Annotated in this window: 51 protein-coding genes, 1 pseudogene and 2 CRISPR repeat arrays (1 of these 54 running past the window's edge); of the genes and pseudogenes, 27 read left to right on the top strand and 25 right to left on the bottom strand. The window is 45.3% G+C overall.

The window, feature by feature from the left end; all coding sequences use genetic code 11:
* The 10 genes from QUB35_RS04365 to QUB35_RS04320 all read right to left on the bottom strand — a co-directional run.
* Positions 1-57, bottom strand: partial view of a hypothetical protein gene (locus QUB35_RS04365; protein WP_333054840.1) — the 5' end (the start) only. 156 nt of this gene lie to the left of the window's left edge; 57 of the gene's 213 nt are visible here — the first part of the coding sequence; its start codon is at positions 55-57; its stop codon lies off the left edge, out of view.
* Between the two features lie 306 nt (positions 58-363).
* Positions 364-2661: a CRISPR direct-repeat array (repeat unit 36 nt; unit sequence GTTTCCATTCAATTAGTTTCCCCAACGAGTGGGGAG).
* A gap of 187 nt (positions 2662-2848) precedes the next feature.
* Positions 2849-3130: a CRISPR-associated endonuclease Cas2 gene (gene cas2 / locus QUB35_RS04360; protein ID WP_333054841.1), complete on the bottom strand. Its 282-nt coding sequence runs from the start codon at positions 3128-3130 to the stop codon at positions 2849-2851.
* 3 nt (positions 3131-3133) lie between these two features.
* The gene (gene cas1 / locus QUB35_RS04355; protein WP_333139720.1) at positions 3134-4126 is read right to left on the bottom strand and encodes a CRISPR-associated endonuclease Cas1; all 993 of its coding nucleotides are present in this window, start codon (positions 4124-4126) and stop codon (positions 3134-3136) included.
* A gap of 41 nt (positions 4127-4167) precedes the next feature.
* Positions 4168-4449 (bottom strand): CRISPR-associated protein Csx18, encoded by a 282-nt coding sequence (gene csx18 / locus QUB35_RS04350; RefSeq protein ID WP_333139718.1) that lies wholly within the window; start codon positions 4447-4449, stop codon positions 4168-4170.
* Positions 4450-4553: 104 nt separating this feature from the next.
* The gene (locus tag QUB35_RS04345; RefSeq protein WP_333139716.1) at positions 4554-6146 is read right to left on the bottom strand and encodes a hypothetical protein; all 1593 of its coding nucleotides are present in this window, start codon (positions 6144-6146) and stop codon (positions 4554-4556) included.
* Entirely contained in the window at positions 6146-7891 is a 1746-nt protein-coding gene (locus QUB35_RS04340; protein WP_333139714.1) for an RAMP superfamily protein, read from the bottom strand. Before QUB35_RS04340 ends, QUB35_RS04345 begins: the two co-directional genes overlap by 1 nt.
* The gene (locus QUB35_RS04335) at positions 7888-8313 is read right to left on the bottom strand and encodes a hypothetical protein (protein WP_333139712.1); all 426 of its coding nucleotides are present in this window, start codon (positions 8311-8313) and stop codon (positions 7888-7890) included. The genes QUB35_RS04340 and QUB35_RS04335 overlap by 4 nt, the downstream gene beginning before the upstream one ends.
* Positions 8313-9140, bottom strand: coding sequence for an RAMP superfamily CRISPR-associated protein (locus tag QUB35_RS04330; protein ID WP_333139710.1), 828 nt, complete (start codon positions 9138-9140; stop codon positions 8313-8315). Before QUB35_RS04330 ends, QUB35_RS04335 begins: the two co-directional genes overlap by 1 nt.
* Entirely contained in the window at positions 9116-10258 is a 1143-nt protein-coding gene (locus tag QUB35_RS04325; RefSeq protein WP_333139708.1) for a type III-B CRISPR module-associated Cmr3 family protein, read from the bottom strand. Before QUB35_RS04325 ends, QUB35_RS04330 begins: the two co-directional genes overlap by 25 nt.
* Positions 10234-11970 (bottom strand): Cas10/Cmr2 second palm domain-containing protein, encoded by a 1737-nt coding sequence (locus tag QUB35_RS04320; RefSeq protein ID WP_333139707.1) that lies wholly within the window; start codon positions 11968-11970, stop codon positions 10234-10236. The genes QUB35_RS04325 and QUB35_RS04320 overlap by 25 nt, the downstream gene beginning before the upstream one ends.
* Positions 11971-12211: 241 nt before the next feature.
* Between QUB35_RS04320 and QUB35_RS04315 the strand changes: the two genes are divergently transcribed.
* Entirely contained in the window at positions 12212-13390 is a 1179-nt protein-coding gene (locus QUB35_RS04315; RefSeq protein WP_333139705.1) for a WYL domain-containing protein, read from the top strand.
* 503 nt (positions 13391-13893) lie between these two features.
* A CRISPR array of direct repeats spans positions 13894-14320; the repeat unit is 36 nt; unit sequence GTCCCCACTCGCTGGGGAAACTAATTGAATGGAAAC.
* A gap of 835 nt (positions 14321-15155) precedes the next feature.
* On the opposite strand, the gene QUB35_RS04310 is transcribed toward QUB35_RS04315, so the two are convergent.
* Both QUB35_RS04310 and QUB35_RS04305 read right to left on the bottom strand, forming a co-directional pair.
* Entirely contained in the window at positions 15156-15554 is a 399-nt protein-coding gene (locus QUB35_RS04310; protein WP_333139703.1) for a hypothetical protein, read from the bottom strand.
* A gap of 133 nt (positions 15555-15687) precedes the next feature.
* A complete protein-coding gene (locus tag QUB35_RS04305) occupies positions 15688-15843 on the bottom strand; it encodes a hypothetical protein (RefSeq protein ID WP_333139701.1) in 156 nt (51 codons plus the stop codon).
* Positions 15844-16002: 159 nt separating this feature from the next.
* On the opposite strand from QUB35_RS04305, the gene QUB35_RS04300 reads away from it, so the two are divergent.
* From QUB35_RS04300 to QUB35_RS04215, 18 genes are all read left to right on the top strand, one after another.
* Positions 16003-21984, top strand: a complete 5982-nt coding sequence (locus tag QUB35_RS04300) for an AAA family ATPase (protein WP_333139699.1) — start codon at positions 16003-16005, stop codon at positions 21982-21984.
* A gap of 8 nt (positions 21985-21992) precedes the next feature.
* Entirely contained in the window at positions 21993-22622 is a 630-nt protein-coding gene (locus QUB35_RS04295; protein WP_333139890.1) for a response regulator transcription factor, read from the top strand.
* Between the two features lie 389 nt (positions 22623-23011).
* Positions 23012-23482 carry a cupin domain-containing protein gene (locus tag QUB35_RS04290; protein ID WP_333139697.1) on the top strand — a complete coding sequence of 157 codons (471 nt, stop codon included), beginning with the start codon at positions 23012-23014 and terminating at the stop codon, positions 23480-23482.
* Positions 23483-23555: 73 nt separating this feature from the next.
* A complete protein-coding gene (locus QUB35_RS04285; RefSeq protein ID WP_333139695.1) occupies positions 23556-24374 on the top strand; it encodes an SDR family oxidoreductase in 819 nt (272 codons plus the stop codon).
* Between the two features lie 58 nt (positions 24375-24432).
* Positions 24433-25164 carry an SDR family oxidoreductase gene (locus tag QUB35_RS04280; protein ID WP_333300665.1) on the top strand — a complete coding sequence of 244 codons (732 nt, stop codon included), beginning with the start codon at positions 24433-24435 and terminating at the stop codon, positions 25162-25164.
* A 114-nt stretch (positions 25165-25278) separates the two neighbouring features.
* The gene (locus tag QUB35_RS04275; RefSeq protein ID WP_333139692.1) at positions 25279-26277 is read left to right on the top strand and encodes a zinc-dependent alcohol dehydrogenase family protein; all 999 of its coding nucleotides are present in this window, start codon (positions 25279-25281) and stop codon (positions 26275-26277) included.
* Between the two features lie 74 nt (positions 26278-26351).
* Positions 26352-27947, top strand: coding sequence for a GMC family oxidoreductase N-terminal domain-containing protein (locus QUB35_RS04270; RefSeq protein ID WP_333139690.1), 1596 nt, complete (start codon positions 26352-26354; stop codon positions 27945-27947).
* A gap of 118 nt (positions 27948-28065) precedes the next feature.
* The gene (locus tag QUB35_RS04265; RefSeq protein WP_333139688.1) at positions 28066-28893 is read left to right on the top strand and encodes an alpha/beta hydrolase; all 828 of its coding nucleotides are present in this window, start codon (positions 28066-28068) and stop codon (positions 28891-28893) included.
* A 78-nt stretch (positions 28894-28971) separates the two neighbouring features.
* On the top strand, positions 28972-29529 hold the full coding sequence (locus QUB35_RS04260) for a DsbA family protein (RefSeq protein ID WP_333139686.1): 558 nt from the start codon (positions 28972-28974) through the stop codon (positions 29527-29529).
* Positions 29530-29558: 29 nt separating this feature from the next.
* Complete coding sequence (locus QUB35_RS04255) at positions 29559-30428, top strand: alpha/beta hydrolase (protein ID WP_333139684.1); 870 nt, start codon at positions 29559-29561, stop codon at positions 30426-30428.
* A gap of 68 nt (positions 30429-30496) precedes the next feature.
* Entirely contained in the window at positions 30497-31396 is a 900-nt protein-coding gene (locus QUB35_RS04250) for an alpha/beta fold hydrolase (RefSeq protein ID WP_333139682.1), read from the top strand.
* A 280-nt stretch (positions 31397-31676) separates the two neighbouring features.
* Positions 31677-32507, top strand: coding sequence for an oxidoreductase (locus QUB35_RS04245; protein ID WP_333139680.1), 831 nt, complete (start codon positions 31677-31679; stop codon positions 32505-32507).
* A 149-nt stretch (positions 32508-32656) separates the two neighbouring features.
* Positions 32657-33217, top strand: coding sequence for a nuclear transport factor 2 family protein (locus tag QUB35_RS04240; protein ID WP_333139678.1), 561 nt, complete (start codon positions 32657-32659; stop codon positions 33215-33217).
* Between the two features lie 248 nt (positions 33218-33465).
* Positions 33466-33651, top strand: a complete 186-nt coding sequence (locus tag QUB35_RS04235) for a ParA family protein (RefSeq protein WP_333139888.1) — start codon at positions 33466-33468, stop codon at positions 33649-33651.
* Positions 33652-33800: 149 nt separating this feature from the next.
* Entirely contained in the window at positions 33801-34286 is a 486-nt protein-coding gene (locus tag QUB35_RS04230) for a hypothetical protein (protein ID WP_333139676.1), read from the top strand.
* 212 nt (positions 34287-34498) lie between these two features.
* Positions 34499-35089 (top strand): ParA family protein, encoded by a 591-nt coding sequence (locus QUB35_RS04225; protein ID WP_333139674.1) that lies wholly within the window; start codon positions 34499-34501, stop codon positions 35087-35089.
* Positions 35086-35337 carry a CopG family transcriptional regulator gene (locus QUB35_RS04220; protein WP_333139672.1) on the top strand — a complete coding sequence of 84 codons (252 nt, stop codon included), beginning with the start codon at positions 35086-35088 and terminating at the stop codon, positions 35335-35337. The genes QUB35_RS04225 and QUB35_RS04220 overlap by 4 nt, the downstream gene beginning before the upstream one ends.
* A 161-nt stretch (positions 35338-35498) precedes the next feature.
* Positions 35499-36383, top strand: a complete 885-nt coding sequence (locus QUB35_RS04215; protein ID WP_333139670.1) for a DNA/RNA non-specific endonuclease — start codon at positions 35499-35501, stop codon at positions 36381-36383.
* 383 nt (positions 36384-36766) lie between these two features.
* On the opposite strand, the gene QUB35_RS04210 is transcribed toward QUB35_RS04215, so the two are convergent.
* The 3 genes from QUB35_RS04210 to QUB35_RS04200 all read right to left on the bottom strand — a co-directional run bounded on the left by QUB35_RS04210 (position 36767) and on the right by QUB35_RS04200 (position 39148).
* Complete coding sequence (locus tag QUB35_RS04210; RefSeq protein WP_333139668.1) at positions 36767-37162, bottom strand: nuclease A inhibitor family protein; 396 nt, start codon at positions 37160-37162, stop codon at positions 36767-36769.
* 65 nt (positions 37163-37227) lie between these two features.
* Complete coding sequence (locus QUB35_RS04205; protein WP_333139666.1) at positions 37228-38661, bottom strand: transposase; 1434 nt, start codon at positions 38659-38661, stop codon at positions 37228-37230.
* Positions 38662-38950: 289 nt separating this feature from the next.
* Positions 38951-39148, bottom strand: coding sequence for a hypothetical protein (locus QUB35_RS04200; protein WP_333139664.1), 198 nt, complete (start codon positions 39146-39148; stop codon positions 38951-38953).
* Positions 39149-39319: 171 nt separating this feature from the next.
* Here QUB35_RS04200 and QUB35_RS04195 point away from each other — a divergent pair, with 171 nt between their 5' ends.
* Both QUB35_RS04195 and QUB35_RS04190 read left to right on the top strand, forming a co-directional pair.
* On the top strand, positions 39320-39997 hold the full coding sequence (locus QUB35_RS04195) for a hypothetical protein (protein ID WP_333139662.1): 678 nt from the start codon (positions 39320-39322) through the stop codon (positions 39995-39997).
* Between the two features lie 65 nt (positions 39998-40062).
* Positions 40063-40626, top strand: coding sequence for a hypothetical protein (locus QUB35_RS04190; RefSeq protein WP_333139660.1), 564 nt, complete (start codon positions 40063-40065; stop codon positions 40624-40626).
* Between the two features lie 115 nt (positions 40627-40741).
* Here the strand turns inward: QUB35_RS04190 and QUB35_RS04185 are convergent, their stop codons facing one another.
* From QUB35_RS04185 to QUB35_RS04160, 6 genes are all read right to left on the bottom strand, one after another.
* Positions 40742-41284, bottom strand: coding sequence for a hypothetical protein (locus QUB35_RS04185; protein ID WP_333139658.1), 543 nt, complete (start codon positions 41282-41284; stop codon positions 40742-40744).
* Between the two features lie 215 nt (positions 41285-41499).
* On the bottom strand, positions 41500-41862 hold the full coding sequence (locus QUB35_RS04180) for a hypothetical protein (protein WP_333139656.1): 363 nt from the start codon (positions 41860-41862) through the stop codon (positions 41500-41502).
* A 106-nt stretch (positions 41863-41968) separates the two neighbouring features.
* Positions 41969-43612 (bottom strand): AAA family ATPase, encoded by a 1644-nt coding sequence (locus tag QUB35_RS04175; protein WP_333139654.1) that lies wholly within the window; start codon positions 43610-43612, stop codon positions 41969-41971.
* Positions 43613-43701: 89 nt separating this feature from the next.
* Positions 43702-44187, bottom strand: a complete 486-nt coding sequence (locus tag QUB35_RS04170; protein WP_333139652.1) for a GIY-YIG nuclease family protein — start codon at positions 44185-44187, stop codon at positions 43702-43704.
* Positions 44188-44321: 134 nt separating this feature from the next.
* Positions 44322-45308: a GntR family transcriptional regulator gene (locus QUB35_RS04165; RefSeq protein WP_333139650.1), complete on the bottom strand. Its 987-nt coding sequence runs from the start codon at positions 45306-45308 to the stop codon at positions 44322-44324.
* A 93-nt stretch (positions 45309-45401) separates the two neighbouring features.
* Positions 45402-45749 (bottom strand): hypothetical protein, encoded by a 348-nt coding sequence (locus QUB35_RS04160; RefSeq protein ID WP_333139648.1) that lies wholly within the window; start codon positions 45747-45749, stop codon positions 45402-45404.
* A 206-nt stretch (positions 45750-45955) separates the two neighbouring features.
* On the opposite strand from QUB35_RS04160, the gene QUB35_RS04155 reads away from it, so the two are divergent.
* Together QUB35_RS04155 and QUB35_RS04150 are read left to right on the top strand one after the other, a co-directional pair.
* Positions 45956-46567: an iron-containing redox enzyme family protein gene (locus QUB35_RS04155; RefSeq protein WP_333139646.1), complete on the top strand. Its 612-nt coding sequence runs from the start codon at positions 45956-45958 to the stop codon at positions 46565-46567.
* A gap of 18 nt (positions 46568-46585) precedes the next feature.
* Positions 46586-47677: an RNA-guided endonuclease TnpB family protein gene (locus QUB35_RS04150; RefSeq protein ID WP_333139644.1), complete on the top strand. Its 1092-nt coding sequence runs from the start codon at positions 46586-46588 to the stop codon at positions 47675-47677.
* A gap of 332 nt (positions 47678-48009) precedes the next feature.
* Here the strand turns inward: QUB35_RS04150 and QUB35_RS04145 are convergent, their stop codons facing one another.
* Entirely contained in the window at positions 48010-48402 is a 393-nt protein-coding gene (locus tag QUB35_RS04145) for a hypothetical protein (protein WP_333139642.1), read from the bottom strand.
* Positions 48403-48595: 193 nt separating this feature from the next.
* On the opposite strand from QUB35_RS04145, the gene QUB35_RS04140 reads away from it, so the two are divergent.
* The 4 genes from QUB35_RS04140 (at position 48596) to QUB35_RS04125 (ending at position 54743) form a co-directional block, all read left to right on the top strand.
* Entirely contained in the window at positions 48596-52483 is a 3888-nt protein-coding gene (locus QUB35_RS04140) for a toprim domain-containing protein (RefSeq protein ID WP_333139640.1), read from the top strand.
* A 2-nt stretch (positions 52484-52485) separates the two neighbouring features.
* Positions 52486-52827 (top strand): hypothetical protein, encoded by a 342-nt coding sequence (locus QUB35_RS04135; protein WP_333139638.1) that lies wholly within the window; start codon positions 52486-52488, stop codon positions 52825-52827.
* 37 nt (positions 52828-52864) lie between these two features.
* Positions 52865-53671 carry a DNA cytosine methyltransferase gene (locus tag QUB35_RS04130; RefSeq protein ID WP_333139636.1) on the top strand — a complete coding sequence of 269 codons (807 nt, stop codon included), beginning with the start codon at positions 52865-52867 and terminating at the stop codon, positions 53669-53671.
* A 76-nt stretch (positions 53672-53747) separates the two neighbouring features.
* Positions 53748-54743 (top strand): hypothetical protein, encoded by a 996-nt coding sequence (locus tag QUB35_RS04125; protein ID WP_333139634.1) that lies wholly within the window; start codon positions 53748-53750, stop codon positions 54741-54743.
* Positions 54744-55700: 957 nt separating this feature from the next.
* Here the strand turns inward: QUB35_RS04125 and QUB35_RS04120 are convergent.
* From QUB35_RS04120 to QUB35_RS04110, 3 genes and pseudogenes are all read right to left on the bottom strand, one after another.
* Positions 55701-56249, bottom strand: coding sequence for a zinc ribbon domain-containing protein (locus QUB35_RS04120; RefSeq protein ID WP_333139632.1), 549 nt, complete (start codon positions 56247-56249; stop codon positions 55701-55703).
* Positions 56250-56403: 154 nt separating this feature from the next.
* The gene (locus QUB35_RS04115; protein ID WP_333139630.1) at positions 56404-57309 is read right to left on the bottom strand and encodes a ThiF family adenylyltransferase; all 906 of its coding nucleotides are present in this window, start codon (positions 57307-57309) and stop codon (positions 56404-56406) included.
* Positions 57275-57671: pseudogene (locus QUB35_RS04110) on the bottom strand (hypothetical protein); the annotation flags it as partial. The gene QUB35_RS04115 and the pseudogene QUB35_RS04110, both read right to left, overlap by 35 nt.

The raw sequence follows: 57671 nt of genomic DNA, 5'->3' as shown, positions 1-57671 counted from the left end.
GTTGTCGTAATGCCGCAGAAATAGCTCTTTGCCCGTCGCCGGTAATTGCGATCGCATTGATGTAGGTAGTATGACCCGTCAGGTTAGTTCACGTTCTGTACCCGTTGTCAAATCCCACAACTTTAGTGTGTTATTCACCGTAGTGCAGTCTAAAAAAGTGTACGGTACGTCCAAGCTGACCCCGACCCTGCTACCTCATCTACTTCATAAATCTGTTGTACTCCTTGGGTTCTGTAACCACCAACCCTTCAGATTTTCCTGAGCTAGTTGCATCGATCGCAAACTCTTTAGCCTCATCGTTTAACTGCCGTCAATGAGTGAAAACAGAAAAACCCGGAATGCCATCAAATAGGCTATCCGGGCTTTTTCATTCAATTAGTTTCCCCAACGAGTGGGGAGAGTGAAGAGTGTAAACCTCTACACTGAGCTAGTAGATATCTCTAAGAGTTTCCATTCAATTAGTTTCCCCAACGAGTGGGGAGACGAGAAAAGTGGAATGCAGCGACTAATCTCTTTTCTTTGGTTTCCATTCAATTAGTTTCCCCAACGAGTGGGGAGGCAGAGTGGAAGGCAATTAAAAAGTTTGGCGCGATCGCGTTTCCATTCAATTAGTTTCCCCAACGAGTGGGGAGTGATTGAGGATGAGTGTGAAGCTGCCCATGCTAACAAGTTAGGTTTCCATTCAATTAGTTTCCCCAACGAGTGGGGAGTTTGTATCTACCACAACCATTATGGAGCCTACTGAAGTGAAAGAGTTTCCATTCAATTAGTTTCCCCAACGAGTGGGGAGCCTGCATTACGTATTACATATGGGAGGCACCAATGGTAATGTTTCCATTCAATTAGTTTCCCCAACGAGTGGGGAGAATGGCTAGAGTACCAACTAGAGAAAGAGGACTATAACTGTTTCCATTCAATTAGTTTCCCCAACGAGTGGGGAGTTTTAAAAAATTGAGCATTTCGGATTCCTCAGAGTTTTGGGTGGGTTTCCATTCAATTAGTTTCCCCAACGAGTGGGGAGGAGAATTTTGTAATTGACTGCACCGATATGTCTTGGGTGTTTCCATTCAATTAGTTTCCCCAACGAGTGGGGAGACTGCAAACACTCAAGCTCTTAAGAAATTCGGACTTGAGAGGTTTCCATTCAATTAGTTTCCCCAACGAGTGGGGAGCCCTGGATATTGCCTCCCGTGAGCAAGAGCATAAGCGCCTCCGTGGTAAGTTTCCATTCAATTAGTTTCCCCAACGAGTGGGGAGAGCTATTACTATCTTACTACCCTGAGGATTATCTGGTTTCCATTCAATTAGTTTCCCCAACGAGTGGGGAGCGTGAGGAACTCTTGGTAAGAGATATCATGGCTGCTGAGTTTCCATTCAATTAGTTTCCCCAACGAGTGGGGAGAACCCGTGCGGAAGTTTCGACGTGATTGGCGGCCTAATGTTTCCATTCAATTAGTTTCCCCAACGAGTGGGGAGGAGCAATATCACGATCGCCGGAAAAATCCAGAGAATTATCGTTTCCATTCAATTAGTTTCCCCAACGAGTGGGGAGACTGGCAACCCATCATCAACTTGTATCGACAAGTTGTTTCCATTCAATTAGTTTCCCCAACGAGTGGGGAGGCAGGCAGTGGAAATTTCCCCACGTCAGGGGCAAATGGGTTTCCATTCAATTAGTTTCCCCAACGAGTGGGGAGGTATCCCGGTTGACGTGATTTCTAGTCAGTCGATAGATCGCTTGTTTCCATTCAATTAGTTTCCCCAACGAGTGGGGAGAGTCAAGGTTTATATAGTAAAAAAGAGATAGCTAAACTAGAGTTTCCATTCAATTAGTTTCCCCAACGAGTGGGGAGTTTTCTACATCATAGCTGTCTTTTTCGCTATTATAGTTTCCATTCAATTAGTTTCCCCAACGAGTGGGGAGGTCAGTTAGGTGCGGAAGGTGCAATAATAGTCACAATTAAAGTTTCCATTCAATTAGTTTCCCCAACGAGTGGGGAGAAGGATTTGAATTTGGTACAAAAGTATCTTATGCCGTTTCCATTCAATTAGTTTCCCCAACGAGTGGGGAGCAAAAGTTTTCAGAAGCTCATAGTTTCAGAGTAGCAACGTTTCCATTCAATTAGTTTCCCCAACGAGTGGGGAGAACTGACTTTAGAACCGGTGAACCACTATTCAAGACATGGGTTTCCATTCAATTAGTTTCCCCAACGAGTGGGGAGTGCGCTTCAGTCAGTGAAGCTTGGGACAGGATTGAGTTTCCATTCAATTAGTTTCCCCAACGAGTGGGGAGTTACTTACAATTTAAGGTCACACTTCGGAGTCAATAAGGTTTCCATTCAATTAGTTTCCCCAACGAGTGGGGAGTAATTTCCCGTCATTCCTAAACATCTCAGATAGTTTCCATTCAATTAGTTTCCCCAACGAGTGGGGAGCTCCGCATCCCCAAAACTGTTCCAAATAGTAGGAAGTAATGTTTCCATTCAATTAGTTTCCCCAACGAGTGGGGAGTTCACTAACTACTAGACAAGATACTGCAACTCAACTCCCGTTTCCATTCAATTAGTTTCCCCAACGAGTGGGGAGATTTAAAGAAGACTACATATTTCTAGTTAGATGGATTGAGTTTCCATTCAATTAGTTTCCCCAACGAGTGGGGAGGCCTCTACATTAAACCTCATACAGCGCAAGATGTCCAGAGGCCATTTGCGAGGACTCCCAAAAATCTCTGTACAAACACCCTCCCAACCTATGTTACTAATACCTGAAACCCTTACAGAGCAGTATATCGAAGGCTCCGACGAACTTCCGTCATCACAGCCATTTCTTTCAGCCCTCGCGAGTGATATTAGATAATCACCGACCCAGGCAATTCAGTGACAGGCGGGCCCACCCCCCAAGTCTGAACATTGCCCAAAGTATGCCCCGACACAGGATAGAACCTAATACTGTCCTCATCTAAATTGATTAACTTTCGGAGTCGCCGCTGGAGTTCTGCAAACTTCGCAGTGGGTAGCACACACTCAAAAGTAGAATATTGCACCCACTTGCCATAACCTTTGAGCAAATCATGCACCTTTTGCCTCCGCTTATCAACCGGAATATCGTAGACAACGATATAAAGCAGCATACTTTATCGAATTTGATAAGGTTGATAAAGCTCAAGAGGATTGTACACAAACTGCTTGAAAGCTTTCACCTGCTGGTTAAGCAAATCCCATTTAGGTTGGCTGTCCCCAGAATTATTAGTAAAACCCTCTTCCATCCGTCGCAAAAATGCTGTCAAAAATTTCTGTCGCCCAGAATCATTCAGAAAACAGCCACTATTGCGGAAAACAAAATCTTCGCCAGCTTTCATCATGCCGTTATTGACAAGATAAAAAACCAAAGTATCAATAATTGGTGCCCGAAATTCCTCAATCAAATCTGAAGCCAAAGCTGCATGGCGTTCCGTTCCTTGGTGCAAACAAGCCGAATAAGGGTCTAAACCTTGCAATTCGATCAAACTCAATAAATGATTCCAGAGAACTTGATAGCCAAAACTGAGCATCGCATTAACGGGATTACCCGGAGGGCGGCGCGACCTGCCGACAAACACAAAATCAGGATTGCTCAAACACTCTTCAAAAGCCGAAAAATACTGAGCAGCCCCCGCACCTTCCATCCCCATCAACTTCTCAATAGTTTCAGCCTCCCCAGCTTTTTTGATTAAATGTTCCAAACAGTCGATCGCAAAAGCAATGACATCAGAAGGTTGTCGGCGCTGCTGCCGCATCAGGATCACGCGGCTGTTTTTCAGCTTAGCTTGCACGATGCGTCTGGCTACTTGCAAACGTTCTGCAAAACACAACTGTTGCTGGTAGCGAGAAAGTTGGCGATAACCGCGCTCGATCGGAAGAATCCGCCCGTAACAGTAACCCATGCGGGAAAGATAGGCAATGGGAATACTCCGCCACAGACAAGTCCTAATTGCTTGAGTTGTGACTTGAGATTGACCAAAAATCAGCAGTTGTTCGAGGAGAGGAAGCTGAATTTCACCGAGTACAGATTCGCCTTTTTTGATGACCAGCATTTCTTGGTGCAAAGAAACGTAACAACCCGGTTGAGAAACGTAGACGGTACGCATAAGCAATAAACCCGCCGCTGCAAAATTGTTGGTTATCTGTCTTATTTTTGGGAATCGCCACGGCGCGGGCTAATTTGCGACGACGATTCTGGGGTAGATTCTAAGGAAATTTGGATTTCTGGGGCGCGAGAGGGTTGGAGATAGCGAACGATTTGGTCGGCGATTGTCGATGCAAAAAAAGTGGCTACTGTGACAAGAAATGTGTTAGAAATTACGGCAGCTAATCCCAGGGGGGCGATGAGGAGAATGATGAGAGTGATAGTGCCGTTGACGGCGGCGAGGGAGAAGTTACGGATTGTGGAGGCGCGAGATGTGATGTACATATTTTTATGGGTTGAATATGGATGGTAAAGTTTTGTTGTAGATAGTGGTTGAGGCCCCGGCGGATCTGTGCAGTTGTGGCAGATTTATTGGCGGGCGATCGCTTTTAGGTTTGGAGGTTGTTAGGGGCGATCGCATTTACTAATTCCTGATGTACTTTGAACATGAGGCTAGCTTCTTCTAAAGACTCAAGCGTGTTTGGTATATCTTTCTCAGCAATGAAGTTGAGACAACCTAGAACTATTTCAATCCACTCATCTTTATTGGCAACATCCCAAGCATCATATATTTCTTGCTCTTGTAAACCTTCCAACCGATGAAAAAGATTATTGCGTTCTTGAAAAATATCTTTACCTTGGTAATGTTGATCAAGGGGGTTGCAGAAAAGAGCAATATTTCGGTTACTTTGCCAATTGGTATTAGTCTCTCGCAGTAATGAAAATAAACACTTACCGTAAAGACCAATCTCTTGTTTGTATTTTCCTGTTTTTCCCTTTTCAAACCAGGATTTCATATTATTTATGTTGTCACAGATTGAAAGATTAAGTTGAAGCCCTTTTTTCGGATCTCGTCGAATATGCTTCTGATACATTCTCTCAGCCCACAAGCCCGCTGAACCTTCTACAGCGCGGAAACTATGAAACATCGCATCGACAGGACTGCCTTGTTCTAAACGAACCCAAGCCAAATAAGCAGATTCAAAGCCTAGTCTCCACCAAGGAAAACTTGCTTTAAGTAACAAATTACGATCGTTAACTATTTTTTTAAACTTCTGAAATTCAGCAAAATTCCACTGTTCTCCTGCATCGAGCAGATGTTTTATACGTTTTTCTTCAGGGTTACTGGGAATTGTTTTAGTCAATCCTAAAATATCCCGAACACCTGCATAGTCATGGCGTTTTAAAAGTGCTTGAGCCTCCTGCATTTGGATAGCTCCGAGATAAGTAGAACGGGGAATTTTATTGGTTTCTTGATTATATTCATTGCTAACTAAAAACTCGACATTGTTTCTAAACCGTGCCAAGGTGACAAACTGTACAGCCGATGAAATTGCTGGAGTTCCTGCTTGATGGCTAACATATACCGTCTCAATTTCTTCATTTTTGATTTCTTTGCCATCAAACTCGATCGCCCGTAGGTTTCCACGCACCAAATCGAGAACGTAATTCCAATCATCTAATCCTTTATCGTTAGATGTCGGAGACAAGAAAATCGGTTTGTAATGTGCCTGTGGAAATTTATCCTGAAAATACCTCTGCAAAATTGGCTCCAACTTACAAGTATCTTGCCAGTAAGCAGATTTCGGTTTCCGTCTGGTATTTTTATCTTTGAAAAACTCAGATTGATCTGTTAGTAGAATAGCGATCGCATCTGGATAAAATGTTGTGAAGTTTTCCACAAAGTTATTTAGTAGGGGAAAAGTTAAGTACGACCAAATTTCCTCTTGTACTTGCAAAGAACTTGACTCATAAACCGTTCCCAAGACTCTGGCCTCAACCCGGTAAGATTCATCACTCTCCTTATAAGATTGCTTAGGCTCAAAAAGTAAATCGTGACACTCTTCTTTAATCGCCTCATCATACCATTCAGACCATACCTTATGACTTCTTTGCTTCTCTGTTCTGCCCTTTTCACGATTTTTTTTATCGCTCTCAAGTTGCACATCACTGCTACCGATCGTGACTATCCAAATATTCATTATTGCTCCTCTCCCCAAAGTAGTTTAAATCCATCAGGTTTAGCATTCAGAAAATCTAAAAAATCATTTGACTCTGGTGAACCATCTGGAAAGAGCGTGATCAGTTCCAAATAGCGAGGAGTTGGTTTAATAATCGGCTTTCGCGGATTGTCAGGATTATTTTTAACAAGAATCAAAGGGTAAAGTCGATGCCAGATAAGACTAATTTGCCCAATTTTTCCTGTTACAGATGATTGATAAATTGAGCCTTCTAGCTGAATGCCTTGTATTTTTTGTTGGTAGGATTTGTGGAACCACCGCACGGCGGCACTTTCATCAGTATCGTCTGCAATTCGACCCCAAACCTGAACATTACTTGGATGCCAAGCTTCTCGCCAATCTTGTGCCCATTCAGTTTGTCGTATCGGCTTGTTTTGAGATTGTATCCACTCTCTAGCTATTTGTCGGACTATCTCTAAAAATTCACCTACCTTCTCTAATCGGCTAACCTGCAGATTTCGTGATTGTGTAATCTCTCCTAACCATTGCCAGTGACAACCAATCAATGCTTTGTAGTTATTTTCGTAATATTCTTCAAAAAATTTGCGGTGATCAACTCGTCGCCATGATTTACCAAATCCTCCCATAACCATTGCAAACTGCATTAACTTGCTAACCAACTTTTTCAGAAGAGCTTCTTGTTGAGGGTCAGATAATGGTTTAGCTAAAAACCAAATTAGTTCTCCCTCTACTTCGTAGGCAGGTTGAGCATACTTCCCAGAGCCAAAAGATTTTACCTCTAATTTAGAAGCATGAAATTGGAACCCTAGCAACCCGACAGTTGCTTCTTTTTGCTGGATACCTCCAAACAAGTTCTGTACTAATTCTTCGGCGGTTTCAGTATCTGTTATACCACCAAAAATCCTTAAGGCATGACCGCGCAGTGCAGCTCGGAAAATGTTAGGGCGAAACTCCCCCGTACCATCAATCAGTTTAGCAGCTTGTCCTTGTCCTTTGAGTTTTGCCCGATAAACAATCGGGTGAGAAGTTTTGGTAATTTGTCCATAGCCTGTAGAGACTTTTGAACCTAATCCGGCCGCGATGGCTGCTTCCCAAATTTGCCAAATTTGCTGCCACCGATCGGATGATAGCGGTTGAGAACAGGAGATAGCAAATCTTAGGGTCGGCTGGTAAAGAGAAACTTGAGCATATGCACTCTCACCTCTTGGTTTCTCATCAGTATCACGAGTCATAACTTGCCAACCCTGTTGAGGATGAACTAAGTCTAGTAACCCTTGTGTCCAATCATTAGTAGGATAAGCGCCCTGAAACCGCAAAATCCCTGGTGTAATTTCAGACTCATCGCCACAATAATTATTACAGGTTCCTAGCGGTATATCACCTGCTTTTTCCGCTTGTTCGCAAGCTTGGCGAAACGCTCCTTTCATACTGCTACCAGGATAAAATGGAATCCCTGAAGCACCGATTACAGGACGAAGCATTCCATCATCTTGCCCGCCATTGCAGACAAACCGCCAAGAGATTTGGTAAGATTTTGCTCCGTATGTCTCAGTCTGTACGTCTTGTGCATCTTCCGTAGAAATAAACTCAGCTTTGTCAGTCCATTCATCTGCCCACCTTTCAACATCTTGTTGTTCGCCAGCCCTTTTCTTGTCAGGGTCAAGATATTGCAGTTGCGATCGCCCCTGCACCTGTGCCCGAAACATCATGGGGATCTTTTTGTGTGCATTAGGAATCACTTTCATTGACGACCCTCCCGAACTTTATAGCGTTGTGTCCACCACACCAAACAATCGCATAATTGAGTCAAGACGGCGATCGCCACTCGCTGATCTTCCACAGGCAGTGCCCAAAGACGTTCAGACATAGCCTGAATTTCTTTAGTCGGAATTTTGCCCTTACTGTCAGGATGTAAAGGCTCGTTGGGAATTGTCATCCCTCCCTTGTCCATGATTGTTTCTAGAGCATCCCAGGTTTCTTTCCAGAAAATAGATTTGTTTTCTTCTTTACCTTTAAGTCTCAAGTGTTCGCCCCAAAAGCGCTCTAACCCATAAGCTACAGCCATTCGCATATTATGAGACTGATTGAGGGATTTTGGATCGCGCTCCCGTGCGTGGAGAACTAACTTTTGAGCAGCGCGATCGAGTTCGTAAGATTTCCAACCCATTACTGATAATCTCCTGAAAGTGATACAAGACAACGACCAAAACCAATTGATTCCAAACCACCGAAATATAACTCTGATGAATTCTCCTTTTCGCCAAAGGGTTTCCAATCGCTTTGCTTCAACGCGATCGGAAATACTAAAATACTTCCTTCTGGCAAAGCTTCAGTATTGAAAAAAGCACCACCATCAACTTTTTTCTCGTTGGGTTTTTCTTTCGATCCCAATTTGACACGACTTTGCCGATAGAGTGCCATATCGTGCAGCATGGCAATATCGTTATCGTGAACCACGACTAACTTATTAGCATCTAAATCTGTGTCCGTGGGAATCCAAGCTGATAAGTCCTCCTCATGCTCAAATTCAAGAAACCCTAAATTAAAAAAGAGAATTTTGCCTCGGTCTTCCATCTGCCGACCCTGTAAACCTTTCTGTGCTGTGTAAGGTTCAGGAATATCTGCTGTCACGCCTGCAATGCGTTTAAACCGTTTCAACAGTAGAGGGCAACTTACCCAAACTACAGGCTGACCAGGACAGAACACGGGGAACCAAACCAGTGAAGCATATTCAAACTTTACAAGTGCTTCGGTTGTCCCGCCATCAGAACGACCATCAACGGCTTCATGTCCATACCATAGTTGTTCTTCGCCCGGTTCCCTATCTCTTAAGTCTGCGCGAAACCGTCCCCGAATAGAACTGCCTGGAATAATCCCTGTTTGCGTAAACTGATCGCGAAAAATCAGGTTGAGATTGCCAGTTTCTTCCCCTGCGGTTGCGCCCACATGGACAGGTGCAAGGGTTTCAATTACTCCGTAAGCTTTGCGGTACATTGCGGTAATCCTTGAATATCAATGGGTAAACACAAACCACACCCCAAATGTTTGAGGGGAAATCCTTCTTTTGGGAACCACTCGTCTGGGAAATCCCACCAAGTAAGTTCGAGGGGATGTTTGAAAACATAAACGCTTCCTGCGGGAACGGCGTAGCGTCCCCGGCTGAGTCGCCCGGTTTTCTTGGCATCGTAGCGATCGCCCTCACCTTCTGTTTCTTCCTCTTTCTGGGAATGACCGATGCGATAGCGGTAGGGCACTGGTTTATCGGTCAACATTTTGAGTCCTTGCCGAGGGAAACTGGGATGATTAGGGTAACGGTATGATAATTTGTTCGACCCCCAGACTCCAGGTGCTATCAGAGCAAAGGCTTGTTGAATCTTATTCTTAGGGTTAAGTAATCGATTGATTTTGTGTTTTTCTGAGAGAAAGTGACTTTCAATTTCCACCAGATGTCCTTCACCGCCCAATCGATACCACCCACTAGGTATTTCATAGTTAGAGAGATATACTAAGCAGTAATCTTCAGGAATCTGCACGGCGCTTTCTAAGAAAAGTCCGTTCTTTTCGACAACGTGACGCTCTTGGGTCTTGATTTTGGGATGCAGAAACGAGACAAATTCCCACGGTGCTTTGGCGATCGCTTTTCTTTCTCGCAGTTCTTCTGCGGGTAAATTCCAGGCATCAATCGACTGCCAACTATATTCTGGTTTCAAATCTTTGTTCTGGCGCTCCCATTGATGCTGACCCAGACACCATTTATCCTCATCTCCTTGAACAATGCCTGATTCATTAGATTTCTTTTTCACAAAAACCCATTCATCATGCTCATCAGCAATTACTTGATGCCAAGGAATTGGCACGTAGAATTGTTTAGGCGTATCCTGTTTTGCCCAAAAAGGGCCTGAAATTACGAGCTTATCTCTAAGCTCTTGGTGAGAAGCAAACTTCTGTTCGCGATTGGCATTCAAAAACAGTCCAGCGATCGCGGCGCTATCCGGTGGAAACTTACTACCCGATCGCCCGACTAGATTCTCTGGAGACAGAAAAGCTCCTGCACTGCCATACATGAATCCCAAGGGAGAAACCGCAATTAAATATTGGAATTCTTTCGACATAACTGCCATCCCACTTGAACAAGGTCATCGATCCAATTCACGATCGCAGAGTTAGAGTTATCCCCTGCCAAATCGCTCCATTTCCTTTCTTGCTTAAACTTCTCTCCCGCGTTATCGAAATATAAATTGAATATGACAAGAGCTAGTTCCTTGTTTATAGAAAGCTCTTCTATTTCTTGAAGCCGAATAGCATGACGTGCTTTTAGTTGTGCCCAATCATTGTAAAGGTGAGTCCAATTGGGTTCTTCCCCCCAAGTTTTACCATCCCGATCGCGATAATTCCTCAACACATGAAGATAATTCCAAGGACAAGTCCACTGCACAAATTGACCGCTGTTAAAAACTACTCGCATTGTAAGCCGATCGCGCCCTAAACTTTTTGCCCGTTTTTCAGCCTCCCGACAGTGCTGTAAAATATCTCGCTGTGGAACCTGATGCCCCGCCCAAACAAAACCTACACTATAGGTAAAATTCCGAGCCAGATTAAATTCCTGCTTAATTTGGGTTTGATGCTCTTTCCAGTGGTCTTCTAGCGTTAACAGCCAATTTAAGGCCTCTATCGGTTTCACTTTCTCAGGGTTTTCTTGTGTATCAGTTTTCTCACTGTAAAGCACTCCGAGAAAGTCATCACCACCAGCATAGATAACACGCCCTTTACCTTTAGGAAACAGATGTCTGTTATCCTGAAAATCTTTCCCCCACTGCCTCATTAACTCAGTGAAGCGGTTGAGGTCATGTTCTTGCTTATTTTCATCACTTTCAGGGCGTGTGGCAAGTTCTTTAAGCTTATCTCCAACTTGATCGCCATCTCCCATAAACCAGCCTGTCCAGTATCCAGCTTCACGGTGAATATCTTTGAACTCTGGGTCATCTGGTTGTTTTTTGAGTTTCTGCATCCCGATAGCATCAGCTATTTTGTCGTAGGTGACTAAACGCTTGACCAATTCGGGAATACTCAGACGTTCGTTGACAGCAATATATTTGCCAATACCATCAGGCTTAGATTTTTCATAGTCTCTCAACTTTTCCAGCGATAGACTTGGTTTCCCAACCCTGTAATCTGGGTCGTCTAGCAGCCAAGACAATCGGCGATAAAAAAGTTCTTGTGACTCCTGTTCCTGTTTTGTGAGCGTTCGCCCTGGTTCTTTTGACTCTTTACCTAGTTCATGCCATGCGATCGCATCCGTCCCCGTCAAACTTGAACTCTCACCAATCCAGTTGATAGCTGTCCAATCTCGTTTTAGTTTGCGAGTCTCCAAGTCATCCATTGCCTTTTTGATGGCTTCTCTTTCAGATTCACCGTATCCCCAAAAAATTTCCCAGGTATAGCTTCCCCATCGTTCCCACTCTCCTTTTTGCCTGCCTTTTTTATCTTCGGTTTGTGACCAGTAATATTGGTCTTTTGGGATGTCAAGATTGTTTTCTATCCACTCGCGGCAAACCTTTAAGATTTCTTGCCATTCTTTTAAGAGAGTGTTTTGGACATCATTGCGCTCAAATTTTCCCTTAATGAGAATTCGGTTTGGCATTCCTTCTGGCATATTAGGCAATCCAGGAGAAATCACCTTAAGTCCTAAAGGATCTGCTTTCTGTACGAGCTTAGAACTTAAAAAAGATAAAATCAGTGAGGCCCCATACAAATCTCGGAGTTTGCGGGATTTCTCGATAAAGCCTTGAACGGGGGCAAAGGCGATCGCAGTGTATGCAGACATAAATTCAATTTTAAGGCGGGCAATCCCCACCTGAATGCTGCTGGTAGTGTCCCCAGTCGCTAACTGCTTAAGTTCTACTCAACTCAATATACCAGTCGAGCCAGCTTCGAGTCTCGCAATTTACAATATTTATCAAATCTCTTGAAAAATCTACAGCTCTCTAAATAACGGCTTTGAGGTTTTTCTATATTTTTGTGTCAATATTGTCTTTTCCTTGACTTTTACACGCCTTACCCCCATCATGGCAAAAAAACCAACTCCTCACTCCTATGCCGACAAACTAACGTTCGATCGCATCATGCTCCTCATCGCCACATTGGTAAACCATCCGGGCATCGGACACTCTGACACCGAAACCTCCGACACTAAATATCACGATGCCCTCCTAGAAGTTCAATCTCAATTACAGAAAGTTGCCGCCATCGCCACCAGCATTGATTTTCCAGAAAACTATCCTGCAATTCCTACGATTCGCAAAGATTTAGAAACTCTGCGCCACTACGGAATCCTTGACAAACGAATGTATCGCTTCGGATATTATCTCGGCACTGGTGCAATGAATCGCGACGAACTACTATTCGCATTTCAAGCCATAGCATCTCAAGCCAAATATCAAGGAAATCCTCAAGCCCGCCAAATTTGTGAAAAACTCACTAAACGGTTGCGCGGATTAGATATCGAGCTCAAAGGTAAATTGTTCTATCCCGTTCGCGAACAACTAAATCGTGCGATTATTTACACCGACCCTGTAGAAATGCTCGATCGCCAAGAATATCGCAATACCCTATTTCACAAACTAGACATCGTAGAAACAGCAATTGTCCGGGGTCAGGCGATCGAACTTCACCGCCAAAGCGATCCTTACGGTAAAGGCAAGATTGGTTTCCACCGCATCTGGCCCCTGCAACTGATTTATCACGATATCGCCTGGTACCTGATTTGCGAAAATTACGACAACGGACACTTGAAGGTAGTACGGGTCAATCGCTTTACCGATTACTGCGAAATTATTGATTTACAAGGACGTGGCTTAGCTTTACAAGGACAACGTTTGAAAATAGCTCAAAAGTTGTTAAAAAACGGCTGGGGGTTGTTCTTAGGCAATCCAGAGGAACAGCAGGCTGAATTGCAGGGTACGCTGAAGTTAGAAAAAGTGAGGGTGCGGTTTTTTGAGGAAGTGGTGGGATTTATCTTAGAGGGCGATCGGCGGCATCCGCGACAAAAGATTAGAGAAGGCCCGAAGAATAGTTTTGGCAAAGTCGCTTATGTGGATTATCAGATCGACTTGCCCGATCGCTCCCTCAACGAATTCAGTCTGTGGGTGAACAGATATATGGATAGCGCCCAAGTGCTTTCCCCGCTGAGTTTGGTAGAAAAACACCGACAAGCAGCGAGAGATTTAGTCGATCGATACAGCTAACGGGACTTAAACAACAAATTCTTGCTAAGAATGCTCTAATCCGGTGTAGGTAACACTGTCAGGTCAACAAACAGGGGAAGTTGCCAGACAATACACCGATGAAATCAGCAAAACTGATAGCTCAGCAGTCTAAGTAACGACACATTTATATTCCAGCAATGGGCTACGGTTGGCTGATATGTTTCTTGTTGCGGCTAGACGATCGTACCAGTTAATCAGACCTAGAGCCGACATAGGATGCCATTTCAGGATGCCTCCATCTACCAGCTAAAGTCTTAGACCGGAAAACACTATTGAGTTTAGGAGACTAATCTAGCCAATATCGACGCACCTCGCTTGGTCTGTGTAACCCTTATGATTTGGTTGAGGTGCGTCGATGCTTTGCAGGGATTGGGTTTGAGGCTTATCGTTCGATGCTTTTTCTCATTTACCTATGCTATATTTTAGCGGTGCGTCGATTTGACGGCTGAATCCCGCTCAGGGTATGGTCTGTGCGACGAACTCTCCCCACTCGCTGGGGAAACTAATTGAATGGAAACAAAACATCCTCAGATTTTGGGGTTCGCACAACTTCGATACTGCTGAGGCTCCCCACTCGCTGGGGAAACTAATTGAATGGAAACCTCATCGCTTTGTTCTCTAGTGAAAGACCTGCGAAGTAAGTAAGTCCCCACTCGCTGGGGAAACTAATTGAATGGAAACATTTAATCCAGCGTTCGTAATATCCGCAGAATCCTAGTCCCCACTCGCTGGGGAAACTAATTGAATGGAAACGTTATCAATACTTTGTTGTTACACAATCCTGCTTGTGAAACAAAAAGCGTCCCCACTCGCTGGGGAAACTAATTGAATGGAAACATCGCTCCTGCCTGAAAATACTGCATTGCTATCCTGGTCCCCACTCGCTGGGGAAACTAATTGAATGGAAACGCTAAAACAAAATTAGTAGAAGTCTTCTATTAATGCGACAGTTTAAGGGCAACCATAAATAGCTCTTGACAAAAGACTAGATTTCTAATAGTCTAATTTTGGGGGACGCCTCTACCGCATAGAGTGAACGTCCTTAAGGCATCGTCCTATCCCCCAGCCGAAGGGTTACGGCACTGTCTAGCAAGTTAACTTGTCACTTGCTAGAAATACATAGCTAAGACAAAGTGTGTCGAAGTCTTCTATTAATGCGGAATCGAAGGAGGCTTCGACTTCACACGACACCGCAAACAGAAATCAAAAATCAGAGCCTTCTGTAGTGCCAAAAGCTCTAAGTTTTCAACATCGAGAAAACTTCAAAGACAAACTTTTACAACTCAAATTTCTGCAATTAATCCGAATTGTGAAGAATTAACAAGCACAAAAAAAGCCCCATACTTGGGGCAAAATTTAACTATTTTCAGTCGTTGGGTGGCGGGTTTATTATATTGTTGGTGAAACTCTCCTACGAGAATTGGGGCAGACACGATCGCTTATTATGGAGTCACCAAAACCAAATCGTCCGCTGTTTTGACAATCTCAGAATTCTGCAAACCTAAATCTTTTAAACCTGGTTGAATAGAAACAACCGATCGCAGCTACGGAAGTTAACGCTAAATACTCCCCAGTCGTTGGGCAAGCTAATTAAAGGGAAACGGGCGATCGTCAAAGTTCAAGAGATACCAGGTTTTCATTGGAAGCTCCCCACTTGTTGGGAAAACTTCTGTTTCTTAACCCAGTCAATTCCTCCGAGCGATCGCCACTCCGAGTACAGCGATCGCACAATATCCAGAGAACCCTACCCCTCAACCTCCTTAAGCCCATCTTCTAGTAACATCCGCACTATATCCACTTTCTTGCGCCCCGTCCTAGCCGCCAACATCGACAGTTTGCGGTGCAGAGATTCGGACATATCAACGGTAAACCTGACCGTGGCTTCTTTGTCGGGTGCTTGGAGTCGGTGAGTCAGGCTGTTTTCCTTTAATTGAACGGCGATGAATTCTAGTGCGGATGCTTCGGGTGATGGTTGGGTTGGTGCTGGCAATACAGCTTCCACTGTTTCGGGTGTTTGCGATGCTGTTGATGTTGGTGCTTGCGATACAACTTCGGGTGCTGTTGGTGCGGGTGTAGTTTCCCGATCGCCGAAGACAAACTCTTCCATCGCGCTGCCGAGCGGTTTGCGTTTCTTGGTACTCATTATTTCAACACTCCCATGATTTCCTTAAACAGTCGGCTGTACTCTTTGCCAGAATATGAGGCTGGTTGACCGCCCAAATCCCACACAGTAGCTGCTTGACCCGAAGAATCAGCAATCACTTGTTTTTGGTGAATCACCGATTTGAGTACGGCTTGATGGTGGGTGTAAGTTTTCCCAACAACTCCATTGCTTCGGTTTTGAGCTTCGTTCCTTTCACTGCCCGACTCAAAAACATCACTGCTTGGGGCGGGCCTTGTCTTACTGATTGAGCTTGTTTGATGAGTCTCACGGCATCGGTGGCTGATTGTACGTCGATATCGACTGCATGGGCATCACGGCTAAAAAGAGTTTTGGCGGGGCGATCGGCTGCTCAACCGATCTCGCTAAAAATCTTCAATGGGTTCTATAGTTTGAGGTATCTCCCATCGTACTCATCCAGAGAAGCTCTATGGTTGCTCTACCGGGTATTGCTATTCTCAGCAAAATTTACGAAAGTTCTAATTCTCTAGTGTATCGGGGCATCAGCGTCCAAGACGATCGAGCGATCGTCATAAAAATGCTCAAACAAGATTATCCATCCCCTCAAGAATTAATCCGCTACAAACAGGAATATAAAATTACCAGCTCCCTCAACCTGCAAGGAGTGGTTAAGGCATACAGTCAGCAGGACTATCAACGCACACTCATTATTTTCTTAGAAGACTTTGGCGGAGAGTCCCTAGAGCAATGGAAGCACAAGCGCCCAGAAACCTTCTGCCCCATGCCCTTATCGACGTTTCTGGGTCTGGCGATCGACCTCACAGATATTCTGGGCAAAATCCATGCAGGCAATATCATTCATAAGGATATCAATCCTGGGAACATTGTTTTCAATCCTGACACAGGCGTTGTCAAAATTATTGACTTCGGGATTGCTACCCAATTTAACCGCACAAATCCGAGTTTCAAAAGCCCTCATGTTTTAGAAGGAACCCTCGCTTATCTCTCTCCAGAGCAAACCGGGCGTATGAACCGTTTCCTCGATTACCGCACCGATTTTTACTCGCTCGGTGTGACGTTCTACGAGCTTTTAACTGGACATCTGCCGTTTCCCATAACAGACACCCTTGAGCTAGTCCATTGTCATATTGCCAAACAGCCTATTCCACCTCACGAACTGAATGCAACGATTCCAAAACCAGTTTCAGATATTATTTTGAAACTGATGGCAAAAAATGCTGAAGAGCGTTATCAAAGTGCTTGGGGAATCAAAGCCGATTTAGAAATCTGTCTTCGTCAGTTCACAGAAACAGGTCAAATTGACACCATTCAACTGGCGCTTCAAGACGTTTCTAGTCAGTTTCAAATTCCCCAAAAACTATATGGACGAGAGCAAGAACTTGCACTCTTACTAGCGGCTTTCGTTCGCATAGGATGTCCAGAGTACAATCGGGTCGCTGCTTTACCCAACAATACAGAAACAAAATTCAAAGTCGAAATGATGTTAGTGTCTGGCTATGCGGGAATTGGCAAGTCAGCGTTAGTCCAGGAAATATATAAACCAATTACCCAAACGCGCGGCTATTTCATCTCTGGTAAATTCGATCAATTTGGGCGCAATATTCCCTACAGTGCGATCGCCCATGCCCTACAAAAATTGGTGCAACAACTGCTGGGTGAACCCGATGAGCAGTTGCAACAGTGGCGATCGCGTCTCCTCACAGCCTTGGGAAGCAACGGACAAATCATCATTGATGTGATCCCTGAAGTTGAGTTGATTGTTGGCAAGCAGCCCCTTGTACCGGAAGTTGGAGCAACGGAAGCTCAAAATCGTTTTAATCGAGTCTTTCAGCAGTTCATTCGGGTATTTGGTTCAGCAGAACATCCGTTAGTGATCTTTCTGGATGATCTTCAGTGGGCAGACTCAGCAACACTCAAGTTGATCGAGTTGATAATGACGGATGCCCAGATGCAATATCTGTTTCTGATTGGAGCCTATCGAGATAATGAGGTGAACTACTCACATCCACTAACGATAATGCTGGAGGGGCTCAGAAAAGAGGGAGCACCTATCAGCCAAATTACGTTAGCACCGTTGGGACTAAACGCGCTCGCACAACTGATTGCAGACACATTACACAGTGACATCAGTACAATCATCTCGCTGGCAGAATTAGTATTGCGAAAAACCGGGGGGAATCTGTTTTTTGTCAATGAGTTTCTGAAAACGCTCTATGCAGAGAACTTGTTAAGCTTCGACCTAGAAAATCTCAGTTGGCGATGGGATATTACTCACATTGAAGCCAAGAACATCACCGATAATGTGGTGGACTTGATGCTTGGCAAACTGAAAAAGCTGCCTCCAGAAACCCAGCAAGTTTTACAATTCGCCGCTTGTGTTGGTGCTGATTTTGATTTAAGCACCCTCTCTATCATTTGTGAAAGCCCATCTAGGGAAATTTTCCCGCAACTGATAGCAGCGGCTCAGTCAGGTTTAATTGTGCCGACATCCCAGTTAGATGAACAACTCTTGGTTCAGGATTACAAATTCTTGCACGATCGCGTCCAGCAAGCGGCATATGTCTTAATTGATCAGGCGCAGAGACAGGCAGTTCATCTTCAAATTGGGCGCAATTTACTTGAGAAGACTGGATCAGAATCGCTATCAGACGGGCTATTTGAAATTGTCGATCATCTCAATCATGGGCTCGAACTGGTTACCGATCGATCAGAACGTGATGAAATTGTCAAGTTGAATCTGCTGGCAGGTCAGAAGGCAAAGGCTGCGATCGCCTATGGTGTGGCAAAAAAATATTTAGCTACTGGGAGAGATTGGCTGGCAGCTTCAAGCTGGCAAATAAACTATGATTTAACATTAGAGTTATATACAGAAACAACAGAAGTCGCCTATTTGTGTGGCGATTTTGAGCAGGTGAAATACTTGGCAGCGATCGTTTTACAGGAAGCTAAAACAGTTCTCGACATTGTAAAAGTTTACGAAGTCAAAATTCAAACATTCATGGCGCAGAGTCTGCCATTGGAAGCAATCAATATTGCATTGCAAGTTTTGCAGCAGATGGGGATTAGTTTTCCCGAAACACCAAGTCAATTAGATATTCGCCTTGAACTAAACACAATCACATCGCTCTTTAGTGAGAAACAGATCGCGGACTTACTCTATTTGTCCCAAATGACCGAGCCGAACCATCTGGCGGCGATGCGAATCCTGTCAAGCATCACGCTTGCTGCCTATATTGCTGCTCCCGATTTGATGCCTCTGCTTGTGTCTAAACAGGTCAACTTGTTAATTCAGTATGGCAATGCTTCTGTGTCTCCCTTTGTATATGCCAACTTTGGGTTAATTCTTTGTGGGACGATCGGAGATATCGAGTCTGGCTACCAGTTTGGACAGCTTGCTTTGGGGTTGTTGTCGCAGTCAAATACCCATTCACTCAGAGCTAGGACATTGTTCATCGTGAATGAGTTTATCAATCTCTGGAAAAAACATATTAGAGAATTACTAAAGCCATTACTAGAAGGCTATCAAAGCGGGATAGAAACTGGGGACTTAGAGTTTGCTAGCTATTGCGCTCACAATTACTGCGTCGATGCCTTTGTCGCTGGAAAAGAACTCGCCGAGGTTGAACGCGAGATGGCGACATACATTGAAGCAATCTGTCAGATCAAACAGGAAACAGCACTCACCGGGACTCAAATATGGCAGCAGACTGTCTTAAATTTGATGGGATACTCGGTCAATCCATGCTGTCTCATTGGCAAATCTTACAATGAAGAAATTGGATTACCACAACAGGAAGCATCAAATAATGGAACCTCAATCTTTATCGTCTATTTCAACAAACTCTTCCTATGCTATCTGTTCTCTAAGTATTCTCAGGCAGTTGAAAACTCAATCATAGCTGAACGTTATTTAATCCAAATAACAGCGACCCCTATTGAACCTTTGTACTACCTCTATGACTCTTTGGCAAGACTCGCTACATATTCTGAAAGCAGCACCGAAGCGCAGGAAGAAATCCTTAAAAAAGTGTTTGTTGCTCAAGAAAAAATAAAACTGTGGGCACATTATGCGCCAATGAATTATTTGCATAAATATAATTTGGTGCAAGCAGAGAAAGTGCGAGTTTTGGGTCAGTTGCTGGAGGCAGAAAGGTTTTATGAACAGGCGATTCAAGGTGCCAGAGAAAATGGATACATCCAGGAAGAGGCGTTAGCATATGAATTGGCAGCCAAGCATTATCTGGCGCGAGGTTTGGAAAAGTTTGCTCAGATCTACATGAAAGAGGCTCACTATTGCTATGAGCGATGGGGAGCAGTTGCAAAAGTCAAAGATTTAGAAATCCGCTATCCACAGTTCTTTCCTCAACAGATGAATGTGGTTCCCACACCAGTTCGCACCACTGCTGGAAATACTTCTAACACCTCACATATTGCTTTCGATTTAGCAACAGTGGTAAGAGCATTACAAGCCATTTCTCGGGAAATTGAACTGGAGCAGTTGCTTCGTTCCTTGATGCAAATCTTAATTGAGAATGCTGGTGCACAAATTGGATTCCTAATTCTGGAAAAATCAGGAGAATGGACGATCGAAGCGAACTGTGAACTGGCGGAAGGTGAAAAAGTTGGCACGACACAAGTGCTGCAATCAATTCCAATAGCAAATCGCTTACCTGAGTCAATTATTCAGTATGTAATTCGGACTAATGAATCAGTCATTCTCAATAATGCAACTCATGAAGGCAACTTTATTAATGATTCTTACATTCAACGTTATCAAACGCAATCAGTCCTGTGTTTGCCACTACTGAATCAAAGCAAGCTAGTTGGCGTGTTGTATCTTGAAAATCAATTAGCGGTTGGGGCATTTACACCAGAGCGATCGCAAGTTTTACATCTATTATCAACTCAAGCAGCCACTGCGATCGAAAATGCTAGGCTCTACTCAAAGCTACGTGAGAGCGAAAGTAAAATGACTCAATTTCTGGAAGCAATTCCAGTTGGTGTTGCAGTTGCAGATACATCGGGTCGCCCTTATTACTTCAACCAGCGAGCAACTCAGCTATTGGGTAAAGATATTGATCCTTCTGTGACACCCCATCAAATTGCACAGGAGTATCAAATTTATCTAGCTGGAACGGATCAAAAATATTTAACTGAAAGAATGCCAATTATCCGAGCGATAAGAGGTGAACGCACTAGAGTTGATGATATGGAAATTCACCGCAACAACACCACAATCCCCATTGAGGTGTGGGCAACTCCTGTCTTTGACGAGCAGGGCAATGTGACTTATGCGATCGCTACCTTTCAAGACATTACCGAGCGAAAACAAGCCGAGAAATTGTTAGCCGATTACAATCGCATCTTAGAGCAGCAGGTTGCCCAACGAACAGCAGCTTTACAGAAAAGTGAAGCCGAACTGCGCGATAGAGAACAAGAATTACGGCTGATCACAGATGCTCTGCCTGTTGGTATCGGTTATATGGATGCTAACCAATGTTATCGATTTGTCAACCACACCTACGAGGTTTGGTGTTGCTGTCGTCGAGACGAAATTTTAGGCAAGTCTATTCAGGAAATTGTGGATGATATGACCTATCCAATGGTTGAACCCTATATCAACCAAGCGTTAGCCGGACAAATTACAACCTTTGAAGCAGAAATCCCCTTGCCATCGGGCAAAAAGTATCTCAGTACAACCTTAATCCCCGATTTCGATGTTAATGCTCAAGTCATAGGATTTTATGCTCTAAACACAGACATCAGCGAACAGCGAAACGCTGCACTGCGTGAACGCAAACGTGCCCAAGAAGCCTCAATTTTAGAAGAACGCAACCGTATGGCACGGGAAATTCATGATACACTGGCTCAAGCATTTACAGGCATTTTGGTTCAAGTAGGTGCAGCAACCCAAGTGCTAACCGATGATTTAGAAGCAACACAGGCACACTTGGAAATGATCGATGAATTAGCAAGAATCGGACTGACTGAGGCTCGTCGATCTGTCACAGCACTCCGCCCTCAGTTGTTAGAAGAAGGCGATTTATCGAGTGCCCTCAATCGCCTGGTGACGCAAATGAGATCTGCTACCGATGATACGGCTTTGATCTACGAAATTCAGGGTACAGCTTATCCTTTACCCGCCGAAGTGGAGAATAACTTACTGCGAATTGGGCAGGAAGCATTGACAAATGCAATTAAATATGCAAATGCTGGCGAAATTCGCCTTGAGTTAGTCTATGGAAATGCACAAACTACATTGTGCATCAAAGATAATGGACAAGGCTTTGGTGTCGGTAGCATTCCCTCGGTTGGGGGATTTGGATTGTTAGGCATGAGCGAACGAGCCGAGCGAATTGGAGCGCAATTGAGAATAGAAAGCCAACTCGGGCAAGGAACAGAAATTATTGTCATCGTCAATCGAGGATAAGAACCATGATCGACCAATCCGCTACAATTCGTATTTTAATTGTTGACGATCACTCCATTGTGAGACAAGGATTGACAACTATCATTAACCGAGATCCTGAAATGACGGTAATTGCTCAAGCAGAAGATGGACAACAGGCGATCGCTCACTTTAGCGAACATCAACCGGATGTGACTTTGATGGATTTACGAATGCCGCAGATGGGAGGAGTGGAAGCCATTACTGCGATTTGTGCTCAATTTAAACCTGCCCGAATTATTGTGCTAACGACCTATGATGGCGATGAAGATATCTATCGCGGATTGCAGGCAGGTGCGAAAGGCTATCTGCTCAAGGATGCAAAACCCAACGAACTTCTCAATGCCATTCGCATGGTTAATCGCGGTCAGCAGTACATTCCGCCAGAAGTGGGGGCAAAGCTAGTGCAGCGCATGAGTAACCCTGAACTGAGCGATCGAGAGCTAGAGGTACTGCGTTTAATGGGGCAAGGAATGAGTAATTCAGATATTGCAACTGCTCTAACTATTGGAGAAAGCACTGTCAAATCCCATGTCAATCGCATTCTCAGTAAATTGGGAGTAAGCGATCGCACTCAAGCCGTGATTGTTGCAGTTAAACGAGGAATTATCACTTTGTAAGCTGTGCTTTCGGTTAACTTTCAATTCCAACTAAAGTTGGAGTTAGTCTTCCATAATGAGATGGGTTATGCGATCATCCATGCGATTCAATAAAAGTGCCAACTGTGAGTGGACGACAGCCCAGAGTCAATTTCTTATATTAAATTTATGCAAACATACATAGCAATTGGGTTGCAAGATTTAAGTTTGCTGAATACAGATGGCACACAGAGGAATGTAGGTGTAGTCTAACCCAAGTATCACTTGTGGTAAACAGACTTCTCCTCAGAAACACTGTTAATTATTTGTTTCACCTTCACCCCAGGATTGCAAACAGAGTTGATGGCAGCAATTATCGTTGCAAGTAATGGCGTGCTTTGATCCTCAGTCTCACAATTATAAGACATAAAATGATGAACACCGAATTGAGTAAAAACAAAGTTGCAATTGTCAGCCGGGGCGAAGACCTCAATTGGTTCGATACAATGCCTGGTGAGCAAATGGCTATCCACGTACACAGCAAAGATGTCGGCGGGGCTTTCACAATCCTCGAAGTGCGTACCCCACCGTTCTCAGGCCCGCCACTTCACTATCATAAAGAGAGGGAAGAGATATTTGAAGTAATTGAAGGCAGATTTCGCTTTCATTGCGCGGGTGAAGAGTTCGAGGTCGGGCCTGGAACATCGGTTGTTGTACCCCGTAACAGCGTGCATGGATGGGTGAACCTAGGGCCGGGAGTGGCTCGGATGCTTTTCCTCTTTGTACCAGGCGAAATTGATGACTTTTTCCCCCAAATCGGTCAAACACCGCCCGAAGGTTGGACGAATCTTGCATATCAGTACGACACGTGGATTGTTGGAGCTCCCCTGTCCGTCAACTAAAGATGAGCAGCATTTACATGGACAGTAAGTTTGCGATCGCCTCATTGCACTTAATTTAGCAAGGACAAAACCAATGAACTCACATTCTAAAGGACTGGCTGTGATCACCGGAGCATCTGCCGGGATCGGTGCGGTCTATGCCAACCGTCTCGCCCGTCGTGGCTACGATCTGTTACTAATTGCTCGGAATCAAGAGCGTCTTGAGCATCTGGCGAATGCGATCGCAACAGACACAGGACGCAAGGTTGAATTACTCGTTGCAGATTTAATGAACCCCAATGATCTACACAAGTTAGAACAGAGGCTACACAACGATCCAAATGTGACGTTGCTGGTGAACAACGCAGGTGTCGGAGCAACTGCGCCGCTGCTGAACTCAAACATTGCTGATATGAGTCAAATGATCGCACTAAATGTTGAGGTGCTGACGCGGTTGACCTATGCCGTCGTGCCAGCGTTTGTTGCCCGTGATTCCGGCACAATTATCAACATCGCGTCAATCGTCGCCGTGTCTCCTGAGACTCTCAATGGTGTGTACGGCGGTACAAAGGCTTTTGTTTTAGCCTTCAGCCAATCGTTACGCCATGAACTGACCCATACAGGAATCCGAGTTCAGGTTGTTCTTCCAGGCGCGACCAGCACAAACTTCTGGAACCTTGCTGGTACACCCGTTGAACACCTGCCCCAAGAGATCGTGATGTCAGTTGATGACATGGTTGATGCCGCCCTTGCAGGTCTTGACCAGGGGGAATTCGTCACTATTCCTTCCCTCCCAGATAGCGAGCAATGGGATGCCTATGAAAGCGCACGTCAAGCTCTGATTCCCAACCTGTCCCGCGCAGTGCCAGCTAGTCGCTATACAACCAGATATAACCAAGTTTCCTACGCCTGATCGTTGGACTTTTGGGGAAGGATACAACGGCTGCTCCTCAACAATCACAGGATTCATCATGAAAAAACTCGAAGGAAAAGTGGCTCTGGTTACGGGTGGCAGCGAAGGCATCGGTCTTACCACTGCCAAGCACTTTGTCGCTGAAGGTGCGTATGTCTTCATTACAGGTCGTCGCCAAGCTGAACTAGACGCTGCCGTAAATGCGATCGGTAAAAATGTCAGGGGTGTTCAGAGTGATGTTTCCAAACTGGCGGATCTCGATCGGGTGTTTGCCACGATCGAGCAAGAGCAAGGACACCTTGATGTTGTCTTCGCCAATGCAGGCGTTGGTGAATTTGTTCCACTCGGCTCCATCACAGAGGAACACTTTGATACAACGTTCAATATCAACGTTAAAGGGTTGTTATTTACTGTGCAGAAGGCACTGCCGCTGCTGTCGGAAGGGGCTTCCATTATCTTGAACGCCTCTATCGCTTCGATGACAGGTATTCCAGCCCTCAGTGTCTATAGTGCGACCAAAGCCGCTGTGCGATCGTTTGCTCGCTCTTGGATACTTGACCTGAAAGAACATCAGGTTCGAGTGAATGCTATTAGTCCTGGGGTGATTCCGACTTCGAGTTACTATCGCTTGGGATTAAGTGACGAGCAGTTTCCAGTCAGTGCTATTCCACTGGGACGAGTTGGTACAACCGATGATATTGCGAAAGCGGTCGTTTTTCTAGCGTCTGATGACAGCAGTTTTGTCAACGGGATTGAACTGTTTGTCGATGGTGGAATGGCGCAGATTTGACGGGCTGTAAGGCGCTCTCGCCCCGAAGAACACCGATGTTGAGCAAGAAAACACAAGAGATCAGACGTTATCTGAAACCATCAATTATAGATCTACCAATTCAGGAGTTGAACAATGAAGTCATCCTCAACGATGCACGCTCTGATTGTAGATGATTTTCAAACTGCGACCTTTCGGACGACTGAAATTCCCCGCCCAGAACCCACTACAAATCAAGTTTTAGTGCGGATCAAAGCGAGTGGTGTCAACCCGCTCGACAGCAAAATTCGTACTGGGAAAGCGCCTCATGCAAAACCTGTCTTTCCTGCCGTTTTAGGAATTGATTTGGCTGGAATCGTTGAAGCAGTGGGATCAGATGTTACCGCATTTCAGGTTGGCGATGAGCTTTATGGAATGACGGGCGGAGTTGGCGGATTGCAAGGCTCATTGGCTGAGTTTGCGGCGGTCGATGCTGACTTGCTTGCCAAAAAACCGACTAACCTCACCCTGCGGGAAGCCGCTGCCTTACCCCTAGTATTTCTGACCGCGTGGGAAGGACTGGTAGATCGAGCGAATGTCTGCGAGGGTCAGAAAGTCCTGATAATGGGCGGTTCTGGCGGTGTGGGTCATGTTGCTGTGCAGATTGCCAGAGCGCGGGGTGCCAAAGTGTTTGCGACAGCTTCCACAGCAAAACATGACATGGTGCGACAACTGGGTGCCGTACCCATCGACTATCGCAGTACATCGATCGCGCAGATTGTACAAACCTTTACCGATGGTCAAGGCTTTGATGTGGTCTACGACTCGGTGGGCGGCTCCACATTGGATGATGCGTTTCAAGCCGTGCGCGATTATGGTCACGTCGTCAGTAACTACGGCTGGGGAACCCATTCTCTGTTGCCCATCTCGCGCAAGGCTGCAACGTACTCAGGCGTGTTCGTGCTTCTGCCACTCTTGACGGGCAAAGGTCGCGCTCATCATGGCGAGATTCTGCGTCAGGCGACCCAATTAGCAGAAGCCAATCAGTTGCGTCCCGTCGTTGACCCTCGCCATTTCACATTAGAAACAGCGCTGTCTGCCCACGAAGCAGTAGAGCAGGGCACGGCTGTCACCAAAATCGTGATCAATTTGTAACCCCTTACAGGGCTGGATGCTCTACCGCTAGAGCCTGTAAAAGCACAAAACTTGAGCAAACCAGGTTAATTAAAATGACTCACTATAACTACATTGTGATTGGGGCTGGTTCAGCAGGCTGCGTGGTCGCTAACCGTCTGACAGAAGACAGCGAAACAACGGTGTTACTCCTCGAAGCGGGTAATCCCGATCCGAAACCAGAAATTGAAATCCCGTCAGAATGCTTGAAATTACTCGGTTCTGAGGTGGATTGGAGCTATTTCTCTGAACCGGAACCCTATCTCAACAATCGCAAAATCTTTTGTCCCCGTGGCAAGGTTTTGGGGGGTAGCAGTTCGATTAATTTCATGATTTATATCCGAGGGAATCCCCACGATTATGACCATTGGCAAGCATTAGGAAATCCCGGTTGGAGTTACTCGGATGTATTGCCCTACTTCAAGAAATCGGAGCATCAGCAACGGGGAGCCTCTGAATATCATGGAGTGGATGGAGAGTTAAGCGTCACTGATATTGCGACTCCGGCTGTAACGTCTCAATGCTTTGTCGATAGCGCGATCGCAATGGGTTATGAAAATAATCCTGACTTCAACGATCGTCAACAAGAAGGGGCAGGGCTTTATCAGTTAACCGTCAAAGAAGGGAAGCGCCACAGTGCAGCAGCAGCATTCCTTGTGCCGATTCTCCAACGTCCTAATTTGACCATCACGACAGGTGCATTAGTGACCCGGTTGTTGTTTGAGGGCGATCGCACCGTTGGCGTGGAATACCGCCACGAAGGCACACTACATCAGGTTTATGTCAATCAGGAAGTGATTGTCAGTGCAGGTGCATTCGACTCGCCCAAACTCTTGTTGCTTTCGGGTATTGGTGATGCCGAACATCTGCAAGCATTGGGCATTCCGATCGTAGTAGATCTACCAGGAGTCGGTCAAAATCTCCGAGACCACGTTCTCGCTCCGATTACCTATCAAGCAACGGAGGATGTTCACCCTGTCGGTACCAGTAGCGGGATCGCTGAAGCGGGATTGTACTTTCATAGTCAGAATAACTCAGCTATTGTACCCGATTTACAGTGTTTCTCAGGCCCGATTTTGTGGGCCCCCCCCGGTTCTAACCGATTTGGTACAGGATTCTTTGGGGTTGCTTCTTTGACCCACCCTGAAAACATTGGCAGTATCAATTTGCGTTCATCCGATCCTCAAGACCCACCTCTGATTCGGTTTAATTATCTGCAAAGTGAAACCGATGTCCAAAAACTGGTCGAAGGAATTAAAGTGTTGCGCCAAATCTTTGGAGCCCATTCCTTTGATCAGTTTCGACGAGAGGAACTGGCTCCTGGTCTTGATGTGCAGAGTGATGAGGCGCTTGCCGCTTACGTCCGAGATGCTTGCGATACGATGTACCATCCGGTCGGCACCTGCAAAATGGGTACTGACTCAATGGCGGTCGTTGACCCTGAACTACGGGTACATGGAATAGATGGCTTGCGTGTCGTCGATGCCTCTATCATGCCAACTCTGACAACAGGCAATACGAATGCACCCACTATTATGATTGGCGAAAAAGCAGCGGATTTAATTAAAGCCAGTCGGACTCGCCGAACCCTGATGACCCGGTACAACGTGCAAAATCCAGAACACCTGGAGTATTTGGCAGTAGGCAATTGAGCCAAGCTCACACTTCGCGACCGCGACAATTGGTAGGAGTAAAGGATCTGTACTAACCCGCAAAGCAACTCTTTAGCACGGGCAAAAACTCAATCAACTTACAAAGGAGAAACCTCTCATGCCTTACATTACTGTTGGTCAAGAAAACACTGCAAACATTGATATCTACTACGAAGATCTGGGAACAGGGCAACCTGTTGTACTCATTCACGGATTTCCGTTGAGCGGTCATTCTTGGGAGAAGCAGGTATTAGTTCTGCTGAACGCAGGATATCGGGTGATCACCTACGATCGCCGAGGATTTGGGAACTCCAGTCAACCCTCCTTTGGCTATGACTACGATACCTTTGCTGCCGATCTCAATACCCTTATGACCCAGCTTGACTTGCAAAATACCGTGTTGGTTGGCTTCTCAATGGGAACAGGTGAAGTCACCCGCTATCTGGGTAAATACGGCTCAGAACGGGTGCAAAAAGTGGTGCTAATGGCTCCCGTTCCCCCATTTTTGTTAAAGACGGATGACAATCCAGAAGGCGTTGACCAAAGCGTTTTCGATGGCATTATGAAAGCCATTGTGGAAGACCGCCCTGCCTATCTTTCCGCATTTTTCAGAGATTTTTTCAATGTCGATGTATTGCTGGGAGACCGCATCAGCCAGGAAGCGATTCAAGCGAATTGGAATGTGGCAGCCGATGCCTCTGCGAAGGGTACCTTGGATTGTGTGTCCTCCTGGTTAACCGATTTCCGCGATGATCTACCCCGCATTGATGTGCCGACTCTAATCATTCATGGAGATAGCGATCGCATCCTGCCCTTTGAATCTACAGCAGCAAGACTGCCACAGCTAATTAAAAACAGCCGATTGGTCGTAATTCCTGGTGGCTCCCATGCCATCAACTGGACTCATGCCGATCTGGTTAATCCTGCATTGCTTAACTTCCTCTAATTTTTGGAGATGCCTAATCTAGGCGTAGCCCACTGCAAGTATCACTTGCGGTAAACATACTTCCCCTCGGAGGTTTCAGTGAACAATGACCGTAAACACCGTTTATTATTTGTCCCTCCTTCAACCCAGGATCATCAACAGGGTACGTTAAGAGCCGCCGTGATACTGGTGATGTATGGAGATTATCAATGTCAAGAAAGTGCGGATGTTTATCGGTTACTGAAAGTCATTGGGCAACAACTAAGTAGGGCGTTGGGAGAGGATTATTTGTGCTTGATTTTCCGTCATTTTCCACAGATCCAAATTCATTCTCAAGCTCTACGTGCGGCTGAAGCGGCTGAAGCGGCTGCTGTCCAAGGTCAGTTTTGGCAAATACATGACATTTTGTTTATCCATCAACAACAGTTAGCAGATGGTTATTTAGTAGAGTATGCCAACGATGTAGGACTCGATATCTCCCAATTTCTGCAAGATATGTTTAACCATATACATCTTGAGCGCATCAATCAAGATATCGAAAGTGGTATCCACAGCGGAATAACGGCTCCCCCAGCTTTGTTTATTAATGGGATTCGGTATAGTGATCGCTGGAATTTCGCTCCGTTGATAACAGCCATTACTACTGCAAATAATTGACCTCAAAGATGAGTTCCTGGAGTAATTTTATGACCAAATATCGCACAGTTTTGATCGATGGTTTAGATATCTTTTACCGAGAAGCTGGCTCCGGTAGTAATCCCACAATTCTGCTGTTGCATGGCTTCCCCACATCCTCTCATATGTTTCGCAATCTGATTCCCGCACTTAGCGATCGCTTCCATTTAGTTGCACTTGATTATCCGGGCTACGGGAACAGTTCTATGCCAACGGTGCATGAGTTTGACTATACGTTCGATCGTCTAGCGCAGATTGTGGAGAAATTTATTATCGCCATCGATCTCCAGCGTTATAGCCTGTATGTCATGGATTATGGTGCGCCCATTGGCTTTCGGATTGCAGCTAAAGCTCCAGAGCGAGTGGAAGCATTGATTGTCCAAAACGGGAATGCCTATGAAGAAGGTATACGCGGCGAATTTTGGAATCCGGTTAAAGCGTATTGGCAAGACCCTTCTCCTGAGAATGCCGATAAGCTCAGATCCTTTTTAACACGGGAAATGACAAAGTGGCAGTACACCCAGGGCGCAAGCGATCTTGAGAAGATCAGCCCGGACAACTGGAATATCGATCAATCCCTACTGGATCGCCCCGGTAACGATGAGATTCAACTCGCGCTGTTTTATAGCTATGGCACTAATCCACCGTTATATCCGCAATGGCAGGAGTATTTCCGCAAATATCAACCCCCTACCCTGATTGTCTGGGGTAAGAACGACCCTATCTTTCCCCCCGAAGGTGCTTATCCCTACAAGCGCGACCTGCAAACCCTTGAGTTTCATTTACTCGATACAGGGCATTTTGCCCTGGAAGAAGAAGGAAATGCGATCGCTAACGATATCATTCGCTTTATGACAAAAAGTGGATATACCGGGCAATAACAAAGCATATAAGGAACTCACTTCAAAACAAGCAATCTCCAACAAATTTACTAACTCCCACAGCAGCTATGCAAAGAAGAACCCGTTTTGAAAGTAAAGGTCTTCATTGTTCCGTCACCTTTTATACTCCGGATCAAATCGGATCTGGCGATCGCTATCCCGCAATTGTTATGGCTCATGGAATTGGCTTGACCAAAGAGATGGGGCTACCTGAGTTCGCTGAGTTATTCGTTCAAGCTGGGTTCGTCGTCACGCTGTTCGATTATCGCTACCTTGGTGCTAGTGAGGGAGAACCTCGTGGGCAAATTATCCCTACCGAGCAGCAGGAAGACTACCGCAATGCCATCACTTGGACTCAACTACAAAGCGAAGTTGACCCGGAGCGCATAGGTGTTTGGGGCTTTTCTTATAGCGGCGGTCACGCGCTGCATTTAGCCGCATTTGATCGGCGTGTGAAAGTGATCGTGGCACAAATGCCTACAGTGAGTGGGTTTCTTAACTCGCGCCGCCAGACCTCCCCAATAGAACTCGAAGAACTCACGAAATTGCTTTCACAAGACCGGGTAAAACGTTATCAAACCGGAGAATTAGGCTACTTCCCGTTAGTTGCTCCACCCGGTAAACCCAGCTTGCTACCGACACCCGACGCTTTCGATTGGGTTGAATCGGCTAAGAGTGCCAGCGAAGGAAGATGGGAGAATCGACTCACCTTTGAATCGGTTGAACACTGTCTTTATTACGAACCGATTCCTCACATAGAGGCAATCTTTCCCACCCCGCTATGCCTGATTGTTGGCGAGAAGGATTTTCTTGCACCTGCCGACTTAGCCGCCGCTGTCTATGCGCGGGCGATGGAGCCAAAGTCTCTCACAATCTTGAAAGGCGGACACTTTGATGCCTTCCAGGGAGCGGGCTTCGAGATTGCAAGTACAACTGCCTTGAGATGGTTCGAGAAATATTTGAAATAAACCTGAAGCACCTGTTTTGTAACAGAGTTGTGCCTTCGGATGAATGTAGATTCCAACTTAAGTTGGAATCACCCTACCATCTTTAGATTGACTAATTCATCACTCATTCTATTGAGTAAAACTATCAACCTTGAGTGGACGACAAGTTCGAGTCAATTTCCTATATTGAATTCCTACAAACACCAATAGCAAATCAGTTACAAAATTCAAGTTTGCTGGATACGGGATATTGCATATCGAAGCTTTGCTACTAACCCTAAGAATTTTCAGGAGATAGATGATGACTCAGAGAACATGGCTCATTACTGGTGCTTCACGGGGCTTGGGTGCCGAGATTGCGAAAGCAGTTTTGGCAGCAGGTGACAAATTAATTGCCACTGCCCGCAATCAGGCTGATTTGCAACAATTCGCAACCAGTAAAGACGTATTAACACTGAGCATGGATGTAACTGATGAAAATCAAGTGAAAGCAGCGATCGCCACAAGTCTAGAAAAATTTGGACAAATCGATGTGTTGGTCAACAATGCTGGATTCGGTTTGCTAGGAGCTGTCGAAGAGTGCAGTGCCGAAGAGGTTGAGAGCGTTTATCGCACCAATGTCTTTGGGCTGCTGAATGTCACCCGTGCTGTGCTACCTAGTATGCGTCAGCACCGATCTGGACACATCATTAATTTATCGTCGATCGGTGGCTATCGCTCCTCCCCAGGATGGGGCATCTATGGCTCAACTAAGTTTGCCGTCGAAGGCATTACCGAAGCTCTGCATGGGGAGTTAGCCCCGTTGGGGATTCACGCGACGGTGGTTGAGCCAGGATACTTCCGCACCGGTTTTCTCGATAACAGTTCGCTACGTCCGAGTGCAGTGCAAATCCCTGATTATGCCCAGACGGTCGGGAAAATCCGTGACGTGGCGACTGAACTTAACTACCAACAGCCAGGAGATCCGACTAAGCTCGCCCCAGCCCTCTTGGAGATTGTCAACACAGACGAACCACCTCTGCGGTTACCTCTAGGCACAGATACACTTCAGACAATAGCCGAGAAGAATGCTTACGTCGAGCAAGAGACGGCAAAATGGCGAACTCTAGCTGAGTCTACCGATTTCAGATAAGGAGTGGAAGACTCAGCCATGAAAAGGCAGCCTAATCTCTGGTGTTTTTGATTGCAGAAATACTGATAGTTCGGGCTGTCTGATGTTTCGATTCGATAACAAAGACAAAATAGCGTTTTCTACACAAACTTAATCCAGAAAGAGGATTTATGAAAAAAGACACCATCACTCCCCACCATAAATTACTAATTAGCTTTGGATTAATTGGCTTTGGTTTGATGATAGCCACTGCAGCACCTGTGTCTAGTGCTAAAGCCGAGCCAAAGCAAGCAGAGATTCGCCAGATTGTGCAATCTAATGAGAGTCAGAATAAAGAAATAGTACGCGAAGGCTTTGCCAAATGGGCAAATAACACTGGTAGTTTCTTCGATCTGCTGGCTGATGATGTGGAATGGACGATTACAGGCAGAAGTCCAATTTCCAAAACCTACACCAGCCGCCAGCAATTTTTGGAGGAAGCCATAGTACCAATTAACGAGCGATTGAGCGTCAGAATAGTACCCAGTGTCCGAGGTATTTATGCCGAAGGTGACACGGTAATTGCCTTATGGGATGGAACAGCTACAGCCAAAGACGGCAAACCCTATACCAACACCTATTCCTGGTATATGACCATGAAAAACGGGCGTATTGTCAAGGTAGTCGCATTCTTCGATACCATTGAGCTTACCGATCTGTGGCAACGCATTCCTGTAAGTAAAAAGAATTGACAAACTATTGAAGTTCAAGACGATCGCCAACATTTTGAAAACGAAGCAATAATGCGGTGGAAATGACACCAATCGCAACACCCTTTGGACGGCATTCCACCGCTGCCGAGGTAGTAGAAGGAATCGATCGCTCTGGCTAAGCTCCTGAGCGTAGAGAATATAGCTTTTTCTAGACTTAAATCATCTAAACATTCAATCATCTAGACATCCAGATGTTTTAGCTATAAAATTTAGGTGCTGAACTCAGGATTAAACCTACGATCGTAACAGTCGCCTCATTCAAGGGCGGAGTCGAAAAGACTACCACAGCGCTGCATTTGGCGGCTTACTTGCAAAGCAAAGCGCCCGCTTTGTTGGTAGATGGCGACCTTAACCGCAGCGCTTTGGATTGGGCTGCGCGGTTTCTTGCCGTTCCAAGTAGATATGACGGATGACAACCGTTAAAACCCATACTAAGAATTGATTGTGCTATAGTAGCACACACAGGCATACCTTAAAAAAAATAGCGTCGCTTACAGTATGCCTTTAAAGCACAGTAACGGCATACTCCGGTCAGCATCTTTTCCATCCCGAACCAGAGCCAATGGCAACCAAGAACATCAGAATTGTGGGCTATTTGCCACCCGACTACCACCAAAAGTTGCGCGACTACATGGTAGAGCAATCTCTAACGGAAAGTGCAGCGCTCGCCAAAATCATCAAGCAATTCTTTGAAGCAGTCCCAGCGCTCACGGCCGAAACGGTAGCTTCCGAAACCAGGGAAACTTTCGCCCAACTGCGCTCGGAAATTGCCGATTTACATGGGCGAGTCGCAGCTTTGGAAACAGCAGAAATTCAACGCCAATTCAATAAAACTTCTCCCCAAAACTTTGGAGCAGAACAGCCCCAAATAACACTGCGCCCCCTGAAAGCTGCTGACCTAGCAAAACGGTTGGGAGTAAGTGCCGAAACTATTGAAAGTGCTGCTGCTAAAGGCAGCAGTTCCTTTGTTGAATGGAGCAAACGGCGAGATCCTGGTTCAAGAGCATGGCACAAAAAGGGCAACTTTTACCATCCGAATCCACATTGAGGTAGAACGATGTAGCTGCTTTGATTTGTGGGAAGCTCCACCGCCTCCAATCATCTGCAACCGAGCGCTACGTTGTTATCGTTAATTAGCCGAGCCAACCCGCCCTATAACTCGCTCAATACGACATCATTTTAAACGTTCAATCATTCAAATGTCTAGACATTTAGATGATTAAAGGATAAAGTTGAGTTAATCAATGTATCGGTACACCTATGATCGTGACAATCGCCTCATTCAAGGGCGGAGTCGGCAAGACAACTACAGCACTGCATTTAGCAGCTTATCTGCAAACCAAAGCGCCCACGCTTTTGGTAGACGGCGACCTCAACCGCAGTGCTTTGGATTGGGCTGCGCGGGGTTCCCTCCCGTTCAAAGTGGTGGATGAAAAGCAAGGAGTTCGCTTTGCCAGAGATTACGAGCACATCGTGATAGACACGCCGGCCAGACCCGACCCCGACGAACTCAAAACTGTAGCAGAAGGTTGTGACTTGCTGATTTTGCCGAGTTCCCCCGATGCGATGGCCCTCACCGCGATGGTGCAAATGGTGGAAGCTCTGCATTCCCTAAAATCGAATTACCGCATTTTGCTCACCCTCATCCCACCTGCTCCTAGCAAAGTCGGGATAGAGTCTCGGAGAACGATCGAGAAAGCTCAGTTGCCGATATTTAAAGCTGAGATCAGGCGACTAGCAGTATTTCAAAAAGCAGCGCTGGCAGGGGTTCCCGTAAATGCTGTCAAAGATGCCTACGCCAAAGCTGCTTGGGGTTGTTATGCCGCTGTCGGCAAGGAGATACTCCCATGAGCCGCTTTGATGATTTGTTAAAGGCCAAGAAACTAAAACCTGGGGAACCTGACCTCGAACCTGCACCTGCTCCGGCGTTACCCAAAAGCAAAGACCCAAACTTTGTCAGGGCTACGGTTTACCTGCCCAAACAAATGCACCGCGACCTCAAATCTGCTGCCGCACAGTCAGGTGAAGAAATCAGCGAGCTGGTTGAAAAGTCCGTCGCTCAATACCTCCAGCAACTTAGCGCTAAACCAAACACTTAAGCATTTGAACAGTCAAACATTCAAATGTTCAAATGTTGCGAGTTTCTTCTCGTATTGGCAGCAGTTACCTTTTCCATCAATCGCTGCATTCCTTGAGTTCGTGTACTGTTGGGTGCGTATGTTGGTAAGCTGGCACTGAACTCGTAAGGGAGCGGTGCAGCATGAAGAAAATATGGCAGTTGGGGGCGATCGCTCTGATGGTGGGGATGATGGCTGGCTGCAATCTGACATCAGCCCCGCCATCTTCACGAACGCCTGTTTCTCCTCAACCAAGAGTGCAGAAACCCACAACACCACCGATCGCTTCGGCAACCAACAACCGTAACTTACTCCTGGGCAATCCCAGCAATGCCGTTCCCAGTGTTGCCAGCAACATCGACAACTACTTGATGGTGAAACCGCAGTACGTGCTTTCGTACAACAGTAAGACTAAGACCCCTAACTGGGTTTCGTGGCAGCTCAACAAATCTTGGATTGGAGCAGTCGATCGCCAAGACAACTTCCGTCCTGATGATTCCCTCCCCGCGACTTGGTACAAAGTCCGAGCAACAGATTACACGGGAAGTGGCTATGACCGGGGACACATTGCACCCAGTGCCGATAGAACTCGCAACGAACCCGACAACAGCAGCACATTCCTGATGACCAATATGATGCCGCAAGTACCAGAAGTTAACAGAGGCGTGTGGGGTGACTTGGAAGAGTATTGCCGGGAATTGGTGGCACAGGGCAAGGAACTTTACATCGTAGCGGGGCCCGTGGGGAGGAAAGGCAGCATCGGCAGAAAGGAGAAAATTGCAGTGCCGGCTAGGAATTGGAAAGTTATTGTGGTTCTCAACCAACAAGGATTGGGGATGCAGGGAATTACAGCCGACACTAGGACGATCGCCGTGATGATGCCCAACGATGCCAGCGTCAAGGGGAAAGGATGGAAAAGCTTTCGAGTTTCCGTGGCAAGAATTGAACGCGAGACGGGGCTGAATTTCTTGTCTAATGTCCCACCACAGATTCAGCAGGTGATTGAAAGCAAAGTGGATGGTCAGTAAAAAAGGGATAGAACTTACTTTTTTGCTTGAGACTTTTAACCAAATGCATTAACATTGGCCATTAGCAATCCGTAAGAAAGGATGAATAGAATAAACTTGATTAGCCAGTTAATCCTGAAATTATATTTTCTGTCAAGGTAAGACCAGAGGGGAGGAAAAACAATTAGGAACATAAGAAAGGAAGCTATGATACCCATCTGGAATGGCTTGCCCTCTGTGTAAGAGAAAAATAATAAAATTCCTAGCATACCAAAACTGTAAAGAGAAGCAAGCCAACTAAATAATGTGCCGATCGTGCTCATATTACAACGTCTGTTCCTGACTCTAATGGTTACTATAACTCAATGATTAACAAACAATCATAGTTTACCAGTCTGTTGCAATCAAGTCTCCACCAACTTCGTTGACAGCCCCGCCAATCCGCCACAGTCCGTCACTCCAATGATGTAGACATCAATCTCAATGCTGCCGACTCGGTAAACCTGCAACTGTGATAGATTCTGCTTAAGTGTGTTCACCAAGTTCTGAAACCGCTGCACTGTTTGCCGTTCCTCCTGGTCGTGCCAATCTTCTTCTTGGGTGGCGATCGCAAAGAAGTCGTCCACACTTACTATTTCTACGGGAGCATCGGGTGGATGTTCGGTGAGTTGCAGAAGTTTCGCTGGAGTGAGTTCTCCCTGAGTCTGCCAGTGAATGACCTCAAAGGGGGCATCGGTTTCGCTGAGGAAGAGTAAGCCTTTGGAAGCTTGTGTGAGTTGGGTGGCGATCGAGTCTGTCATGGTGGCGGTGGTTTTAAATGAGTTTGATGCTAGCAAATTGCATTGAGAGTGAACTAACCTGACGGTCAACTGGGTACAGTTAGACCGCAGGCTTCTTTTTCCTTTTTGTTAAAGGCTTTTTTGAGTGACGGAGTTCCCCCGCCACTTTCGTAATTCAGACCAATCTTTCTTATGAGTTTGGCTGAGTTTTCGTCTCGATCTAATGATTCTCCACACTGACAAGAATGCCACCGCTCCGATAATTCTTTCGGTACTTTGTTGAGGCAGTTCCAGCAATGTTGGGAAGTTCCTTTTGGGTCAATAAACAAAACGCTTTTGCCTAGCTTCCAAGCGACATACTTGAGGACGTTAGTAAATTGCCCATGAGCAGCATCAAGCATGGATTTATTCAAACCGCTTTTAGCCGACTGACCGTTGGGCAAATAAACCAAATTACCGTTCTCAGTATCAGTCTTGGGTTTGGCGCGTCTAGTCAGATTTTTGACACTCAAGTCTTCAACAACTAAAACATCACACTTACCGAACAGCTCATGTGCCGTTTTGAATTGGAAATCCAATCTGGCTCTGGCAACGAATTGATGGAGTCTGGAAACCTTATCCTTGATAATTTTCCAAGGCTTAGAACCCTTGACTTTTTTGGCTAATTTCGCTTGAAGCCTTGCCAGTTTTGGGGCTGACTTTCTCAAGAATCTAGGATTCTCAACTCTTTCGCCATTGGAAAGATAGGCGTAATTTGTTATTCCTAAGTCGATACCAAGAGTGTTTTTGTCAGTCGGTTGAATTTCTGCAACCGTTACGGGAACCGTCTTATCTTCTAGCGTCAATGCAATATACCACCCATCCGCTTCTCTGATGACTGTACCCGTCTTAACTTTAAAACCAGTTGGTATTGGACGATGGAAAACCATCGGCACTTGACCTATTTTCGCGAGGTCAATACAAATCCTGTTTTGCTCATCCTTGATAATATCTAAATTGCCTAACTGAGGATAAGTGAAGGATTTGTAGTAGTGAAGCCCCTTAAATCTGGGCTTGCCTCTACGATTGCCATTTTTATCGGGCGTGGTGAAGTTTGAGAAGGAAGTTTCAACTCTGTTGACCACATCTTGCAAAACCTGAGAATCCAACACTTTGTAATCAGGAAACAGTTTTTTTGTGTTTTTCAAGTCAGCAAGTTGTATTGTCTGCCACTGTACATATCCGCCTTCAATGTTTGAGAAAACATCACCTTTTTTAGTCAAAGGATTGCCTGATTCATCCTTTTTCCTGCCATCCCTAGTTTGGACTCTCGTCAAAGGAATATTTCGATAAATCTCCTCAACGGGGACTATCGAAACAATCAAGGGACAAGCGTTTATGGGTGTTCTCGTGGTTTCCCACCACCTGAATCTTTCGCCTAATCGGTAGTTGTACTGCCGCCGACAAAGTTCTAGGTGAGTCACAATCGTTGTTGATTGAGCTTTCGTGGGTTTGAGGCGGTATTTGTAAGTGAGTTGCATTTCTAAACTTCCTGTTTTCGACCTTTGAATAGTATAGTTTATGTGCGTCCAAAATGCCACCCCAAAAATTATTATTTCAACACTTGGAAAAAGCATCTAAAATCAAGATGTTCCCGAAGATTGATTCGTGATAGGCGAGATTAATTGTTGGTTTCCGTTCCTCCACCCAACGCTTCTGGACATCACGCTCGGTAATTTAGTCGGGGTACTTCGCGAGCGCTCAGATTAATCCCCTCTAAATATACCGAGGGACTTCCCGGCTGGGAGTTAAAGAAAAAATACGAATGCCCTAATCTTCAGATGTTTCCTGGTTCACCGCTTTCACTTGCAGCATCCCGCGCCCTATCCTTTCGAGTAATTCCGATCGGGAAATGTTTAGAGAATCTGCGATCGCATCTATGCCATTCACCGCAGTTGGCGTAATGGAAACCGTAATGCGCGTCTTCATTTCGTTGTATTCGGTCAGCGGTTGCCCTTTTTTTCTCATTTTTTTCTCGTATGCCTTATTTATTTAAGTCATACTCCGTAAATATTGAATAAGTATGACATATAAATTATAATATAGTTTAATCTAAAAGCAAATGCCTGTAACGGCTACTTTCTCAGGGTCAACGTTACAGGCAATGCGCTCACACGTTCAAATGGAGCAACTGTTATTATGACGCACATTATCCGCGCTATCGAAGATGGCGTAGAGTTTTTTACCGTTGAGGCAACGGGCGAGTCGGGGATGAGTTATTCTGGGCTAGCAAATTTGTCGGGGGTCAATCAATCCTCAATTTCTCGATTGATTTCCGACCTTATGCACAAAAAGGCTCCCAAGCGACTACAAGCTTGGATTGGTAAAGAGATATATTTATCTCTAACTACCGTAAAAAGAGGCGGAAAAATTAAGATTGTCCAAATGGATTTAGCTTTGGATATAGTCAGGCATTTTTATTCAGAAGGAAAGTGTACACCGCCTGGTTGTAAATTAATAAGTATGCCACTATTGAGCGGTAGTTTACCAGAGTTGCAAAGTAAAAACCAAAAGCGCAAAAAGTCTATAAAAGGGCTTGAACGTAAGTGCCAAGAAAAATTAGCTACTGAACTTACAGGCGAAACCGAAGTGCCTACACCAGCAGGCAATATTGATGTCCTGACTCCCACGGAAGTAATTGAGATAAAACATATCCTTGGATGGAAGCAAGCAATAGGGCAAATCTTAGTTTATGGGAAATATTATCCAAGTCACAAAAAAAGGATTCATTTGTTCGGAGAAACCAAAGAAGCATACCTTAGATTAATTCAGAGCCATACTGATGATTTAGAAATAATGGTTACATGGGAACCATAGCTAATTTGCTATGCTTATCTACGATAAAGCGACTACAAGCTTGGATAGACAAGGATTTGCACCTTATGCAGGAATACACCAAACGGGGCGGGAAAGTGAAAATTCTCCGCTCTGACTTCTGCACTGCTGTAATTAAGCACTACGCCTTTGAGGGAAACGAGGTTGCTGAGTACAGCCTTGAGAAGTTCGCTGATATTGGGATGCGTTCTTGGATTCAAACGGTTACGGGTTGGCAACCGCAACAAAACAAAGCTTTAGCCGAATGGGAAATCGCTCGACTAGCAGGCAAGCAAACACGGCGCAGGCTCACAGATGCCATCAAAAGCTACATCGATCGCCATCCCGAACTCTCTGAAAACAGCCGTAAATGGCTTTACGTCAATGCCAGTCAACGAGTAACTTTAGTTGTGTTCGGACGCAAAGCCAAAAAATTAGCTGACGACTTGGGCGTTACTCCTGATAACCTACGAGATGCGCTGACTCCCGATGAATTGATTTTGCTTCAGGAAGTAGAGGATACGGCAGTGCGACTGATTGATATTCAGGATATGCACCCAGATGATGCCATCCAACAAACTGCTGAAAGATTACTCATTCAAGTGCAATCAAGGGCTTTGAAACTCAAATAAGTCCTCTAATTCCGGTTAAATGCTGGGGTAATAAACTGCAATTTAATTGCTACAACAACTTGGATAGAGTTTACTTTCTGTCCAAGTTTTTCCGTGTCATCCGTTCTAGCGCGTCTTATTTACAAACCGCTTTAATAACACTCAACTCTGCTGGGTCACTAACTTTTACAGCTACGGGATATGCACCACCTGTTAGAGTGTCTGGGGAATAGGTTGTAATTTGCTTGTTGTTTTTATCATAGATGTCAATATTCAATATACTACGGACTTTGGTTTCACAGTTTACAGAATTTAAAATTAATAACGAAGAAGCTCCTTTAGGTGCAAAACAAGTAGTTTTACCACTGGCACGACCGCCACAGCGTGATTCATTTATAGCAAAATCGTAAGGGCAAGGGCATCTTTCTCCGTGATAAGGACGGCGTAGAGGCATTTCGCGATTATTGACCGCTACCTGGGGAAATATCCTTGCTGAAGTATAAAACTTTTGCGGTTTACTGGAGCTTAGGGAGGCAATGTCTAAATAATTGGCTATTTGGTCTTTATCTGTAATTATTTTGACCCATCTTGGTTTCTGCTGGGCTATTGAATAAGTATTGCTAGTCAATAAACACAACCACACACCAAACACGGTTAAACTAATTCTGAGTTGAAGCATTTTATCTGCATAAAGAAAGAAAGAGATTTAGCAAGCACCTACTTGCAGTATATAGGAATCTCTCGACAAAAAATATTTATTGGGAAAGTGGTTGGCATTGAGAAATCAACAGCAATAGGAGTTGCACTTGGTACCACTCCAGAAAAAAAGATGAGGTTTCCATCAAAGTAATTGAGGTAATGGTTGAGATATCACACATACGCTATCGATCCCCCTCAATTTCCTTCAACCTCCATGACCAACTCATACACCCGTAAACTCGGATGTTCGCCCATCAGCCGCCACCCATATCCTTCAACCGTTGGTGTAGGTCGCACTCCTTGGCGGTACAGAAAGATTGGCTCATTTCTCATCAATGCGGTGAATATCTCCCGCTCTCCGTCTTTGCCATCATCCCAGATTAGGTGAGCTTTGCCGAGGTAGCCAGCGTGCATCAAACTAGCAAAGAGCCATTCCATCAAAGCTTGCTGCTGTTCGTGGGTCAGCGTAGATTCACCGTAGGTGTCGATTATGGGTATTTTGGATTTGGGCTTGAGTGATGCGATGAGGGCGGTGGCGAGGTTGAGGTACTTTTTCATTAGTCGGTGGAGATGGGTCTACTTCTTAGTATGCGATCGCTGTGACTTAGAAGCGAAGCCTAATTATGGTTGAAAATAATCCTCCAACTCGGTTAATTTTTTATCTCTAACCAATTAGAGTTGGAGTATACTTTTTTAGTCCAGATACAATAGCATTTTTATACTCTGTAGACAACAATCTTAAAATTTGTTGTTGGTATCCTCCAGATATTAAACCAAAACAATGCGAAATTAGAGAAGGTAAACCTTTATTATTGTAAAGGAGAAGAGCTTTCGTATAATCCTTCGATTCAATAACGCTTTTGTACAAGCTCAAGTTATTCTCGTAAATTTCATGAGGATCAATAGAAGCTACTAAACCCTCAAAAGTGTTTACGAAGGAAGTTTTTTCTCTACATTTTTTTTTATTAAACCTATTTAATTTGAATTCAATTTCTGATGCAGAACGTTGGGCTGTTTGATATTCTATATCTTTTTCTAGTTGATTAATAACAAAGTTGGCAACTTGCTGACAAATATCGAGCGGGTTACGACCGAGAACAATAGCAACTACTTCTAATAGTTCAGGGACACACAGAATATTCTCGACTTCAGCTACGTTCAATGGAAGTATATTAGATTTTTTCCAAGAATCAATCTGATCTTGATGTCTGTAGTCCATATCAATAATACCAAAAGCTTCAACATGATGAAGGGCTGAGTTGTCTCGCATAGCTTTAGTTGCTTCAATTATTTTCTCACAGCCACCACGAGGCATTATCAAAAATTCTGGATATACCGCTTCATAAATTTTGTAATCTAAACCCCCTTTATCACTTTCGACGAAGATAACTTTTTTCCTGCTTCCTAAAATCTCTAATAAAACTGGTTCTGGTAAAGCTTCAGTTTTTGGGACTTCATCCCAGTTCCATTGGTTCCCATCATAACTTTTGAGCCATAGTTTTTGAGCGCCTACTCTAGAAGCAGCAAAATCAATGTCATGCGTAATATAAACAAACAGGCAGTTAGGTTGTGCTTCCTCAATTTTTGACCAAAGTTTGCTCATTAAGGATTTATGAAGATGAATTTCAGGTTCATCTACAATTACAATCGAATCAGGCGGTACGCACAGGCATTGCGCCATTAAATAGAGAGCTACCCGTTCTCCATCGCTCATTTCTCTGCCCTGATAGACATCATTGCCAGAAATTAAAACATTAATTTTGCCATCTTCAATAACGAGTTCTCTATGAGGTAAAATATTCTTCCAAATACTCAGTAAGATTTCATCAGGAGAACTCGGTAGTTCAGGACGCTCATTCTTATCTTCGCGCTCCATTTCTCTAACACGTTTAGCTAGTTGGCTATCTCTTTGATATTTTTTAGCAAAAAGGAGAGCAAGCGCTTTTTCATAGTCATTTAGGGGAAGCGTTACACTCAAATTAGGGCGCTGACCACCTGACCATCTGTGAACCATTTTTGTTTGAAGTGGCCCCCCCCAATTTTTGGAATCTTGGCTAGTACCCAACCGTAATTCCTTTTCAGCTTGCTCTAAGCTCTTCAATTGCACGTATTCCGGGAAATCCAGTGATTTTTGCGCTGAAATCCTGTGAACTTTCTCAGGATTCGACTGATTCTGCTCTATCCACAAACCAAGCCTGCTTTTTCCAGCACCATTAGCTCCTATGATTACCACTGGCTCGCAGCAAACTAAAATTTCAGGTTGACTGTTTGTCTGTTTAGGAGGAAGTATTAATTCTTGCTTCAACATTCCAAATAAAATAAATAGGTAAGTTAATTGCTAAGTTAGATATATTAACGCAATTGTTCCTAAATTTAACAGTGTGATTTTTATGGGTTTCACTTACCGAATGGTTGTCCCCACCACTGCCAGCATTCTTTGTTGAAAGGCGATCGCCACTTGTAGATAAGTTCCGACTCTACCTGTAACCGATGCTTTCGATTAGTCGATGCTCCGTACCAAAATGCTATGGCTACACTCACATTCAGGGAATAACGCCGATGCAGTTCGATGTAGTTGGCAATATAGCTGTGACAATCGTGGCTCATCCATCGTTGTTTGGGGGTGCGGTCAGTTTCTCCTATATACAGCACCAAGGGGAGTTCGTTATCGATAACGAAGTAGAGGCAAGTGCGATCGCCCCAATCCGGTTTCTCACAAAATGAGAGATTGTGTAATTCCAGGGCAAAGGGGTCGATGCTATCAGCATTACAGGGATTGGGTGCGAGCTCGAATAGACTTCCCTGTTGCGGTTGGTCAGCACCTTGAGATTGTTGGTGTTCCAAAATGCGCTGTTTCCAGGAATGGAGAGCCTCAGAACTCATCGTTAACTTAGGGGATTTCGGGGTTCTGGGTTTGGATTTAAATTCAGGGAAAAGTTCTAGTTGTTCTGGCACGGATTCAAAAGATTGTTGAACGATTGATGTTATGAGAAAGATGATAGTTAACGCAACTAATGCTACATTACTTTTTCCATCTCCACAGCCGCTAAACGAGCTTGGAGTACGAGCAAGTTTACCGGGTCTATGCCGATACTAAAGGTCATTAATTTCAGGTCTTTGGGAATGTATCTACTTAACTGATTCTCCACTTGGCTAGAACATACCACTAAATCAAATCCTTGAAGTCCTGCCACATTGTTTTGAACGCATTCTAGGGTAACGGCTTGGGATTCTACGTGATGCACGTTATAGTCAATAATTTGCTTCATTGCTTCACTGCTGCTTTGTTCCACGCACACAAACAACACCTTGGCATTGCGGGGTAGGGATGAGATGCAACTCAGTAACTGCATATCGGGTTGCACTTCAATGCCTATCACTTCCTTATTGGGGTCGGCTATCTGAGCTACATCCCACAGGTTTTTGATGGTCGTTACTATTAAATCTGCAGATAAAAGTTGTGATAAGGCGTGTGGTTCTTTAGCTTCCAAGTGCGCCCAAGGAATCGATACCATACCTAATCCCGTTACCAATTCCAGACGCGCACTGATATCGATACTATCAGGATAGAAGTTCACGAATGCTACATTTACTTGATGGCGCTCTACAAGCACTGCTTGAGCGTATGCTGCACCAGAAAACTCGGCTACGCTTAACCCGTATTGGGATGCCGAACGAAAAGCTTGTGCGAGTAAGTCGTAGAAGTTTGTGCGGGCAACCATCTGTCTCACCAACGGAGAGTCAGCAACAACTGTTCTTTTACCTCTGGTGCCTGCGAGGTATCCCGCATTAATCAGTTCGTTATACACCAAAGCGACAGTGGTGTGATTGACTCCTAAATACTTGGCTAAATGGATGATAGGCGGTAAAGGTTGATTCGGCTTGAGATGACCCCGCACAATCAATAACTTAATTTGTTGAATGATTTGAACACTAATAGTAATAGGCGCTGCCGTATCCACGACTATTAGCGGTAAAACTGGGTCTGTCATACAAGTTGGCATAATTTTTTCTCATATTATTGATTCATACTTTACCCATTAGGAGCCACTACTCGAAGACAGAGTGTGGCTAATAATTCTCTGCCACCTGGTACCCTAATTTACGTTAAACATCCATAACCTACCGACATACACTCCGTTGAGCCATAGGGGTTGGGAATGACGCTCTATGATGCGCCCATCCCTGAGTTGCACTTTTTCATTAATCTCTAGGTGCGTTTGCTCGTAAATTTCCGTCATATCCTTCAAGAACAATTGCGGATTATCAAATTGCTCGGATACAAACTCTAAGGCGAGTTGGTCTGATAGCGACCGCACGATAACTTCGGGTAGTTGCCAAATTCTCAGCAAACTGGGAGTGACTCCTACCATTTGCCGATTGTTGTTGACGATTAATATACCCGCATTCTCTTGATGTTGTAGTCGGTCTGAAATTGACAGCATCAGAAATTCTCAACTAACAAATCTTTACTTTCTCACTCCCCATTGTTGGCAATCCAGGAGTCTAGCTTTTGAATTAGCCTAGCGCATTGTATCACACCTTTGATAGGGGTGTACCGCAAAAATACTGATTGACTCATATTATAATACTGATGTACCATATAATGCACTTATTGTATTGCCATAATCTCTAAAGAGGGGATTCCAAAATGAAGTGGTTATTGGATTTGGGAGCCAAGTACCGCCAGAATCTACGTTCTGGAGCTTTTTACCAGCAGCTAATTGCAGCAGAGCATCCCGATGATGTGCGGGGTTGGGTCAGGCAACTCTATTATCAATCAAGTGATTTTACTGCGGCACTGGCGATGCGCTATACAATGTGCCGAGACTTTCGGTATCAAGGATGCTTTGCACACCATGCCACAGAAGAAGTAGACCACGCTTCACTGCTACTCGATTGGATGTACAAACATGAATTCTTACAACCGACAGAAAACCCGACTTCCATCGTTCCTACCCTAGAAACGCAGTTGGTGAGTGCCTACTGTTTCAGGTCGGTGTTGCGAGAATCATACGAGCATCAAGTCATTGCCATGAATCTCATTTCTGAGGGTGTGAGTTTCGATTTCTTTTCTGCGGTCATTCCCGTGTTCACCCGCTTGGGATTCAAAACAAACCGTTATTGGACGATACACCGTGAAATCGACCAAGAGCATTTGGCAATGGGAATTGACCTCATCCCCCAGTGTGATGAAGATTCCGCATTAGGAAAAGAGCAAAACTTAAGTGCCAAATACTTTGCTAAACTTATTCACAGTTAAGCACCGAGAGGAAGTGTCATGTTTGCTGTCAAGCGGGCGCTAAAATTAAATAACAAGGAAGCGACGTTGATGGCAAAACACGCAGGATTCCGGCGCGTAGTTTTCAATTTTGGGTTGAGCCTGCGAACTCAAATGTACAGTGAGGGGAAATTTACCGACTCGAAGGTACTCAACGAAGTCAAGAAGGTTCTCACCAATCACGTCAAGAAAACGTCGGAATTTGCTTGGATGAACCAGTTGTCTAGCCGAGTTTATCAAAACGCTTTGATTGACTTAAAAGATGCTTTTAGTCGATATCGTTCGGGGAAAGCAGGTCATCCGAAGTTCGCCAGCCGCCGAGACGGTCAATCTTTTACGGTTGATTCATCTAACGGTAAAGTTTTGTTAGTCGCTGGTAGCACTATCAAGATTCCTACGTTGGGAACTTTTCGACTTTTTGAGCCGTTAGAATGTGGTTTTATTTCTCAAACTTTCACGATTTCAAAAGAAGGAAATCGCTGGTTTGTTTCTTTCTGCATTGATGCAGAACGTCTCCCGGTTCAGCAGTCTGAAGGTTCTGTAGGAATTGACATCGGCATCAAGTCATTTGCTACACTGTCAACCCAGCAGGTTTTTGATGCACCAAAACCGTTGAAGCAAGCGAAAACCAAGCTTGCTACCTTGCAGCGCAAAGCATCTAAACAGGTAAAAGGCTCTCGAAACCAGCGCAAAACCTACAACAAAATTAGTCAGCTCCATGCACGAGTCGCTCGTATTCGCTTAGACTTCCTTCACAAGTTAACAACTTACCTAGCTAAAACTTTCAAGCTAATTAAGATTGAGAACTTGAATGTTCAAGGAATGATGGCGAATCATAAGTTAGCTGGAGCAATATCTGACCTTGGATTTTACGAATTCAAACGTCAGCTCGACTACAAATGCCAAATGTATGGAGCTAGTTTAGTGCTAGTAGACCAGTGGTTCCCTAGTACGAAAACTTGCTCAAATTGTGGCAACAAAAAAGATATGCCACTAAGCGTTCGGACTTTCGACTGTCCTGCTTGTGGCATATCTTTAGATCGGGATTTTAATGCAAGTTTAAATATTTTAAACTGGGAACCCTCGGCTTGAGGGGGATAGCCTACTTACCTTGGGATTAGTCGTCTACCCAACAGCGTAGGAAGTGAACTCGAATTGTGTCTAAAAATGATTTTAGACAAGTTTAGATAAGTTTCACGAAGCAGTACAGCCGCATTGCTTATGAAACTAGCGTGCTGTATGGTCGGATGCTGGATTCTTGGTGTACCGCCAATCAGGGCAATCAGGAAAAACCTTCACTTGCCCAATTAGTGGCAGCAAGTAGATAGGAACCGCCCTATGAAACAGCAGGTTAATAATAGTGGCGATACTCACACAGCGTCACCATTTTCAGTATCACAGGGCGTTCCTGCAAGTTGACTTTCCTAAAAATTGATCGCGCTAACCTTGTTCTTCGATTCTCTCAAGCGCCTTGCCACTAACAGCATGGCTTGGTTTTCTTCAGTCTCGTCTTTGAGTTCGGACAGAGCACGTTCAATCCTTAAGAGCGGGTGCTCTTCTCTCTCCCTTTTCTTCCTCTCCAAGTCATTTTGAGAGGTGATGATGCTAACCACCTGGGCGCACTCGCTGCGCGGGCGCAACCGGGCAATCACCTCCATGCACCGCCACAGCAAGTCGCTGCTGAGATCCTGCTTTCCCTGCCGCACTTTGCTCCAAGTCTGCCGCGCTATACCGCTTTGTTGAGCTAATTCTGTGCCGTGAATGTCCGCCTGTTCTTCACAAAGCCACCTCAATAAAGGTGATACGGGTTCAGTCATTGTAAATATTTATTACATATCTGTCGCTTATGGGTGACAGAGGGGATAATTTGTCAATGATTGGCGAATCGATTGACTCATAGAATAACTCAAAGTTAGCACATCGGCCACGCAGAAAAGAACACGGGTTCCAAAAAAACAAACCCTCCTTGAAAGGAAGAGGGCTCAAAAATTATTAATAAGGAATTCCATCATGACAGATTCTTCGGAAAACAGCAACACCCCAGCTAAAGATGGCAGTTTGTTGAGATTTTGGGAGCAGGAGGTGTTGCCTCGACTCACTGCCGACTTGGTGTACGACCATCCATCGCATCAATTCCAACGAAGCAGTCAGAAGTGGCGGGGAGGTAGTCCGTTTCGCAAAAGCAAGTCGGGAACTTCGTTTGCCGTGTGGCCTGATACTCTCCGCTTCTACGATGCGGGATGCGAGTTTGCAGGCGACCCCATTGCCTACATCCACAGCATTAAGGTGAATCGGTGGGAGCATCCCAAGGGCATTGATTGGGTAGAAGCGCTGCGGGAAGCAGCTTCGAGGGTAGGAGTCACGCTGCCCGAACGCGAACACACTCCCAGGGAAATCGAAGTAGCAACGAAGTGGGAAGCGCGCCGGGGGATATTGGCTGCGGTGTACGCTCAATGTCGGGATTGGCTGTGGAGCGAGGCGGGTACGAGCGCTCTCAACCACTTGATTGCGGAAAGGGGCATGAGTCGAGAAGCGATCGCCGAGTTGGGATTGGGCTACTACCTGAGCAAGGATGAAGTTGCAGCAGTGCTCAAAGAACAGAACCACAGCTTAGAGATTGCTGAAGAAGTGGGCGTGTTGACCCGCAAGTGGGAAGGATATGTTACTTTTCCCTGGCATACGGCATTGGGTCAACCGCTTACGGTGTACGGTCACTGTCCCACAAAACCCCTGCCCCTCAAAAAGCATCACCGGGGGTGGAAGGGCGAAAGGGATGCGGGCTATCGAGCTTGGGGAAAACTCTCGGAAGCTCAGAAGATAGAGCAACCTTGGCTCGAACCAACCATGCCTAAGAAATACGCTTGCTGGAATCCCAAGGATGAGGAGGGGGCGTGGCTGGCAACAAAGGAATCGCCGCTTTACTTTGATAGAGCTTTGGCGGCGGGTCACAAAGAAGTGGTTGTAGTGGAAGGAGTCACGGATGCAGCGGTGGCTCAAGCATTGGGAGATAGCCGAGTTGTGGCTTGTGTAGCTGCTAGCTTGTCGGGAGAACAGGTGCAATCACTACGGCGATTGGGTATCGAGAGAGCGATTATTTGCCTCGACCCGGATAGCGCGGGGGATAAGGGTATCGAAAGCTGCATTAAATCTTTGTTGTTGGCAGGGATTGCACCCTATGTAGCTCCCCGATTGCCTGTGGGTGAAGATGGTGACGGCGACCCAGATAAATTCATTACCCGCAACGGCATCGATGCTTGGCTGCAACATACTCACTTGACAAAAGCTCAACACGGCTTGAGGTGGAAAGCTCAACAAATAACTCGCTTATCGGGAAACACCGATGCGGATAAGCAAGCAGTGCTCCTAGAAGCGACTAAGTGGGCAACCAATATTAAGGATGCAGTGGCACTCAACATATTCTATTGGCCAACCATTGGTGAAACTCTGGGAAATTCCCCACCCCCCTGGTTGTTGGAGTTTGGTAAAGAATTGGGTGCGGGTCAGGATAATTCAGAGCAAGTTACCAAGTGTCCCGACCGCAAGCGAGATGCGTTTTATCGAAATCTCTGCGACAAGTTGGGTCTTGACTTCAATTACTACACCAGGGGGCGCACTTTCGATGACTTTGCGGTGAGGAAGGTATTCGGAACGCATTACAAAGCCATCAACAGCGCCATGTATCAGTACACCGGGGCGGGGTGGTGGCAACGCCAGGACGAGAAGCGCTGCGAACACATGATTGCAACGTGCAGCGAAAAGGTGTTCAAACTCCATCAAGTGAGCAAGTGGGAATGGGAAGAAACATTCCCCTTTTCTAGTGAAGGCTGCACCAACTCCGCATTCAAGTACGCCATGAAGCGCCTTTACCTAGAACCTCCCCCCAATCGACACTTTAGAGCATTTAAGAATGGCACCGTGGATATGAGAACGGGAGAACTCCTGCCCCACGACCCCGCTCACTATCTCACTTCTGCCATTGAATCGGATTACGTGCGCGATCGCCCCTGCCCCGATGTTTTCCTCAATTTCATCACCTCCGCTTTTGGTGAAGACCAATTGGAAGCAGTGAGAGCCTACACTTCGATGCTCATCGACCCTACTGCACCCTATGGCAAGTTCGTGCACATCATCGGGCCTTCGGGTTCGGGTAAGGGAACTCTGCTCAGACTCTGGGGTGAAATCTTTGGGTTGGAGGATTCGCACTCCGGTGACTTTGCAGAATTGAGCAATCCCGAATCGCGGCACCAACACCTAACCGGTAAATCTTTGTACACCATTCCCGACACCGGGGGCTACATCACGGGGATTCGTCCGTTTTATGAATTGGTGGATAACGGTCAACTTTCGGGTCGCAGCCTTTATTCATCCTGCGGATACCCAAAAGAATGGAACTGCCGATTTGTGGTCGCTTCCGTTAATCACCTCCAAATCGAGAATGCAGGTGATGGGTGGGATAGGCGGTGTTTGCCACTCTTATCCAAAGAGCGGGAAGGATTGGAAGACCCCTATCTGCGCCATAAACTCTCTGCCGTGAAAGCGGATATCGTATCCTGGGCGCTGGCAATGCCCAGAGTTGAACGCGATGCCTTGCTAATCAAACCTTCCACTAACAACCGCATCCGCCTTGCCAAAATCGATGCCGCTACCTACGGCGACCCGATACGCAGCTTCATTGATTTGTGCTTGCGACCGACTGATGCTCCTTCCACCATCCAAAACCACGAACTCCATAGTTGGTTCATTGCTTATTGCAAAGCACATGGTTACTCGGACAACCGGGGCATGAGCAAGTTCATCGCTCATCTCAAAACAGTAATCCCCCAGCACCACGTACCCAGACACCGCCAAGATGGCGAGCTACACCCTGCTCACTGGACTCACATGACTCTGTTACCGGGTGTCATGGTCGATGTTTCACTCACTGAGGATGCTTCTAACGGCTACCAAGGTAAACCCAACCCACAACACCCCGAACCTGAGTGGCGGTGTGCCAAATTCCTCTGCTCTGAAGGGGGTTTATTAGCTTTTGAAACATGGAGCGATCGAAGCTCGATGAGGGCGATTACCCTACACATCCCAAATGATCAGGGCAGATCAATCTACCCTGATCCGCAAGAAACCACGCAAACTCAATGGTTTGAAGCGAGTGATCAGGGTGATCAGGGTACTATTCCCTTAAAAAATGAAGGGGTGGGGGATGTTCCTAAGCAACAAGACACCCCCTCTAAAAAAATAGGTGAGGAGTTGTCCTCTACCCCGATCGCCCCGTTCACTTCTACTCAAACCCATACACCACAAGGAAACCAGGGAGTGATCAGGGCTGATCAAAGTACATCGATTGTCACCGATTACCCCGATCGTTTGCTCAACATTGATGAATGGGTATCAAAGCTTTCAGAAGTAGCCAACCGAAATGGCACAACCTATGAAGCGGTGAAGGGATTGGGCGTACCGAATCACCAGCGCTCTGAAATCTTTGCTGCATTGACACCGGGAGTGAAAGACCGACTCAAAGGATTGAGGGAAGAGTTCGAGAGGCGGATTTCCCAAGATATCGAGAAGTGGAAGAAGGCAATAAAAACTTGGTTGGCTTTAGATGTAGATGCCCTAAACCATCAATGGCAACAGTTTGATTTATGGAGCCAGTGTTTGTTGGGTATCAGTAACTGGGTTGAAAGAATTGATAAATCGGGATTATTTGACTTAGGAGCATCGGTGTACGCCCAAGCACTTGAATTAGCTAGTGAAACATCTGAGGTTGTGGTGGATTTAGAAGTAACAAATCCCGAACTAGAAATCACAAACTCTGAACCCAAACAACTCACTTTGTTACCAGATGCTCAACCGCCTTCAGAGCATCAAAGCAGATTTGCACCAGAATCGGAGGATTGGTTTTAGCTATGAATAAACAATGCCCGAATTGCGCTTCCCTTGATATTTACCGCCGTCATCCCCATAGTTTAGAGGTTGGCTGCGACAACTGCCATCACCGATGGCAAGCAAAGCAAGTTTTAGCTCCAATTCTTCGGGATAAGTTCTGGCTCAGCAAACCATTGAAAGGCTGGCATTATGTCGAAGTGTGGCGCTCGTCAAGCAATCACAAGAAGTTCGCTTATCGGTTGGCTTATAGTGCTTCCCTTTTTGGTGAGTTAAAAGGTGAATTCGATACACCAAGATTCGCTTTAGAAGCGGGAATCCAGGAGGCTAAGGGATTATTAGCACCCGCTAACTCACCAATTTAAGAAGCCCAATAGTGACTCCGAAAAAGGAGAAGCGAAGATGATGCGAACGCTTTCACTATTCAGCGGCATAGGTGGTTTTGAGTTAGCTGCTGCTGCCCTAAATTGTTTCACAGTCGAACAGTTAGTAGAAATCGATGAGGATGCTCAATATGTACTCCGACAGCACTATCCCCACATCCCGATTCACAGCGACATCCGAACTTTTAGCACTTCCCCAGGACACTACGATTGCATCTGGGGAGGCTTCCCCTGCACCGGTACGAGCAATGCCGGAAAGCGGGGAGGATTGGCTCATCCAGAATCAAGTTTGTGGTGGCAAATGCTCAGAATTATCCTCGAAGCTCGACCCAGCTTTGTGGTTGTTGAAAATCCAGAAGGCTTGCTCGTCCGAGGAGGTAGAGAAGTCGTTGCCTCTCTCCGAATGGCAGGATATTGTGTCACAGACCCGCTCCTCCTATCGGCAAAGGAAATTGGAGCTGGACACCAAAGAAACCGAGTCTTTATCATCGCTTACCTTCAGAACTTTGCACAGCAGCAATACGAGCACCAATTCCAGACCGGCTGGGCTAACGAAGTGCGAACAATCGCTCAGGAAGCTCGGCATCATTTCCCCATCCCATTATTTATCCACGATGGGAATGGAGTTGATATTCGGATTCCCCCTGGGCTGGACAGATTGCCTTGCCACCAAAGCATCACCCTCTCCCACTTTGGAGTCAAGAGTAAAACTAAAGGTAGAATCAGAGCCAGGTACCTCTTTGCCAAAACAGTCATGCCCGGACAAGCTTACATTGCCCTCAAACGGGTGCAACATCTTGCCAAAGCCTTCGGCATCATCGATTGAGAACACCACCGAGTTTGCTTTATCGGGATTGGGTATTAGCTTTTGGAAAACGCTGCACTGTCTTACCCATAAAACGGTGACACGTCGAAGTTGGAAAGACAGCCACGCCCAGAAATTTATCAATGCTTTTGAGCAGAATAAGCTAATCAAAGCTTTGGATAAAGATATCCGCTATGGAGGCAAACAAATTGGGTGGTGTCGGTTGCTTTGCGCTCCCTACAAAGAGCAACTTGCAGCCATGCTTTATGAAGATTTGGAGGCTGAGGGGGGAATGTGTGCATCAGTCACAGAGTTTATCCAACGCTACTTTAAAGGCAACAGCAGTCAGGAAGTTTGGGTAATACGCTTTGGATTTATTGAACTAGATCGACTCGCACAAACTCCGACTTCGGAAGCTTTTGGTGTATCCTCCGACTCTGAAACTAAAGCTAATAGCAATTCTGACCTCACTTCGCTAGCCGAGAGTATACACCAAGCTCAATTAACTCCTGTAATTGCATCTTTAGACTCTGACAGCACTACTAATAGCAACTTACCCCGCAGTCCACGAAACAATAGTATACACCAAGCCTCATTACCTTCCCTTGGTGTATACTCAGTAATCCAGAATACAGCTAGCAGCAACTTGGGTATTACTCTATCAACTTTGAGTATACACCAAGCCTCATCAAACCATCACACGGTTCCTAGTTTATCCCAAAACAGCAGCAAGCAAGCTAATACTAACACTCCAATCTCTTTGCCAGATAAGAGTATACACCAAAGCTCAACATCTAGTCTTGGTGTATACCCCAGTGAGGGCAATCAAAGTGACAGCTATGCAACCCACGATTCACTACCAGAGAGTATACACCAAGCTCCTGTAGTTCAGGGTGGTAGTGGCTTAGTCTATAGCTTTTGGAAGGGAGAAAGCATGGTTAACCACTACCGCTACAAGGTTAAAGCAGAGGGCAAGTGGAAGGTAAAGAGTGTCTACATTCCTGTGGGCAAACTCCCCAAAGTAAGGGCAGCCATTACCAATAACTTAGGAGTAACTGCGATAGTTACTGAGGTACTAGGTCGGCAACTGTGATTGATTACTCTGTCTTTTTCAAACCATGCGGTAGCTCTTTCTTTGAACTCTCTTAGTTTTTGATTTCTCTCTAATTTTTTCACCATCAACCTTTGCTTCAATCCGCATCTTTCTCTATTCGTAGGTGCGGAGAGTATTTCTGCGTTCGATGCCCCCCATACAAACGAGGGGTCTTACCCCTGATTTTAAGTAACAAGGCGATCGGGGCATAACGGGGGGTCTTACCCCTGATATTACCCTGATCAGCTAACATACCACGCTAAATCAATACTTTGAGCAATAACAAGGCGATCGGGGTATATTGTGGGGTCTTACCCCTTATTCTACCCTGATCGCTCCAAACACAACGCAAAATCAAAGGTTTGAAGTGTGTGATCAGGGTGATCAGGGTGATCGGGGTACTACTCCCCAAAAATATAAAGGGGTGGGGGTAGTTCTCAAATAACAAGACACCCCCTTAAAAAAAAAGGGTAGGAGTGCCCGATCGCCCCGATCACCCTGATCGCCCCCATTGCTTTTGCTCAAACCCCTACGCATCAAGGAAACAAGAGAGCGATCGGGGTTCTTCAGAGGGTCTGACCCCTCGTTACAGTCCGATCGCTGGTAATGAATCTGTGGATGGCTAGTGAAGCTCGGAGAATGCTCGGAGAATACTGGGTGGAGCCACAACTGTGAAGGGAAGAGGTGCGATTCCCGAGCAGGATTCAACAATTCCCACTGGAGAAGCAGTGCCAGTATCGAAGCGTGGGGACTCGGTTTGAAGTGGCAACAGCAGGGAGTTTTGGTGTATACTTCGATTCGACCGATTAAGTTAATAGTAACTCTGACGTTAATTAGCAACAAAAAAGTATACACCAAACCTGATAGTACCCTTTGGTGTATACTCTGCTTCTCTAATTCCAACTGATAGCAACTATTTCATTACTTTGTTAAACTAGAGTACATCAAGTTTTATTGTCAGGCTGTGTTGTATGCTCTCATTCTTTCAATCAAACTCACACTAATTTTTCGATAGCCTTGGCTTTTGCTGTCAATCCAAAACGCGCTGTATCGTCCATATTCCGTGAACGAACCTGACGGTAAACGGATTACCGTTAGACCGCAGGCTTCTTTTTCCTTTTTTTTAAAGGCTTTTTTGAGTGACGGAGTTCCCCCGCCACTTTCGTAACTCAAACCAATCTTTTTTATAAGTTTGGCTGAATTTTCATCTCGATCCAAAGACTCCCCGCACAGACAGGAATGCCAGCGTTCCGATAATCCTTTCGGCACTTTGTTGAGGCTGTTCCAACAGTGCTGAGAAGTGCCTTTTGGGTCAACAAACAAAATGCTTTTACCCAATTTCCAAGCGACATATTTTAGGACGATCGCGAATTGCCCATGAGCCGCATCAAGCATGGATTTATTCAAGCCACTTTTAGCTGACTGACCGTTCGGCAAATAAACCAAATTACCATTTTCAACATCAGTCTTGGGTTTGGCACGTCTAGTTAAATTTTTGCCACTCAAGTCTTCAACAACTAAAACATCACATTTGCTAAATAACTCATGTGCAGTTTTAAATTGAAAATCTAATCTAGCTCTAGCTACGAAATGTCGCTCAGTCGAGCCGCATAGTTCACGGCGAAGCCTTCCTTTCCCCTCCCCAAATAATCAGCTTTTTCTACCCTTCCCCTTCCTCTTCCCTTCCTTTTTCCACCCTTCCCCTTCCCCCTCCCTCTCTTGCAAACCTTTTAAGAGATGAAAAACTGATAAATTCCGAGCGCATAGAACCAGATTTAAGGTTAAGGAAAGTGGCAAACCTCCGCAAGTCATTCGTCAAAGTGAGACGGAATAAATAGTCAGCAATAATGGAGGCCATCGCCTGATTAATTGTGAGACTCTGAGCGTTAATAGTGGATAACTCAGCACAAGATAAATGGGGTTCTGCCAGTTCTTCAGGCTGGAATTCTATCAAATTGGGGCACTGCCAAATAGGAGAGGGTAGGGCTCCCATAATGCCTGTTTTCTCAAATTGATCTAGGTGAGTAATTAACCCCTCAGCATAATTATGACTACCTAGTAGAATTTGACCGCTATCAAAGTTATTGCCAGCATCAAGATACCAGATTCTTGGAATATCAGAGTGGCGGTTACTTTCTAGTGTTTTGCCGAGGGAACGACGAGCCGCACTATTGTCAACGCAGCCAGTGATAATTACCAAATCATTCCAGTATGATTTTACCAATTTGGGGTCAAAATAGTCAGGAATTGCACTAATTTCTAGCCCCCAGGTAAGATTGTAACGCAAAGCAAGAGTAGCGGCTTTATTCAATCCGAGTTCAGATTGACAAAATCTCTGCCTTCCCAAGTTTTTCCCTTCCACAATATCGGGATCTACAAAGGTAATATTGACATTTTTCCCAACTTGTTTGAAAACATAAGCTAATCGTGCTAAACTTTCAGCTACATAAGAGCCAGTGCCGCCACAGCCAACGAGCCATAAGTGAAGGTGAGAGTAATCTTTGAGGAGGAGAGGTGTGGAATTTGCGTACTCAAAGTCGAGGTTTAAGGGAGTTTTGGTAAGCATCGGTGATAAAATATGGCAGAGCAAATACAGAACTAGCTTTAATTAAGCTATAGTGTCCGAAAATTCCGATTCTGACTAAAATCTCAGGATTTAAAGTATTAACTTTACCCAAGACTGCATAGAGTCTAAACCCGCGCTCGTCAGCATCATCTGTGCTGCTAAAGAAAGCAGGCAATTCTGCGTGAGAGTGGCACTCAATTAAAGCAGTTGAGTAGGATGAATTGTCAAAAGGCTGGCAGCTCGTTCGTGTAGTCAATTGGACTGGAATTGTCAGTTGCCATTGATTACTGTCAAGGGATAGGTGAAATAAAATCTCTGTGAGATTGCCACTGCTATCTTTGGTGAATACAGCTTTTGTCAAT

Source organism: Microcoleus sp. B13-B6 (assembly GCF_036705405.1).
Classification (GTDB): Bacteria; Cyanobacteriota; Cyanobacteriia; order Cyanobacteriales; family Microcoleaceae; genus Microcoleus.
The sequence above is the reverse complement of the archived record's forward strand: the minus strand, read 5'-3'. Positions and strand labels throughout refer to the sequence as shown.

Excerpts from the sequence above, each read along its gene's own strand:
- cas2 (WP_333054841.1), bottom strand. The coding sequence starts at position 3,130 with ATGCTGCTTTATATCGTTGTCTACGATATTCCGGTTGATAAGCGGAGG.
- cas1 (WP_333139720.1), bottom strand. The coding sequence starts at position 4,126 with ATGCGTACCGTCTACGTTTCTCAACCGGGTTGTTACGTTTCTTTGCAC.
- csx18 (WP_333139718.1), bottom strand. The coding sequence starts at position 4,449 with ATGTACATCACATCTCGCGCCTCCACAATCCGTAACTTCTCCCTCGCC.
- QUB35_RS04345 (WP_333139716.1), bottom strand. The coding sequence starts at position 6,146 with ATGAATATTTGGATAGTCACGATCGGTAGCAGTGATGTGCAACTTGAG.
- QUB35_RS04340 (WP_333139714.1), bottom strand. The coding sequence starts at position 7,891 with ATGAAAGTGATTCCTAATGCACACAAAAAGATCCCCATGATGTTTCGG.
- QUB35_RS04335 (WP_333139712.1), bottom strand. The coding sequence starts at position 8,313 with ATGGGTTGGAAATCTTACGAACTCGATCGCGCTGCTCAAAAGTTAGTT.
- QUB35_RS04330 (WP_333139710.1), bottom strand. The coding sequence starts at position 9,140 with ATGTACCGCAAAGCTTACGGAGTAATTGAAACCCTTGCACCTGTCCAT.
- QUB35_RS04325 (WP_333139708.1), bottom strand. The coding sequence starts at position 10,258 with ATGTCGAAAGAATTCCAATATTTAATTGCGGTTTCTCCCTTGGGATTC.
- QUB35_RS04320 (WP_333139707.1), bottom strand. The coding sequence starts at position 11,970 with ATGTCTGCATACACTGCGATCGCCTTTGCCCCCGTTCAAGGCTTTATC.
- QUB35_RS04315 (WP_333139705.1), top strand. The coding sequence starts at position 12,212 with ATGGCAAAAAAACCAACTCCTCACTCCTATGCCGACAAACTAACGTTC.
- QUB35_RS04310 (WP_333139703.1), bottom strand. The coding sequence starts at position 15,554 with ATGAGTACCAAGAAACGCAAACCGCTCGGCAGCGCGATGGAAGAGTTT.
- QUB35_RS04300 (WP_333139699.1), top strand. The coding sequence starts at position 16,003 with ATGGTTGCTCTACCGGGTATTGCTATTCTCAGCAAAATTTACGAAAGT.
- QUB35_RS04290 (WP_333139697.1), top strand. The coding sequence starts at position 23,012 with ATGATGAACACCGAATTGAGTAAAAACAAAGTTGCAATTGTCAGCCGG.
- QUB35_RS04285 (WP_333139695.1), top strand. The coding sequence starts at position 23,556 with ATGAACTCACATTCTAAAGGACTGGCTGTGATCACCGGAGCATCTGCC.
- QUB35_RS04280 (WP_333300665.1), top strand. The coding sequence starts at position 24,433 with ATGAAAAAACTCGAAGGAAAAGTGGCTCTGGTTACGGGTGGCAGCGAA.
- QUB35_RS04275 (WP_333139692.1), top strand. The coding sequence starts at position 25,279 with ATGAAGTCATCCTCAACGATGCACGCTCTGATTGTAGATGATTTTCAA.
- QUB35_RS04270 (WP_333139690.1), top strand. The coding sequence starts at position 26,352 with ATGACTCACTATAACTACATTGTGATTGGGGCTGGTTCAGCAGGCTGC.
- QUB35_RS04265 (WP_333139688.1), top strand. The coding sequence starts at position 28,066 with ATGCCTTACATTACTGTTGGTCAAGAAAACACTGCAAACATTGATATC.
- QUB35_RS04255 (WP_333139684.1), top strand. The coding sequence starts at position 29,559 with ATGACCAAATATCGCACAGTTTTGATCGATGGTTTAGATATCTTTTAC.
- QUB35_RS04250 (WP_333139682.1), top strand. The coding sequence starts at position 30,497 with ATGCAAAGAAGAACCCGTTTTGAAAGTAAAGGTCTTCATTGTTCCGTC.
- QUB35_RS04245 (WP_333139680.1), top strand. The coding sequence starts at position 31,677 with ATGACTCAGAGAACATGGCTCATTACTGGTGCTTCACGGGGCTTGGGT.
- QUB35_RS04240 (WP_333139678.1), top strand. The coding sequence starts at position 32,657 with ATGAAAAAAGACACCATCACTCCCCACCATAAATTACTAATTAGCTTT.
- QUB35_RS04230 (WP_333139676.1), top strand. The coding sequence starts at position 33,801 with ATGGCAACCAAGAACATCAGAATTGTGGGCTATTTGCCACCCGACTAC.
- QUB35_RS04225 (WP_333139674.1), top strand. The coding sequence starts at position 34,499 with ATGATCGTGACAATCGCCTCATTCAAGGGCGGAGTCGGCAAGACAACT.
- QUB35_RS04220 (WP_333139672.1), top strand. The coding sequence starts at position 35,086 with ATGAGCCGCTTTGATGATTTGTTAAAGGCCAAGAAACTAAAACCTGGG.
- QUB35_RS04215 (WP_333139670.1), top strand. The coding sequence starts at position 35,499 with ATGAAGAAAATATGGCAGTTGGGGGCGATCGCTCTGATGGTGGGGATG.
- QUB35_RS04210 (WP_333139668.1), bottom strand. The coding sequence starts at position 37,162 with ATGACAGACTCGATCGCCACCCAACTCACACAAGCTTCCAAAGGCTTA.
- QUB35_RS04205 (WP_333139666.1), bottom strand. The coding sequence starts at position 38,661 with ATGCAACTCACTTACAAATACCGCCTCAAACCCACGAAAGCTCAATCA.
- QUB35_RS04200 (WP_333139664.1), bottom strand. The coding sequence starts at position 39,148 with ATGAGAAAAAAAGGGCAACCGCTGACCGAATACAACGAAATGAAGACG.
- QUB35_RS04195 (WP_333139662.1), top strand. The coding sequence starts at position 39,320 with ATGACGCACATTATCCGCGCTATCGAAGATGGCGTAGAGTTTTTTACC.
- QUB35_RS04190 (WP_333139660.1), top strand. The coding sequence starts at position 40,063 with ATGCAGGAATACACCAAACGGGGCGGGAAAGTGAAAATTCTCCGCTCT.
- QUB35_RS04185 (WP_333139658.1), bottom strand. The coding sequence starts at position 41,284 with ATGCTTCAACTCAGAATTAGTTTAACCGTGTTTGGTGTGTGGTTGTGT.
- QUB35_RS04180 (WP_333139656.1), bottom strand. The coding sequence starts at position 41,862 with ATGAAAAAGTACCTCAACCTCGCCACCGCCCTCATCGCATCACTCAAG.
- QUB35_RS04175 (WP_333139654.1), bottom strand. The coding sequence starts at position 43,612 with ATGTTGAAGCAAGAATTAATACTTCCTCCTAAACAGACAAACAGTCAA.
- QUB35_RS04170 (WP_333139652.1), bottom strand. The coding sequence starts at position 44,187 with ATGAGTTCTGAGGCTCTCCATTCCTGGAAACAGCGCATTTTGGAACAC.
- QUB35_RS04165 (WP_333139650.1), bottom strand. The coding sequence starts at position 45,308 with ATGCCAACTTGTATGACAGACCCAGTTTTACCGCTAATAGTCGTGGAT.
- QUB35_RS04160 (WP_333139648.1), bottom strand. The coding sequence starts at position 45,749 with ATGCTGTCAATTTCAGACCGACTACAACATCAAGAGAATGCGGGTATA.
- QUB35_RS04155 (WP_333139646.1), top strand. The coding sequence starts at position 45,956 with ATGAAGTGGTTATTGGATTTGGGAGCCAAGTACCGCCAGAATCTACGT.
- QUB35_RS04150 (WP_333139644.1), top strand. The coding sequence starts at position 46,586 with ATGTTTGCTGTCAAGCGGGCGCTAAAATTAAATAACAAGGAAGCGACG.
- QUB35_RS04145 (WP_333139642.1), bottom strand. The coding sequence starts at position 48,402 with ATGACTGAACCCGTATCACCTTTATTGAGGTGGCTTTGTGAAGAACAG.
- QUB35_RS04140 (WP_333139640.1), top strand. The coding sequence starts at position 48,596 with ATGACAGATTCTTCGGAAAACAGCAACACCCCAGCTAAAGATGGCAGT.
- QUB35_RS04135 (WP_333139638.1), top strand. The coding sequence starts at position 52,486 with ATGAATAAACAATGCCCGAATTGCGCTTCCCTTGATATTTACCGCCGT.
- QUB35_RS04130 (WP_333139636.1), top strand. The coding sequence starts at position 52,865 with ATGATGCGAACGCTTTCACTATTCAGCGGCATAGGTGGTTTTGAGTTA.
- QUB35_RS04115 (WP_333139630.1), bottom strand. The coding sequence starts at position 57,309 with ATGCTTACCAAAACTCCCTTAAACCTCGACTTTGAGTACGCAAATTCC.